The sequence below is a fragment of the Pseudomonas reactans genome (assembly GCF_013385825.1).
GTDB classification, from domain to species: Bacteria; Pseudomonadota; Gammaproteobacteria; order Pseudomonadales; family Pseudomonadaceae; genus Aquipseudomonas; species Aquipseudomonas reactans.
This window is the reverse complement of sequence record NZ_JACAPG010000024.1, coordinates 67,297-123,598: the sequence shown is the minus strand read 5'-3', so window position 1 is coordinate 123,598 and position 56,302 is coordinate 67,297. Positions and strand designations below refer to the sequence as shown.

The 56,302-nt window shown below is 59.8% G+C and carries 55 protein-coding genes (1 of these 55 cut by a window edge); 23 read left to right on the top strand and 32 right to left on the bottom strand.

Features of this window, described 5'->3' with window-relative positions; genetic code table 11:
- Both HX868_RS28535 and HX868_RS28530 read left to right on the top strand, forming a co-directional pair.
- Positions 1–682, top strand: partial view of a murein L,D-transpeptidase catalytic domain family protein gene (locus tag HX868_RS28535; RefSeq protein WP_016977141.1) — the 3' portion only. The gene continues 32 nt to the left of window position 1, outside the view; the window shows 682 of its 714 coding nt (coding positions 33–714); its start codon lies off the left edge, out of view; it ends in the stop codon at positions 680–682.
- Positions 683–714: 32 nt separating this feature from the next.
- Positions 715–1,461, top strand: a complete 747-nt coding sequence (locus tag HX868_RS28530) for a creatininase family protein (RefSeq protein WP_028616528.1) — start codon at positions 715–717, stop codon at positions 1,459–1,461.
- A 13-nt stretch (positions 1,462–1,474) separates the two neighbouring features.
- On the opposite strand, the gene HX868_RS28525 is transcribed toward HX868_RS28530, so the two are convergent.
- Positions 1,475–1,816, bottom strand: coding sequence for a hypothetical protein (locus HX868_RS28525; RefSeq protein ID WP_177005143.1), 342 nt, complete (start codon positions 1,814–1,816; stop codon positions 1,475–1,477).
- A 35-nt stretch (positions 1,817–1,851) separates the two neighbouring features.
- Entirely contained in the window at positions 1,852–2,496 is a 645-nt protein-coding gene (locus tag HX868_RS28520; protein ID WP_177005142.1) for an ATPase, read from the bottom strand.
- A 131-nt stretch (positions 2,497–2,627) separates the two neighbouring features.
- Between HX868_RS28520 and HX868_RS28515 the strand changes: the two genes are divergently transcribed.
- Positions 2,628–2,900, top strand: a complete 273-nt coding sequence (locus HX868_RS28515; RefSeq protein ID WP_177005141.1) for a hypothetical protein — start codon at positions 2,628–2,630, stop codon at positions 2,898–2,900.
- On the opposite strand, the gene yfcF is transcribed toward HX868_RS28515, so the two are convergent.
- Together yfcF and HX868_RS28505 are read right to left on the bottom strand one after the other, a co-directional pair.
- Positions 2,875–3,507, bottom strand: a complete 633-nt coding sequence (yfcF, locus tag HX868_RS28510) for a glutathione transferase (RefSeq protein WP_177005140.1) — start codon at positions 3,505–3,507, stop codon at positions 2,875–2,877. The genes HX868_RS28515 and yfcF overlap by 26 nt on opposite strands.
- 96 nt (positions 3,508–3,603) lie before the next feature.
- The gene (locus HX868_RS28505; protein ID WP_177005139.1) at positions 3,604–4,140 is read right to left on the bottom strand and encodes a DUF924 family protein; all 537 of its coding nucleotides are present in this window, start codon (positions 4,138–4,140) and stop codon (positions 3,604–3,606) included.
- A 125-nt stretch (positions 4,141–4,265) separates the two neighbouring features.
- Between HX868_RS28505 and HX868_RS28500 the strand changes: the two genes are divergently transcribed.
- On the top strand, positions 4,266–5,420 hold the full coding sequence (locus tag HX868_RS28500; protein WP_177005138.1) for an acetyltransferase domain-containing protein: 1,155 nt from the start codon (positions 4,266–4,268) through the stop codon (positions 5,418–5,420).
- A gap of 39 nt (positions 5,421–5,459) precedes the next feature.
- On the opposite strand, the gene HX868_RS28495 is transcribed toward HX868_RS28500, so the two are convergent.
- From HX868_RS28495 to HX868_RS28460, 8 genes are all read right to left on the bottom strand, one after another.
- Positions 5,460–6,068 (bottom strand): LysE family translocator, encoded by a 609-nt coding sequence (locus HX868_RS28495; protein ID WP_177005137.1) that lies wholly within the window; start codon positions 6,066–6,068, stop codon positions 5,460–5,462.
- Positions 6,069–6,216: 148 nt separating this feature from the next.
- A complete protein-coding gene (locus HX868_RS28490; protein WP_177005136.1) occupies positions 6,217–7,536 on the bottom strand; it encodes an OprD family porin in 1,320 nt (439 codons plus the stop codon).
- Between the two features lie 7 nt (positions 7,537–7,543).
- Positions 7,544–8,377, bottom strand: coding sequence for a phosphodiesterase (locus HX868_RS28485; protein ID WP_177005198.1), 834 nt, complete (start codon positions 8,375–8,377; stop codon positions 7,544–7,546).
- 9 nt (positions 8,378–8,386) lie between these two features.
- Positions 8,387–9,418 carry an ABC transporter ATP-binding protein gene (locus tag HX868_RS28480; protein ID WP_177005135.1) on the bottom strand — a complete coding sequence of 344 codons (1,032 nt, stop codon included), beginning with the start codon at positions 9,416–9,418 and terminating at the stop codon, positions 8,387–8,389.
- The gene (locus HX868_RS28475) at positions 9,415–10,209 is read right to left on the bottom strand and encodes an ABC transporter permease subunit (protein ID WP_177005134.1); all 795 of its coding nucleotides are present in this window, start codon (positions 10,207–10,209) and stop codon (positions 9,415–9,417) included. Before HX868_RS28475 ends, HX868_RS28480 begins: the two co-directional genes overlap by 4 nt.
- Entirely contained in the window at positions 10,206–11,024 is an 819-nt protein-coding gene (locus HX868_RS28470; protein ID WP_177005133.1) for an ABC transporter permease subunit, read from the bottom strand. The genes HX868_RS28475 and HX868_RS28470 overlap by 4 nt, the downstream gene beginning before the upstream one ends.
- Complete coding sequence (locus HX868_RS28465) at positions 11,025–12,029, bottom strand: ABC transporter substrate-binding protein (protein WP_177005132.1); 1,005 nt, start codon at positions 12,027–12,029, stop codon at positions 11,025–11,027.
- Positions 12,013–13,032, bottom strand: coding sequence for a LacI family DNA-binding transcriptional regulator (locus HX868_RS28460; protein WP_177005131.1), 1,020 nt, complete (start codon positions 13,030–13,032; stop codon positions 12,013–12,015). Before HX868_RS28460 ends, HX868_RS28465 begins: the two co-directional genes overlap by 17 nt.
- Before the next feature lie 265 nt (positions 13,033–13,297).
- On the opposite strand from HX868_RS28460, the gene HX868_RS28455 reads away from it, so the two are divergent.
- The 3 genes from HX868_RS28455 to HX868_RS28445 all read left to right on the top strand — a co-directional run bounded on the left by HX868_RS28455 (position 13,298) and on the right by HX868_RS28445 (position 16,418).
- A complete protein-coding gene (locus HX868_RS28455; protein WP_095016568.1) occupies positions 13,298–14,395 on the top strand; it encodes a carboxynorspermidine decarboxylase in 1,098 nt (365 codons plus the stop codon).
- A gap of 28 nt (positions 14,396–14,423) precedes the next feature.
- Positions 14,424–15,668, top strand: a complete 1,245-nt coding sequence (locus tag HX868_RS28450; protein ID WP_177005130.1) for a saccharopine dehydrogenase family protein — start codon at positions 14,424–14,426, stop codon at positions 15,666–15,668.
- A gap of 510 nt (positions 15,669–16,178) precedes the next feature.
- Positions 16,179–16,418, top strand: a complete 240-nt coding sequence (locus HX868_RS28445; RefSeq protein WP_177005129.1) for a DUF6124 family protein — start codon at positions 16,179–16,181, stop codon at positions 16,416–16,418.
- A gap of 152 nt (positions 16,419–16,570) precedes the next feature.
- Here HX868_RS28445 and HX868_RS28440 read toward each other — a convergent pair whose 3' ends face one another.
- The gene (locus tag HX868_RS28440; RefSeq protein WP_177005128.1) at positions 16,571–17,350 is read right to left on the bottom strand and encodes an IclR family transcriptional regulator; all 780 of its coding nucleotides are present in this window, start codon (positions 17,348–17,350) and stop codon (positions 16,571–16,573) included.
- A 215-nt stretch (positions 17,351–17,565) separates the two neighbouring features.
- Between HX868_RS28440 and HX868_RS28435 the strand changes: the two genes are divergently transcribed.
- Genes HX868_RS28435 through HX868_RS28420 form a run of 4 tightly spaced genes read left to right on the top strand, consistent with a single transcriptional unit; the run spans position 17,566 to position 21,027 of the window.
- Positions 17,566–18,348: an ABC transporter substrate-binding protein gene (locus HX868_RS28435; RefSeq protein ID WP_177005127.1), complete on the top strand. Its 783-nt coding sequence runs from the start codon at positions 17,566–17,568 to the stop codon at positions 18,346–18,348.
- Positions 18,345–19,013, top strand: coding sequence for an amino acid ABC transporter permease (locus HX868_RS28430; protein WP_034106261.1), 669 nt, complete (start codon positions 18,345–18,347; stop codon positions 19,011–19,013). Before HX868_RS28435 ends, HX868_RS28430 begins: the two co-directional genes overlap by 4 nt.
- Positions 19,010–19,762, top strand: coding sequence for an amino acid ABC transporter ATP-binding protein (locus HX868_RS28425; RefSeq protein WP_095016571.1), 753 nt, complete (start codon positions 19,010–19,012; stop codon positions 19,760–19,762). The genes HX868_RS28430 and HX868_RS28425 overlap by 4 nt, the downstream gene beginning before the upstream one ends.
- Positions 19,759–21,027 (top strand): NAD(P)/FAD-dependent oxidoreductase, encoded by a 1,269-nt coding sequence (locus HX868_RS28420; RefSeq protein WP_177005126.1) that lies wholly within the window; start codon positions 19,759–19,761, stop codon positions 21,025–21,027. The genes HX868_RS28425 and HX868_RS28420 overlap by 4 nt, the downstream gene beginning before the upstream one ends.
- Before the next feature lie 76 nt (positions 21,028–21,103).
- Here the strand turns inward: HX868_RS28420 and HX868_RS28415 are convergent, their stop codons facing one another.
- The 4 genes from HX868_RS28415 to HX868_RS28400 form a co-directional block, all read right to left on the bottom strand.
- On the bottom strand, positions 21,104–22,792 hold the full coding sequence (locus tag HX868_RS28415) for a hypothetical protein (RefSeq protein ID WP_177005125.1): 1,689 nt from the start codon (positions 22,790–22,792) through the stop codon (positions 21,104–21,106).
- A 2-nt stretch (positions 22,793–22,794) separates the two neighbouring features.
- Entirely contained in the window at positions 22,795–23,181 is a 387-nt protein-coding gene (locus HX868_RS28410; protein WP_177005124.1) for a hypothetical protein, read from the bottom strand.
- 152 nt (positions 23,182–23,333) lie between these two features.
- Positions 23,334–24,242, bottom strand: a complete 909-nt coding sequence (gene glsB / locus HX868_RS28405) for a glutaminase B (RefSeq protein ID WP_177005123.1) — start codon at positions 24,240–24,242, stop codon at positions 23,334–23,336.
- 54 nt (positions 24,243–24,296) lie between these two features.
- Positions 24,297–24,641: a hypothetical protein gene (locus HX868_RS28400; protein WP_177005122.1), complete on the bottom strand. Its 345-nt coding sequence runs from the start codon at positions 24,639–24,641 to the stop codon at positions 24,297–24,299.
- 90 nt (positions 24,642–24,731) lie between these two features.
- Here HX868_RS28400 and HX868_RS28395 point away from each other — a divergent pair, with 90 nt between their 5' ends.
- The gene (locus HX868_RS28395) at positions 24,732–25,079 is read left to right on the top strand and encodes a hypothetical protein (protein ID WP_177005121.1); all 348 of its coding nucleotides are present in this window, start codon (positions 24,732–24,734) and stop codon (positions 25,077–25,079) included.
- Positions 25,080–25,185: 106 nt separating this feature from the next.
- Here HX868_RS28395 and HX868_RS28390 read toward each other — a convergent pair whose 3' ends face one another.
- Positions 25,186–25,596, bottom strand: a complete 411-nt coding sequence (locus HX868_RS28390) for a hypothetical protein (protein ID WP_177005120.1) — start codon at positions 25,594–25,596, stop codon at positions 25,186–25,188.
- Positions 25,597–25,704: 108 nt separating this feature from the next.
- Here HX868_RS28390 and HX868_RS28385 point away from each other — a divergent pair, with 108 nt between their 5' ends.
- Positions 25,705–26,571, top strand: coding sequence for an AraC family transcriptional regulator (locus HX868_RS28385; RefSeq protein ID WP_177005197.1), 867 nt, complete (start codon positions 25,705–25,707; stop codon positions 26,569–26,571).
- On the opposite strand, the gene HX868_RS28380 is transcribed toward HX868_RS28385, so the two are convergent.
- A complete protein-coding gene (locus HX868_RS28380; RefSeq protein WP_177005119.1) occupies positions 26,562–27,191 on the bottom strand; it encodes a ribonuclease T2 family protein in 630 nt (209 codons plus the stop codon). The two genes, HX868_RS28385 and HX868_RS28380, sit on opposite strands and share 10 nt — an antisense overlap.
- A gap of 36 nt (positions 27,192–27,227) precedes the next feature.
- The gene (locus tag HX868_RS28375) at positions 27,228–28,208 is read right to left on the bottom strand and encodes a Gfo/Idh/MocA family protein (RefSeq protein WP_177005118.1); all 981 of its coding nucleotides are present in this window, start codon (positions 28,206–28,208) and stop codon (positions 27,228–27,230) included.
- A gap of 126 nt (positions 28,209–28,334) precedes the next feature.
- Here HX868_RS28375 and HX868_RS28370 point away from each other — a divergent pair, with 126 nt between their 5' ends.
- On the top strand, positions 28,335–28,697 hold the full coding sequence (locus HX868_RS28370) for an NUDIX hydrolase (protein WP_177005117.1): 363 nt from the start codon (positions 28,335–28,337) through the stop codon (positions 28,695–28,697).
- Here HX868_RS28370 and HX868_RS28365 read toward each other — a convergent pair.
- The 9 genes from HX868_RS28365 to HX868_RS28325 form a co-directional block, all read right to left on the bottom strand.
- Positions 28,683–29,396: a transporter substrate-binding domain-containing protein gene (locus HX868_RS28365; RefSeq protein ID WP_177005116.1), complete on the bottom strand. Its 714-nt coding sequence runs from the start codon at positions 29,394–29,396 to the stop codon at positions 28,683–28,685. The genes HX868_RS28370 and HX868_RS28365 overlap by 15 nt on opposite strands.
- Complete coding sequence (acnA, locus tag HX868_RS28360; RefSeq protein WP_177005115.1) at positions 29,389–32,043, bottom strand: aconitate hydratase AcnA; 2,655 nt, start codon at positions 32,041–32,043, stop codon at positions 29,389–29,391. Before acnA ends, HX868_RS28365 begins: the two co-directional genes overlap by 8 nt.
- A complete protein-coding gene (gene rocD, locus HX868_RS28355) occupies positions 32,040–33,233 on the bottom strand; it encodes an ornithine--oxo-acid transaminase (protein ID WP_177005114.1) in 1,194 nt (397 codons plus the stop codon). The genes acnA and rocD overlap by 4 nt, the downstream gene beginning before the upstream one ends.
- Before the next feature lie 27 nt (positions 33,234–33,260).
- Positions 33,261–34,379, bottom strand: a complete 1,119-nt coding sequence (locus tag HX868_RS28350; RefSeq protein ID WP_177005113.1) for a succinylglutamate desuccinylase/aspartoacylase family protein — start codon at positions 34,377–34,379, stop codon at positions 33,261–33,263.
- A gap of 130 nt (positions 34,380–34,509) precedes the next feature.
- On the bottom strand, positions 34,510–35,763 hold the full coding sequence (locus HX868_RS28345) for an OprD family porin (RefSeq protein WP_016977186.1): 1,254 nt from the start codon (positions 35,761–35,763) through the stop codon (positions 34,510–34,512).
- 111 nt (positions 35,764–35,874) lie between these two features.
- Complete coding sequence (locus HX868_RS28340; RefSeq protein WP_016977187.1) at positions 35,875–37,518, bottom strand: ABC transporter ATP-binding protein; 1,644 nt, start codon at positions 37,516–37,518, stop codon at positions 35,875–35,877.
- A complete protein-coding gene (locus tag HX868_RS28335; RefSeq protein ID WP_177005112.1) occupies positions 37,515–38,393 on the bottom strand; it encodes an ABC transporter permease in 879 nt (292 codons plus the stop codon). Before HX868_RS28335 ends, HX868_RS28340 begins: the two co-directional genes overlap by 4 nt.
- Positions 38,390–39,331, bottom strand: a complete 942-nt coding sequence (locus tag HX868_RS28330; protein WP_016977189.1) for an ABC transporter permease — start codon at positions 39,329–39,331, stop codon at positions 38,390–38,392. Before HX868_RS28330 ends, HX868_RS28335 begins: the two co-directional genes overlap by 4 nt.
- Positions 39,332–39,333: 2 nt before the next feature.
- Entirely contained in the window at positions 39,334–40,896 is a 1,563-nt protein-coding gene (locus tag HX868_RS28325) for an ABC transporter substrate-binding protein (protein WP_177005111.1), read from the bottom strand.
- Between the two features lie 379 nt (positions 40,897–41,275).
- Between HX868_RS28325 and HX868_RS28320 the strand changes: the two genes are divergently transcribed.
- The gene (locus HX868_RS28320; RefSeq protein ID WP_095016589.1) at positions 41,276–42,190 is read left to right on the top strand and encodes a LysR substrate-binding domain-containing protein; all 915 of its coding nucleotides are present in this window, start codon (positions 41,276–41,278) and stop codon (positions 42,188–42,190) included.
- 24 nt (positions 42,191–42,214) lie between these two features.
- Positions 42,215–43,642 (top strand): serine hydrolase domain-containing protein, encoded by a 1,428-nt coding sequence (locus HX868_RS28315; RefSeq protein WP_177005110.1) that lies wholly within the window; start codon positions 42,215–42,217, stop codon positions 43,640–43,642.
- Positions 43,643–43,669: 27 nt separating this feature from the next.
- On the opposite strand, the gene HX868_RS28310 is transcribed toward HX868_RS28315, so the two are convergent.
- Positions 43,670–46,306, bottom strand: a complete 2,637-nt coding sequence (locus HX868_RS28310; RefSeq protein ID WP_177005109.1) for an MGH1-like glycoside hydrolase domain-containing protein — start codon at positions 46,304–46,306, stop codon at positions 43,670–43,672.
- Positions 46,307–46,375: 69 nt separating this feature from the next.
- Complete coding sequence (locus HX868_RS28305) at positions 46,376–47,785, bottom strand: OprD family outer membrane porin (protein WP_095016592.1); 1,410 nt, start codon at positions 47,783–47,785, stop codon at positions 46,376–46,378.
- Positions 47,786–48,074: 289 nt separating this feature from the next.
- Here HX868_RS28305 and hglS point away from each other — a divergent pair, with 289 nt between their 5' ends.
- The 6 genes from hglS to HX868_RS28280 all read left to right on the top strand — a co-directional run bounded on the left by hglS (position 48,075) and on the right by HX868_RS28280 (position 53,420).
- Positions 48,075–49,451, top strand: a complete 1,377-nt coding sequence (hglS, locus tag HX868_RS28300; protein WP_177005108.1) for a 2-oxoadipate dioxygenase/decarboxylase HglS — start codon at positions 48,075–48,077, stop codon at positions 49,449–49,451.
- A 223-nt stretch (positions 49,452–49,674) separates the two neighbouring features.
- Positions 49,675–50,481, top strand: coding sequence for a pyrroline-5-carboxylate reductase family protein (locus HX868_RS28295; protein ID WP_177005107.1), 807 nt, complete (start codon positions 49,675–49,677; stop codon positions 50,479–50,481).
- 2 nt (positions 50,482–50,483) lie between these two features.
- A complete protein-coding gene (locus tag HX868_RS28290; RefSeq protein WP_177005106.1) occupies positions 50,484–51,344 on the top strand; it encodes a methyltransferase in 861 nt (286 codons plus the stop codon).
- 255 nt (positions 51,345–51,599) lie between these two features.
- On the top strand, positions 51,600–52,271 hold the full coding sequence (locus HX868_RS28285; RefSeq protein ID WP_177005105.1) for an EamA family transporter: 672 nt from the start codon (positions 51,600–51,602) through the stop codon (positions 52,269–52,271).
- Positions 52,255–52,593: an FAD-dependent oxidoreductase gene (locus tag HX868_RS31370; protein ID WP_425504253.1), complete on the top strand. Its 339-nt coding sequence runs from the start codon at positions 52,255–52,257 to the stop codon at positions 52,591–52,593. The genes HX868_RS28285 and HX868_RS31370 overlap by 17 nt, the downstream gene beginning before the upstream one ends.
- A complete protein-coding gene (locus HX868_RS28280; protein WP_425504255.1) occupies positions 52,503–53,420 on the top strand; it encodes an FAD-dependent oxidoreductase in 918 nt (305 codons plus the stop codon). Before HX868_RS31370 ends, HX868_RS28280 begins: the two co-directional genes overlap by 91 nt.
- A gap of 250 nt (positions 53,421–53,670) precedes the next feature.
- Here HX868_RS28280 and HX868_RS28275 read toward each other — a convergent pair whose 3' ends face one another.
- On the bottom strand, positions 53,671–53,895 hold the full coding sequence (locus HX868_RS28275) for a DUF465 domain-containing protein (protein WP_095016594.1): 225 nt from the start codon (positions 53,893–53,895) through the stop codon (positions 53,671–53,673).
- A gap of 174 nt (positions 53,896–54,069) precedes the next feature.
- Here HX868_RS28275 and tkt point away from each other — a divergent pair, with 174 nt between their 5' ends.
- The gene (gene tkt / locus HX868_RS28270) at positions 54,070–56,133 is read left to right on the top strand and encodes a transketolase (protein WP_177005103.1); all 2,064 of its coding nucleotides are present in this window, start codon (positions 54,070–54,072) and stop codon (positions 56,131–56,133) included.
- Positions 56,134–56,302 lie beyond the last annotated feature (169 nt).

Sequence of the window (56,302 nt, the reverse complement as noted above, 5' to 3'; positions counted from 1 at the left end):
GACCGTGGCGTTGGCTACGCTGAGCAATTTTGCGCTCGCCGCCAACCAGACCTCTCCTAACTTGTATAGCAGCCTGGCGCGCTCGGCTCCAGAACTCAATCCCACCGTACTCAAAAGCGCCCTCAACGCGGTGCAGTGCGCGGTCAATAACGGCGAGGAACGTTCCGAGCGCCTAGCGGTTATTGACTACTCCCAGCCTTCGACCGCCCGTCGGCTGTGGATCTTCGATCTGCGCAAGAAGACCCTGGTGCTGCGCGACCTGGTGGCCCACGGCGCCAAATCCGGGGAGAACTTCGCCACCCAGTTCTCCAACCTGGAAGGCAGCCACCAGTCCAGCCTGGGCTTGTTCCGCACCCAGGAGAGCTACCTGGGCACCCACGGCTACTCGCTGCGCATGGATGGCCTGGAGCCGGGTTTCAATGACCAGGCCCGCGACCGCGCCATCGTGATTCACGCCGCCGACTACGTGAGCCCCTTGTGGAGCAAGCGCGAAGGCCGTATCGGCCGCAGCCAGGGTTGCCCGGCCGTGCGACCGCAGGTGGCTCGCCAAGTGGTGGACAAGCTCAAGGATGGGCAGTTCATGTTTTCGTGGTACCCCGACCAGCGCTGGTTGAAGTCTTCGACCTACCTCAATTGCAAACCCCAACAGGTGGCGAGTAGTCGTACAATCCGTGGCGGATAGCCTGTCCCCATAGATAAAGAAGAGAACCACGCATGCTTCTACACCACTCCACCTGGATCGAGATCGGGCAGTTTCTGGAACGCAGCCGCACGGTGGTGATTCCCATCGGCTCCAACGAACAGCACGGCCCGACCGGCCTGCTGGGCACCGACTGGATGTGCCCGGAAATCATCGCCCATGAGGCGCAGAAGAACGCCGACCTGCTGATCGGCCCCACCTTCAACATCGGCATGGCCCAGCATCACCTGGGCTTTCCCGGCACCATTTCCCTGCGCCCTTCCACCTTTATCGCCGCGATTGGCGATTGGGTGCGCTCGCTGGCCGGGCATGGTTTCGAGAAGATCCTGTTTCTGAACGGCCACGGCGGCAATATCGCCACGATCGAAGCGGCCTTTTCCGAGCTGTACGCCGAGGCCAGCTTCGCCCGCCGCCCGGCCGGGTTTGCCTTGAAGCTGGTGAACTGGTGGGATTTGGAAGGTGTGAACGACCTGGCGCAACGCCAATTCCCGGTGGGCCATGGCAGCCATGCCACGCCGTCGGAGATTGCGGTGACCCAATGGGCCTACCCGGACTCGATCAAGACGGCTGATTATTCGCCGCAAATCGCCAACACCGGGCCGATCCGTGAAGCGCTGGACTTCCGCGCGCGCTTTCCTGATGGACGCATGGGCTCGGACCCGGCGCTGGCGACGGTAGAGAAAGGTGGGGAGCTGGTGGCGTTGGCGGCGCAGGGGTTGGTCAAGACGGTCAATGCCTTCAGCAACGAAGCCAAGCCCTAGGCGATACGCGAAATTATTGGCATTCCTTGGCAGCAAGCTCAAGCCGCGACGGTGTAATCGTCGACGCCAGCGGCTTGCGCTCATACAGGAACACCTTGGCGCCGTCCTGGGACTTGTAGGCTTCCAGCACATCATCAGCGGCAATCTTGCTGGTCAACACCACTTTGGCGTGGCGCGAGTTCTGCGTCACGGTGGAGGTGATCTTGTGTTTTTCCAGCTTGGGCAGCACGCACTGCACATAGGCTTCAGGCGTTTTGCTGGTCTGCAAGGTCAGGGTTGGAGCGTTGGGGGCGGACACACAACCGGCCAACATCAGAGAAGCAAAGGCCAAGGCCGGGGCGAAAAAAGCGCGCATGAAAAATTCCTGATCATAAAAAATAAAGGTTCACATCAACCTGCACGAACCAACGCCTTGAGCGAGGCATCGAACTGCTTCAAGGCATCCAGTTGCACGTCCCGCTGCTGCTCGATCTGCGCAGCAATTTCCGGCGCAGCCTGGTCATGCACCCACACCGACGGCACCTGCTTGTGCACCGAGCCTTCGGCCTTGGCGATGTATTGCAGGTTCGCATCATAGAACCGCGCAATAAAACGCGCCTCGACCTGGTCGTTACGCTGGGTCAGCAGTTGGTTATGGGTATCGAGCATCACCACCACATCGGGGTGAGCCTGCACCAAGGCATCCAGGTTGTCGTAGACCGTCACCGACAAAAAGGTTCCCTGTAGCGAACTCATCAACCAATCGATGGCCAGTTCCGGGTCGGAGCTGCTGACGAACGCCTGGCGGATACGCCCGTCGAGGGCACCCTTGGCGCCATTCAAGGCCATGTCGTGGTAGCGTTCAAGGTAGCTGAGGTTGTCGCGGGTGCTGTCAGTCAGCAATACACCCACCGACTGCGCGTGTTGCAGGGAGTCTACGCTACCGTTGATAGGTAGCAAATGGCTCGTACGCAGATCGACGGCGATTGCCGCGTTGTTGATAGCAACCGTGCCGAGCATCAAAGCCATCAACGCCAGCTGAATAAACGTCCTCATCGCGCATTTCCTTGAACAGCGTCTCGATGGGGTGATTTTCCGCTTTTCCTGCAAAAACAGAACTTGCGATCCTTGATGGTGACTATTATCTGAACCGATAGTGCTGACATAAAACTTATAAGGACCACGCCATGAAGCCCCACCAGAAAACCTTCGACCGCATCCGCGAAGCCGTACTACCGGAGTTTCGCGAGCGGGTCGCCGATTACCTGGTCGACTATGAACACGTGCTGCAGGACGAGGCAGCCGACGCCGATCAAATCAGCGCCAGCGCCCAGCAACTGCGCGGTTACCTGCGGGGCTTGAACACCACGCGGGTGCTGGGCATGGCGGATTGGGAAGACCTGGATCGCCGCGTCTTGCAGATCACTGAGCGCTCTACAGCGCAGGACGTTGCTGATTGATCCACGCCTGCACGGAGGGCCGCTGCCACTGGCGCTGCGCGTATTCCACCAACTCGGCGGGCACGCTGTCGCCGTTGAGAATCAGGCGATTGAGCATCACCGCCAGGTCCACATCGGCAATCGACCACGCGCCGAACAGATACGCCCGGTTACCCGCCAACAGCGCCTGGGCCGCGTTGATCAGCTTGCGCGCCGCTGCTTCGGCCCCCGGGGACAAGGGCGGCATCTTCTGCCCGTAGAACACCACCATCGTCGAACGCTCCTGGCGGATCGGCAACAAGTCACTGCGCAACCAGGCCTGCACCTGCCGCGCCCTCGCCCGCTGCTTGGGATCGGCCGGATAGACCGGCGTCTCGGGGTAAGCCTCTTCTAGGTACTCAGTAATTGCCGAAGACTCCGACAGCGCAAAGTCTCCTTCTACCAATGTTGGCACGCACTGGGTCAGGGACAGTTGGGCGAAGTCGGCGGTCTGGTTCTGCGCGGCGTCCAAGTCCAGGGTCAAGGTGTCGAACGCCAGGCCTTTTTCCCGCAGAGTGACGAACACCGACATCGCGTAGGGGCTGGTATACAAATGATCAACATACAGGCGCAACGGACGCTGGCTCATAACGATTCTCCGTGAATGGAACACCACGCTACGAGATGTGCGGCGAGAAAGACAATGCGCTGTTTTTATGGGGCCATTCCTACTCGGAATACCGGGCTAACCGGCAAAGCCACCCTTGTCTAAAAAGGCGCGCTCCTCCTCCGTGGTCTCTCGCGCCAACACGCCATTACGATGGGGAAATCGCCCGAACTGCTCAATAATGCGCGCGTGCTCCTTGGCCCAATGGTAAGTGTTGGCGTCCAGTTGCTGGTTCAGGACCAGTGAGCGCTGCTGATCCGCCGGGTCTTCGGAGTGTTCGAACGGCAGGTAACAGAACGCACGCAATGCCGGCTCAATCTGCTGATCCAACCCGGCGTCGACCATGCGCCTCGCATACAGGCGGGCCAATGGGTCGGTGGCGAACATATGGGCGGTGCCGCGAAAGGCGTTGCGCGGGTATTGGTCAAGCAGAATCAGCAGCGCCAAGGCACCTTGCGCCGAGTCCAGCCAGTGCTCCAGTTCGCGCCGGGCGGCTTGCAGGTGGGGGGTGTGGAAGGTGTCGCGGAAGGTGGCGTCGAAGGTGTCATCCTTGGCGAACCAGCGCTTGGGGCCGGCGTGTTTCCAGAAATCGAGAACGGATTGTGGGGTAGTCATGATGAGGGGCCTGCACAAACGATTTCACTGACAGTATCAGAATCCTTGGTGACGAATCGCGGCAACGCGTTAATTAATGTTATAGGATAACAACCCATTTCCGCCCTGCCCTGTGACCCTCGCCCATGACCGACGCTGTTCCCCTGCGCCAACGCCTGCTCTCCATCGATGCCCTGCGCGGCCTGGTGATCCTGTTCATGCTGCTAGACCATGTGCGCGAAACCTTCCTGCTGCACCTTCAGGTCAGCGACCCGATGACCATCGACAGCACCGAGCCCGCGCTGTTTTTCAGCCGCACCCTCGCCCACTTGTGTGCGCCAGTGTTTGTGTTGCTTACGGGCTTGTCGGCGTGGCTATACGGCCAGAAATACCAGGGCCGGCGCGATGTGTCGGCGTTCCTGTTCAAGCGTGGGCTGTTCCTGGTGGTGCTGGAGTTCACCCTGGTCAACTTCGCCTGGACCTTCCAGCTGCCGCCCAGCGTGATCTATATGCAAGTGATCTGGGCGATTGGCGTGAGCATGATCGCCCTTGCGGCGCTGGTGTGGTTGCCGCGTCCGCTGCTGATCGTGTTGGCAGTGGTGATCATTGCCGGGCACAACCTGCTGGACGGGCTGCACTTCGACGCGGGTTCGGCACTGCATATTCCATGGACGATCCTGCATGAGCGCAGTTGGATCTATGTGGGCGAGTCGCTGCGCCTGCGCGTCACGTATCCGGTGCTGCCGTGGATCGGTGTGATTGCCCTGGGCTACAGCCTCGGCCCGTGGTTTGCCAAAGGCATGCCGCCGGCGCTGCGCCAGCGCTATTTGTTGCTGGCCGGTATGAGTGCGTTGATAGGGTTCGTGCTGTTGCGAGCAGCCAACGGGTATGGCGAGAAACCGTGGCAAGCCTATGACAGTGGCGTGCAGACCCTGATGAGCTTTTTCAACATCACCAAGTACCCGCCTTCGTTATTGTTTCTGGCGCTGACACTGGGGATCGGGTTGCTGCTGTTGCTGGCGTTTGAGAAGGCGGGAAGCAAGCGCTGGATCAGCATGCTCGCCGCCTTCGGTGCAGCGCCGATGTTCTTCTACCTGCTGCACCTGTACGTGCTGAAAATCCTCTACGTCGCATGTGTGGCACTGTTTGGCCTGAATCACGGCAACTACTTCGGCTTCGACGGCATGGGCGCCATTTGGCTGGTGGCGTTGCTGCTGCCACTGGTGCTGTATCCGCCGGTACGTTGGTTTGCCGGGCTCAAGACGCGACGCCGCGACCTGGCCTGGCTCAAGTACCTGTAGAAGCTCGATCTATGCGTGAGTCGAGGTGACAAGCCCCACTCATGCGGCGACCAGGTGCACATAGAACGCGTGAAACATGAAATACGCACACACCGCCAGCGCCAGCCCCATGCAGCGGTTGAACACGGTAAACGCCGACGCCCCGTTGATCCGCCGCCCCAGCAACGCGCCAAGCAACGCATAGATCCACGGCGCACCAAACGCGCCAAACGCCAGCAACGCCGACACAACAGCAATCGACACCCCAGTGATATGCGCCGCCGGCAGCATGACGCTGGTGATCGGCAGCACCGCCATGATGCCCTTGGGGTTGAGCAACTGGATCACCAGGCCGTTCCAGAACGTGAGGGTCTTGGTCGGTGCGGTAGAGACTTTTTCATCGACCACCGTGCGCGCGGTGAACACCTGATAAGCCAGGTACAAGGTGTACACGCCGCCAATCAACGAGATATAGGGCAACACCGCCTGGGAAATGATCGCCTCGCCGGTGTAGCCGAACAGCACGAACAACACCAGCATCGCGCAGCCCACGCCGATGAAAAACCTGGTGGAGCGCCGGAACTGACCGGTGAGCCCGGCGTTGAGGCCCATGAAATTCACGGGGCCGGGGCTGTACATGACGCTGAAGGCGTAGAGGAAGATGTCCATGGCAGACCTGCAGTAGAGGGAGTGCGGCGAGTCTACTGAGGGGGTTGGGGGGGATTCTTGTACGTTTGTGGTTGGGCTGGATGGGGATGCTGCGCATCCCAGCGGGAGCAAGCTCCCTCGCCACAGGAAGCTCGCTCCGGCGAGGGCTTTACATCAACGGAATCGAGTAATTCACAAACACCCGATTCTGATCCTGGTCGCGCGCCACTTCACTGCGCGAAACGCCATTGCGCCAACCGAACCCGACGTTCTTGAACGTGCCGCTCTGCACCACGTAATCCAGCGCGATATCGCGCTCCCACTCGCTGGCGTCGTTGCCGCTGGCGGTGAGGATGTGATCGCCCTTCAGGTACATCACCGACGCCTTCAACCCCGGCACGCCGAGTGACGCGAAGTCATAGGCGTATTGCGCAAACGCAGTGCGCTCGCCGGCCTGGATGAAGGTTTGCACGGTACGGTCGGTGTAGAGGTACAGGCTGGAACCGCCCTCCCCTTTGTTCACCAGGCCGCCCTGGTTGAGTTGGGCGAAGTTGCTGTCGTCCGAGACTTGCTGGTAGCCGGCGGTGATCGCGTGCGGGCCCAGGGAGTAGATGAACGCCGCGCTCCAGGTGTTGTTGTCGATTTCACCGGTGCCGTTCTTGGTATAGCCGCCGAGTTTGTAACCTTCAGCACGGCCAGCGGCGCTGCTGTTCTTGCCGTCGGAAGTGGTCTTGAAGTAGCGCAGGTCGGTTTTCAACGAGCCGTAGTCGCCCAGCGGCAATACATGGATCAGCCCGGCGAAGTGCTGTTGGTAATAGTCTTCGAGGTTGGCGTAGTAATACTGGACCATCAGGTCCTTGGTCACCTGGTAATCAGCACCGGCGTAGTTGAATTTGTTGCTTTCCTGGGTGCCGCCCGCCGCCGCCAGGCCGCTGCGGTCGCTGGAGCCACGGCCGGTGGTGTGTTGCAGTTGGCCGCCGATCAGGGTCAGGTTGTCGATGTCCTTGCTGGTGATTTGCCCACCCTCGAAGGACTGCGGCAGCAGGCGGCCGTCGTTGCTCACCAGGATCGGCAGGTTCGGCCGCAGGTAGCCGTAGCGCAGTTCGCTCTTGGCAAAACGCGCCTTGGCCGTGGCGCCGCCACGGGCCCAGTTGTCGGTAGCCTTGCCGTCGTCGTTGGGAATCATCGAGCTGCCGACGTGGCGGCCAGCTCCGCTGTCCAGGGTGATGCCGAGCATGCCGATGGCGTCGAGACCAAAACCCACGGTGCCGTCGGTAAAGCCCGATTGATAATTGAGGATAAACGCCTGGCCCCACTCTTCGGTCTTCGACGGTGCGGCGGTGCCGTCCCGGTTGTCGTTGTTGAAGTAGAAGTTGCGCATACTCAAGTTGGCTTTGCTGTCACTCAAGAAATCAGCCGACGCCAAAGGACTCAGGGCAACGCCCAGGCCGCCGGTCAACACGCTTAACACATTCAAAGTGGCTTTCATCACAACCTCAGTCAATTAACCCATGAGCGTCATAAAACGGATACGGCCCCGGGTAGTCCCCGAATACGCCGTTGTGGCTGATCAAACCCTGTTGCGCCTCCCAGCGATGCAACAGATAGCCCGCCGGCTCCAGGTTGAAATGCGCGGGCGCCGCTTCTTGTAGATCCAACACGATCTGGTGCGAGGTGCCGGGGCACACACAACTCAGGCTGCCGCCAAAACGGCGCTGCATCGGCCGGTGCAAGTGCCCGCACAGCAGGCGCTCAACTTGCGGATGGCGGGCGACGACTTGCTCCAGCGCAGCGGCATTGATGAAGGGTTCGCGGTCCATATGGCCGATGCCGCTGATAAACGGCGGGTGATGCAGGATCAGCAAGGTCGGCGCATCCGGACGCAGGGACAATTGCGCGTCGAGCCACTGCAATTGGCTGTCGAGCAACTGGCCGCCGTGGCCGCCGGGGATGGTGGAGTCGAGGCCGATCAGGCGCAGCGGATGCTCGTCCACCACCCAGTCCAATGGGGCCTCTGCGGACACAGGCAAATAGGCGTGATCCCGGAACGCCTCCAGCAGCGGCCCGCGCGTGTCGTGGTTGCCGGGCACCAGGTAGCACGGCATGTGCAAACGGGCGAGCTCGGGGTGCAGCACGGCATATTCATCGGCGCGGCCGAAGTCCACCAGGTCACCGCTGATCACCACAATATCCGGGCGTGGGTGGCTGGCGTTCAGGTGATCCACGGCGCGGCGCAGCGCACCCAGGGTATCGACAACGCCGTAAGTAAGACGCTGGCCGGCTTTAAGGTGCAGGTCGCTGATCTGGGCGACGAGGAAAGGACGATTCAACATAGACTCTCAAGCATTCAGGGTGAACAACATGTGCGGCGCAATCGCCAGGGCGACCGGCGCGCCGACGGCGTACAGCTGGTTGTCGCTGCTGTCGACCAGCAGCGGTTGAGGGCCGCCCACATCCACCAGCAGGCGGCTTTGTGCGCCCTGGAAAAACTGCGCCAACAGACGGCCGTGTAAGTGCCCTTCTCCCTCCATCACCTTCAGGTGTTCGGGACGGCAATAAACCGTGCTGGGCAGTTCGGTGGCCTGCCACGGCAACTCGCCGCCGCAGACTTTCAAGCCATGGGCCGAAGGCTCGATCACGGTGAAGGCATTGAGGTTGCCGACGAAGCCGGCGACGAAGGCGTTGGCGGGTTTCTGGTAGATGTCACGCGGGCTGGCCAGTTGCGCGACACGGCCGTGCTCCATGACCAGGATGCGGTCGCCCAGGGCCATGGCTTCGCCCTGGTCGTGGGTGACAAACACCGAGGTGATGCCGAGGCCGCGCAGCAGGTCATTCAGTTCGCTGCGCAGGCGTTCGCGCAATTGCGCGTCGAGGGCCGCCAGGGGTTCGTCCAGCAACAGCACTTTCGGACGCGGCGCCAAGGCGCGGGCCAATGCCACGCGCTGGCGCTGGCCGCCGGAGAGTTCATGGATGCTGCGCTTGCCGTGCTGCTGCAACCCCACCAGTTCAAGCAACTCGTCGCAGCGCTTGTTGCGCTCAGTCACCGACATCCCGCGAATCTTCAAGCCGTAGACGATGTTCCCCGCCACATCCAGGTTGGGAAACAGCGCGTAGTTCTGGAACACCATGCCCACATCGCGGCGCTCGATGGGCAGGCGCGTCACGTCTTGGTCACCGAACAACACCTGGCCCACATCCGGGCGCTCCAGGCCGGCGATCAGGCGCAAGGTGGTGGTCTTGCCACAGCCGGACGGACCGAGAATCGCCAGGGTTTCGCCGCCTTCGACGGTCAGGTTCAAGTCATGCACGGCCACGGTGCCGTCGGCGAACGCCTTGCGACAGCCTTGCAGGCGGATAGTGATAGCGGTCATCGACGCTCTCCACGGGACAAACGGGCACTGATGGCCTGCAGCGCAATCAGCAGCGGCACGATCATCAGCAAAAAGATAAGGGTGTAGGCGCTGGCAATTTCCAGGCGCGCCGAGGCGTAGCTGTCAGCCAGGCCCACGGGCAGCGTCTTGGTCATGGGGGTGTGGAGCATCCAGGTCAGGTTGAATTCACCCAGGGACAAGGTCACCACCATCAGCACACCGGCCAGGATTCCTGCACGGCAGTTGGGCACCACCACACTGAAAAAACGCTTGATCGGACCGGCGCCCAAGCTGGCCGCCGCCTCTTCCAGCACTGGCAGTTGCTGGCGTTGCATCACCGCCATCACCGGGCGTACCAAAAACGGCAAGGTGAACAGCACATGCCCGACCAGGATGAACACCCAACTGCTGCGAAAGCTGCCGAACTGGCCGTAGGTGAGCAGCAACGCCAACGCACTGGCCAACCCCGGCATCGCCACCGGCAGCACCATCAATTCTTCGAAAGCGCGGCTGAAGCGGTTGTTCATCCGCACCAGGGCGTAGGCCGCCGGCACGCCGATCACGCAGACACACACCGCACAGGCCAGCGCCAATTGCAGCGACAACCACACAGTGGGCGAATAGGCCTGCCACACCTGGACCAACCAATCGAAGGTCAAGCCGCTGGACAGGCCGACGAAGAAGTTGCGGGTCAAACCGGCCAGCAACGACATCAGCACCGGCACCAACATGAAGGCGCACACCAACAAGGTGAACAGCAGTTGCAGCACAAACAACGATGAGCGCTTCACAGCACAGTCCCCGAATTTTTCACCAGGCGCCGCGTCAGCAGCAACACCGCCCAGGTCACCGCGCCAAGTACCACCGACAGCGCAGCGGCGACGGCAAAGTTGGCGTAGTTGGTGAACACGTTGTAGATCGCCACCGGGGTGACATTGAGGCGCGTGCCCAAGGTAAAGGCCGTGCCGAAGGCGCCCATGGACGTGGCAAAACAGATGGCCCCGCAAGACGCCAACGCGGGCGCCAGGCCTGGCACGATCACGTCACACACCACGCGCCAGTGTCCGGCCCCCAGGGAATGCGCGGCCTCCTCCAGGCTGCGGTCGAGGCTCTCGCACGCGGCCATCACGGTGAGGATCACCCGTGGAATCGAGAAGTACAGGTAACCCACAAACAGCCCCGCCAATGAGTAGGCAAAGATCCAGCGCTCGCCGGCCAGTTGCAGGCCCAGTGAGGCCAGCAGGCCTTGGCGGCCCGCCAGCAGAATCACCAGGAAGCCCACCACCACACCGGGAAACGCCAAAGGAAACGTGAGCAACGCCACCAGCGCCGAGCGCCCGAAAAACTGGTGCCGGGCGAGGAACACGCCGCTGATGCCACCGATCACCAGCGCCACCAGCGTCACCACCACGGCCAGGACCAGCGTTTGCCCAAGGCTGCCCAGGTACTGCGCGCTGCTGAGCACCTGCCAGTAACCACTGCCATTGCTGTCGCTGCTCTCGGCGCCGAGCATCATCAAGTGCGCCAGCGGCAACAGCCAAAAGGCGAGCAGCACCGCAAAGGCCGGGGCCATCGCCCAGGCGGCATGTTTTGCCGATGCTGCCACTTACTTGACCTCGTTCAGGTAACGGGCGGCGAAGGCTTCCTGCACAGCGGCCATTTTTTCGTAGTCCACCACCCCGGCGCGGGCATAGTCGCTGTCGGGCAGAAACTGTGCGGCCACGTCAGCCGGCATTTTCATCGGGCGCACCGGGCGCAGGTAGGCCTTGGCCCAGAGTGCCTGGCCTTCGTCCGACAGCACGAAGTCGAGGACCTTTTCCCCGTTGGCGCGGTGCGGCGCGTTGGCCACCAGGCTCATCACGTAGGGCACGCTGATGCTGCCTTCTTTCGGGATCACAAAGGCGACGTTGGCTTTGTCTTTGTAGCGCGCGCGGTAGGCGTTGAAGTCGTAGTCCACCAGGATCGGCAACTCACCGGACAGCACCCGCGCATAGGCGGTTTGCTTGGGCACGATGGGCGCGTTCTTCGCCAACTTCTGGAAGTAGTCGATGGCCGGCGCGAAGTTGTCCAGGTCGCCGCCCAGTGCGCGGTTGATCGCCACGGCCGACACGTAGCCGACGAAGGCACTGGACGGGTCGAGGTAACCGACCATGCCTTTGTATTCCGGCTTGAGCAGGTCGGCCCAGCTTTGCGGCACCGGCAAACCACCCAGCGCATCAACATTAACCATGATGCCCAAGGTGCCGGAGTGGATCGCGAACCAATGGCCGGCCGGGTCTTTCAAGCCAGCGGGAATCTGCTCCCAGGCCTTGGGCTTGTAGGTGTCGACCACCTCGGCTTTTTGCGCCTGCAGGCCGAAGGTCACGCCGTAGTACACGACGTCGGCCACCGGCGCGGCCTTTTCCGCCACCAACTGCGCCAGGGACTGGCCGGAGTTCTTGTTGTCCAGCGGTACTTGCACGCCGGTGCTGGCGGCGATGGCCTTGAGCTGGGTACCCCAGTCGGCCCAGTCCGGCGGGCAGTTGTAGCAAATTGCGGTGTCGGCGGCCTGGGCCAGGCTGGCCGCTCCGCACAGCAGCACGGCGGCGAGGGTTTTACTGAGTGCGCGCATCTAGGGTCTCCTCATGGGGTTGGGTACTGTCGCCGGGGCGAATGTGGCAAGGCAGGCAGTGGGAAATCGGGGCGTTACCGGCGATCTGCGCCAGCAACTGGTCAATCACGGTGCTGGCGAGCAGCGCGATGGGCTGCACCACGCTGCACAGGGTCGGGTGAATCTGGGTGCCGAGGCTGATGCCGTCGAAGCCCATCACCGAGAGTTGTTCGGGTACGTTCCAGGCGTTGCGGCGCAGTTCGGCGATCAGGCTGATCGCCAGGAAATCGTTGGAGCACACCAATGCGGTGGGCGCTTCGGCGCCTTGCAGAAAAGGTTCGATGGCGGTGAATTCGGCCTGGGTGTGGGCCGGCATTTCGATCACTGCGCGGGGTTCCAGGCCGTATTCGCGCATGGCGTCGCAATAACCGGCGTAGCGCAGGCGGGCACGGTCGGATTGCAATGCAGGGCCGGCGACCATACTGATGCGCCGATGCCCCGTCTCCAGCAGGTAACGCGTGGCCAGCGCCATACCTGCGCGGTTATCGACCGACACGGCGCTGTAGTTGGGATTGCTCGGTTGGTGATAAGCCAGCACGAACGGGGTTTGCTCGGTGTTCAAGCTGCTGAGCACGCTGTTGCTCTCGGCATCGGTGACCGTCAGCACCAGGCCATCGACGCGCTGGCGCAACAGTTCTTCCACCACAATGCATTCGCGCTCGCTGCTGTAGTCGGTGGTCGCCAGCAACAGGCTGTAGCCGCGCGCCCGAGCGGCGCGCTCCATGGCCTGAAACTGTTCAGCAAACACCGGGTTGAGCAGATTGGGCACCACCACGCCTATCAACTGGGTAGTTTGCAGACGCAGCTGGCGACCCAGCAGATTGGGGCGAAAACCCAACTCTCGGGCGGCGGCGAACACCTGCTCACGGGTGGTCGGGCGCACCTGGTCGGGGGAAGCAAAGGTACGGGCGGCGGTGGCGCGGGATACGCCCGCCAGCCGGGCTACGTCTTTCAGGTCAGTCATTGTCACTCGCTTGAGATCGATCTCATTGGCGAGGACAGTAGCGGGGGAATGTGGCAGTTCGGCGGTAAGGAGATGACAGTTTGATGGCACCTGGCTTGCTACACACAAATCAAAATGGGCCGGGGTATGCCCATAGATAGTCATACTCCGCAGGCATTATTGAAAACCCAGGGCAGCAAAATCCGCCCACGAACCTTTCGATTCGATCCAAGTGCGGGCACAATGCGTGTCCTTTTTTGGCAGGCACCGCCGCAGGCTCTCAAAAATGATCAAAACGCCGTACTACCTCATCGATAAACAGAAGCTTCTGGTCAACATGCAGAAGATTGCTTACGTGCGCGAGCAGTCCGGCGCCAAGGCGTTGCTGGCGCTCAAGTGCTTTGCCACCTGGTCGGTGTTCGACCTGATGCAGCAATACATGGACGGCACCACTTCGTCGTCGTTGTATGAGCTCAAGCTCGGCCGCCAGAAGTTCGAAGGCGAGGCACACGCCTACAGCGTGGCCTGGGCCGACGATGAAATCGAAGAGATGCTGGATAACTGCGACAAGATCATCTTCAACTCGATCAGCCAATTGCAGCGTTTTGCCGAACGTTCCGAGGGCAAGACCCGCGGCCTGCGCGTCAACCCGCAGGTAAGCAGCTCCGACTACCTGCTGGCCGACCCGGCGCGTCCGTTCAGCCGTTTGGGCGAATGGGACCCGGTGAAGATCGAAGGCGTGATCGAGCAGATCTCCGGCTTCATGTTCCACAACAACTGCGAGAACGGCGATTTCAGCCTGTTCGACAAAATGCTCGGCACCATCGAAGAACGCTTCGGCGCGCTGCTGCACAAGGTCGAGTGGGTCAGCCTCGGCGGCGGCATCCACTTCACCGGTGAAGACTATGCCGTGGACGCGTTCTGCGCGCGCCTGAAGGCGTTCTCCGAAAAGTACGGCGTGCAGGTGTACCTGGAACCCGGCGAAGCGGCGATCACCAACAGCGCCTCCCTGGAAGTCACCGTGCTCGACACCCTCTACAACGGCAAGAATCTCGCCGTCGTGGACAGCTCCATCGAAGCCCACCTGCTGGACCTGCTGATCTACCGCCTCAACGCCAAGCTGGCGCCAAGCGACGGCGAACACACCTTCATGGTGTGCGGCAAATCCTGCCTGGCCGGGGACATCTTCGGCGAGTACCAATTTGATCGTCCGCTGGCCATCGGCGATCGGCTGTCGTTCATCGACACCGCAGGCTACACCATGGTCAAGAAAAACTGGTTCAACGGCCTGAAAATGCCGTCCATCGTAGTGAAACAACTCGACGGTACTGTCGAGGTGGTTCGTGAATTTGGTTACGACGACTACCTGTCCAGCCTTTCGTAAGCTGGCGGATAAAGGAGAGATAAAGCAATTGAAAAAGAACGTTCTTATCATTGGTGCAGGAGGTGTCGCCAAGGTGGTGGCCCACAAGTGCGCGCAGCACAACGACGAACTCGGTCGTATTGCTATCGCGTCGCGCAACATCTCCAAATGCCAGGCCATCATCGACAGCGTCAAGGCCAAGGGTAGCCTCAAGGTTCCCGCCGACATCCAAGCCTTCGCGCTGAACGCCCTGGACGTGGAAGCGACCAAGGCCCTGATCCGCGAGACCGAATCGCAGATCGTCATCAACGTGGGTTCCGCGTTCCTCAACATGTCGGTGCTGCGCGCCTGCATCGATACGGGCGTAGCCTACCTCGACACCGCCATCCACGAAGAGCCGGGCAAGGTCTGCGAGACCCCGCCGTGGTACGGCAACTACGAATGGAACCACCTGGAAGAGTGCAAACAGAAGAACATCACCGCCATCCTTGGCGTGGGCTTCGACCCGGGTGTCGTCAACGCGTATGCCGCGCTGGCGCAGCAACAGCATTTCGACCGCATTGATTCGATCGACATTCTCGACGTCAATGCCGGCTCCCATGGCAAATACTTCGCCACCAACTTCGACCCGGAAATCAACTTCCGCGAGTTCACCGGACAGGTGTGGAGCTGGCAGAACAGCCAGTGGACCAGCAACACCATGTTCGAAGTCAAACGCACTGATGACCTGCCAGTTGTCGGTTCGCAGAACCTCTACCTCACCGGCCATGATGAAGTGCACTCGCTGTCGAAAAACCTCGACGTGCCCAACGTGCGTTTCTGGATGAGCTTCGGCGAACACTACATCAACGTGTTCACCGTGCTGAAAAACCTCGGCCTGCTCTCCGAAAAGCCGGTCACCACCGCCGAAGGCCTGGAAGTCGTGCCGTTGAAACTGGTCAAGGCCGTGCTGCCCGACCCGTCTTCGCTCGCCCCCGGCTACACCGGCAAGACCTGCATCGGTGACCTGGTCAAGGGCACCAAAAATGGCCAGCCCCACGAGATGTTCATCTACAACGTGGCCTGCCATGAAGAAGCCTTTGCCGAGACTGACAGCCAAGGCATCTCCTACACCGCAGGCGTGCCACCGGTGGCCGCTGCGCTGCTGGTTGCCCGTGGCGAGTGGGATGTGAAGCACATGGCCAACGTCGAGGAACTGCCGGCTGAGCCGTTCCTGAAAGCGCTGGACGTGATGGGCTTGCCGACTCGCATTAAAGACGAGAACGGTGACCGTGCGTGGGATGCGACTGCCTGATCGGGCGATAGCTGACCGAACAAAAAAATGCGCCTCCAGGGGCGCATTTTTTGTTGGACGGGGTTTTGCTCTAATGCCAAGCAGTTAAGCGCAATACAACCTCTGTGGTGAGCGGGCTTGCCCGCTCACCACAAGAATGTGGCTGCCTGTCGTTTCCTTAACTGACTGGCATCAGAGCAAGCCCCCTTCCACATGGCTCATTGCTGTGTTCAGAGATTTCCCACAAGGCTTTCAGGTTGTCTCTAGGAACTTCGCTGGCTAACCTCCTCGCCGTCGCTGCCCATTCAGCGACCGGATTTGACCGTCCGATTAATTAAAGTACTGTTGCGCCAAAACCTATTTCAGGCGTTTTTTTTATGCCTGAGGTATCGTGTCACGGCGGCTGTACGCGGGATACCTTCGGGTATGCCGGATTTCCTTTGATTGCCGGTCGGTCAACCCGCGTACAGCTGCCACCCTCTTCGTTTGACCGCGAACGCTGGCAGCTCCACTAATCTTAGGAATGCCACCATGATCAAAGACAGTCCAAATCCCCCAGCAACTCCCTTCACCCTCCGCCCCGAACTGGGCAGCGAGACCCTGCTGGCCAATGCCTCGCAAGACCTGGCCTGCCTCAACGACATCGCCGCCCATCTCGCCTTTGAAGTCGAGGGTGCTCAACGCAATGTAGCGCTGGGTATCTGCCGCATGCTTGAAGGTGTGCAATTGTTGGTAGACAAAGCGCTGGACCAGGCTCATCCGGCAGCCTGATCGAACAACACTCTCGAAACCAATGAAGCTCAACTGTGGGAGCGGGCTTGCCTGCGATAGCGATCTGTCAGTGCCGAATGTATTAGCTGATAGACCGCCATCGCCGGCAAGCCGGCTCCTACAGGTGATGTGCAGCGGGTGTGAGAGTGGAGTTATTCGAGGTTCCGCGCCGAATTGCTCAGCGCTCGCGAACATTGCAACAACGCCGGCGCCAACTGTCGCTCCGCATCCGCCCTGCTCCACCGACTGGTCGGCGCCACCACATGCACCGCCGCCACGGGCCGGCCATTAGCCCCCAACACCGGCGCGCCGATGGTCATGTCACCCAGGAACAGCTCCTGGCCATTCACCGCGTAGCCCTGCTCGCGCACCTGTTGCAACGACTCCAGAATCTGCTCGACGTCAGTCAGCGTCTGGCTGGTGTGGGCAATGCGCTGGCTGTTCTCAATCAACACCAACGCCTCCTCCTGCGGCAACGCGCTCAAATACGCCCTTCCCGACGCCGTGCAATACATCGGCACCCGCGAACCGATCGGCATGTGCACCGGCACAAACCCTGAGCTGACAAACCGCGCGATATAGGTCATGTCGTAGCCCGCAGGCTCGGTGAGGCATGACGTCTCGCCGGTCAGTCGGGTCAGCTCCGACAGGAACGGATTGGCCACTTCGATCAACGAATGCGCATCCAGGTAGCTGAAGCCCAACTCCAGCACCCGAGGTGTGAGTTGGTAATGCCGTGTGCGGGAGTGTTTCCGAAGGTAACCCAGGCTTTCGAGGGTAAACACCATGCGTTGAGCCGAGCTTTTGGTCATGCCGGCAGCCTCGGCCACCTCTGCAAGGCTCATGCTGCGGCGCTGAGCGCTGAATGCCTTGAGCACCGACAGGCCTTTTTCCAGGGATTGGTTGTGCAGGCTGTTGCGTTCTTCGGACATGGCGGACTCGTGGTCAGGTCGATTAGGCGTAGCGATATTTCTACCTCAAACCACACAAATAGACTACTTAATATCGCATACCGATACGAATTGTTCATTTTGTCGATTTTCCATACCGATATACGATTTTTAACAATCGAAATGGCACAGAGCTTGCGATTTCATCGGCAGCCGCTCGCGGTACTGACTTTCCGTTTTCCTTCTGGAGTAACCCGATGAACAGTCTTTCGCCCTTGTTTCGCCGCCTTGCCTTCGGTCTGTGCGCCGCCGTTTGTGTCAGCGCCGCGCACGCAGACAGTGCGTCCTCGTACAAAGTCGGTGCAACCGCCAGTGGCTCGCCGTTTACCTTTCTCGACATCAAGAGCAACAGTATCCAGGGTGTGATGGTTGATGTGGCCGAAGCCGTGGGCAAGGCCGGCGGGTTCACCAGCCAGATCGAGCAGACCAACTTTGCCGCGCTGATTCCGTCGCTCACTTCCGGCAAGCTCGACTTCATTTCCGCCGGCATGCTCAAGACCGAAGAGCGCACCAAGGTCGTCGACTTCAGCGCCCCGGTGCATGCCTACGGTGAAGGCCTGATTATTAATGCCGACGACAACGCCGCCTACCCTGACCTCATGCCACTCAAGGATCAGGTGGTCGGCGTACAGGCCGGCACCATCTTCTATGACCAGTTGAACAAGCTCGGCATCTTCAAGGAGATCCGCACCTACGACTCCATTGGCGAGATGGTCCGCGACCTGTCCCTGGGCCGCATCAAAGCCGCCGTGGGCGACCAGCCGGTGGTGGCCTACCAGATTCGCCAGAAGCTGTTCAAAGGCGTGAAACTCGCCCCGGACTACAAGCCCACCAACGTCGGCGAAGTGTGCCTGGTGGTACGCAAGGGCGATTCACAGACCCTGGAGCGCCTGAACACCGCCATCGCCAGCATCAAGGCCGACGGCACCCTGGACAGCATCCTCAAGAAGTGGGGACTTGATACCCAGGTGCGTCCATGAACCCTGCCGAGTTCCTGCAAAACGCCCAGGACTTTTTGCCGATCCTGCTGCAAGGCGCCTGGGTGACGATCCAGATCACCGTGCTGTCGTTCCTGCTCAGCAGCGCGATCGGCCTGGTGCTGGCGCTGCTCAAGCTGTCGCCGATCCGCGCGCTGTCGTGGACGGCCAGCACCATCATCAACGTGATCCGTGGCCTGCCGATCATTGTGCAGCTGTTCTACATCTACTTTGTGCTGCCGGACATGGGCGTGCACCTCACCGCGTTCTACGCGGGCGTGATCGGCATGGGCATCGCCTACTCGGCGTATCAGGCCGAGAACTTTCGCACCGGCATCATTGCCGTGGAACAGGGCCAGCGCGAGGCCGCCGAAGCCTTGGGCATGCGCTCGGCACTGATGATGCGCCGCGTGATCCTGCCGCAGGCATTCCGCATCGCCCTGCCGCCCTACGGCAACACCCTGGTGATGATGCTCAAGGACTCGTCCCTGGTATCGACTATTACCGTGGCCGAGATGACCCGCCAGGGCCAACTCATTGCCTCGTCCACGTTCCAGAACATGACCGTCTACACCCTGGTCGCCCTGCTCTACCTGCTGATGAGCCTGCCGCTGGTGTATGGCCTGCGCCGCATGGAACAGCATCTGGGCCGGAGGAAAAAAGCATGATCGAGATTCGCCAACTGCAAAAACATTACGGCAGCCACCGCGTGCTGCACGGCGTCGACCTGGACGTGGCCAAGGGCGAAGTCGTATGCCTGATCGGCCCCTCGGGCTCGGGCAAGTCCACGCTGCTGCGCTGCATCAATGCGCTGGAAGCTTATGACGGCGGAGCCATCACCGTATTTGGCCAAACCGTGCAACGCGGCAGCAAGACCGTGCACACCCTGCGCAGCCGCATGGGTATGGTGTTCCAGCGCTTCAACCTGTTCCCCCATCGCACCGTGCTGGAAAACGTCATGGAAGGCCCGGTGTATGTCAAAGGCGAACCTGCGCAACAGGCCCGCGAGGAAGCCCTGGTGTTGCTGGAAAAGGTCGGCTTGAGTGCCAAGGCCGACGCTTACCCGGAACAACTCTCCGGTGGCCAGCAGCAACGCGTGGCCATCGCCCGCGCCCTCGCGATGAAACCCGAGGCGATGCTGTTCGACGAACCCACCTCCGCCCTCGACCCAGAACTGGTGGGCGATGTGCTGGCGGTGATGCGCACCCTCGCCGACGAAGGCATGACCATGATCGTGGTCACCCACGAAATGGGGTTTGCGCGGGAAGTGGCCGACCGAGTGTGCTTCCTGCACGGCGGCTACATCGTCGAAAGCGGCGCAGCGGAGCAGGTGCTGGGCAATCCACAGCATCCGAGGACCCAGGACTTCCTACGGCGGGTGCTGCACCCCACTGGCGATACGCGGAGCCTGTCATGAAGTCATTGTGGTCAGCGACCGCGCCGTCGGTGGTGCCGACGCCTGCGTTGAGTGAATCGGTGAAGGTGGATGTGGCGATTGTCGGCGCCGGGTACACCGGCTTATCGACGGCGCTGCATTTGGCCGAGCGTGGCGTGAGCGTGTGTGTGCTGGAAGCTAACGAACCGGGTTGGGGTGCGTCCGGGCGCAACGGTGGGCAGGTCAACCCCACCCTCAAATATGACCCGGAACAACTGGTGCAGATGTATGGGGCGGAGCGCGCCGAACCGTTGATCTCAACCGTATCGAACTCGGCGGACCTGGTGTTCAAGCTGATCGAAAAACACGGCATCGATTGTGCTCCGGTACGCAAGGGTTGGATGCAGGTGTCGTACAGCGAAAAAGGCGTCGCCGGGTTGTACGCGCGGGCAGATCAGTGGGCCCGGCGGGGTGTACCGGTGCAGCGGTTGGATGCAGCAGCGGTGGCTTCGCGGATGGGCAGTGACGCCTTTGCCGGCGGCTGGCTGGACGGCCGGGCCGGGGCGATTCACCCGTTGGCGTATGCCCGTGGGTTGGTCGGTGCGGCGTTGGCGGCGGGTGTAAGGATTCATGGACAGAGTGCGGTGACGGGGTTGCAGCGTCAGGGGTCCGGCTGGCAATTGCAGACCGCTTCCGGGGCGCAGGTGACCGCCGACCAAGTAGTACTCGCGACCAATGGCTACAGCGGCAACCTGTGGCCCGGCATGGCGCAAAGCATCCTTGCGGCGAACAGTTTTATCGTCGCGACCAAGCCTTTGACCGGGCGTGCGGCCGAGAGCATTTTGCCGGGCCAGGAAACCGTTTCCACCGCACAAAGGCTGCTGCTGTACTTTCGCAGAGACAGCCATGGCCGCTTGTTGATGGGCGGACGCGGGTTGTTTAACGACCCCTCCTCGCCCACGGATTTTGCTCATCTGGAGCGTTCGCTGGCGTTGCTGTTTCCGCAATTGGGGCCACTGGAATTCGAGTATCGCTGGGCCGGGCGAATCGCGATCACGCGGGACTTCATGCCCCATGTACACCAACCGGCGCCGGGGCTCACGTTGGCGCTGGGGTGCAATGGCCGGGGGATTGCGTTGTGTACCAGCCTGGGTCAGCAATTGGCGGGACGGTTGTGTGACGGCAACGCAGAGTTTGCCTACCCAGTGACGGCGTTGCAGCGGTTGCCGATGCATGGGTTGCAGCGGTTTTATATTGGGGCGGGGGTGGCGTGGTACAGCCTGCTTGACCGGCTCAACGTGAGCTGACTGCATTTTCCAAACACCACAAAATCCAGTGGGAGGGGCGAGCCCCTCCCACAAAAATTTAGCGGATTATTACAATTCAATCCTCGGACCGATATAACTCAGCCAACTTCAAAGTGCATTGCTTTATCAACCTTTTAGAGACTTCATTTTGTACAGGGTAATTATCCGCCGTTCTGACACCCGTCGACTTTGAAAAAGCTTCTATCGCGGAGGATAAATGTACAACGGAGCGTTTCATAAAACCCTGCTGATACAACAAAATCCCGAGATTGTGATAGCTCTCCGCAGCTTGAATTGGCGAATTAATCTTCTCAGCTTGAGCGATTGCAGACTTAAAAAAAACAACCCCTTCATCGGCTGCAGACTCGTTCCCTTCGGCAAGCATGGACAACGAACACACAAGTCCTTTATTCATCTCAGCAATAACCCAATCCGAGGGAGCTTTCTCGAGGGTCCAGACAGTTTGTGCTTCTTCAAGGCATTTCAAAGCCAACTTGAGGTAGTCGACAAATCCGACGAAGATCTGTCGCACCACTAAAGCTTTCGCCAGTGAAACGCAAGCATTAGAGATTGAATTTTTAGCTGCCGCCCAGTGAAAACTATCATACTGCTCAAAAATATCAGCAACCTCCACCAAACTGTTAAACAATTCAGTATAGGTAGAGAGCGCATCGGGCTCATCCGGACGAATGCGAGCAAGCCGATTAGTTGCATAACTATAAACGGCAAGCGCCCACTTAAACGGATGACGTGTTTGATCACATGACTCTATGGCACGCAGGGCGCTAGCAAAACTATCTAAAACAATCTTATTTGCCTCATCCACAGACGAACGATCAGCAAGATGAAATCCAACCACTGCAATATTCTGAAGCACCATAGAGCACACTTCTGAATCATCAGAAAAAAATACTTCGGCCTCTTTGTATATATCTAACGCTTTTATGAGATGTACAGTATCGCTAGACCTCTCGCCCATAAGAGCCAACGCGGACCCATACTCCAAAAGGATATCACCTAAACGCCCACTCTGAGCACTATGGGCCTGAGAGTATAAATCTCGATATTGCAGGATGCTTTTCTCAAGCATGCCTCTATCAGAATTACGCTCGGCGCCTGTTTTCAGGACATCTGCCGACTTGAGAAGAAAACGCTCCCACTCGGATACATCGCCAATATCGCGATAAGATTCCGCAATCTGAAGATAACTTCTGGCAGCATCACCATACTGAAATCTTAATTCAGCAAGCTCTGCAACTCTGACACTTACCTTTGAGAGATCACTCAGTGCTTTATCACGGTCTGCAACCAAATTATTTATCTGAACAGCCTTCTCAGAAACCATCTGGGCTGATAACTGCAGCGCTTGATAAAGCAAATCTTGCGGCTCATCCAAATCACTATCAGTTCGCGCAGACAATATCAAGTTATTTGCTTTTTGATACAGATTGTCAACCGCACTGCCATCAACCTTGAGCGTGCCGACACTTGAAGCGATCTCGTTAAACTTTTTAGAAAGCCGCCGCATCTCTGAAGGATACTCCGCAGAGGACACCCCGTGTTTTTCCATAACATCAATGATCATATTTATCGTAGCCTCAGTCACTTTCAAACTACGACATGCTTCCTCTAGCTTATCACCGCTCCACCCAGAGGCCTTATCTAAACTTGGACCGAAATTAAAATTTAAAGTAACGTTGGCTACTCCGCCCTCACCCGCCTGCGCAATCGCGAACCCCTCTGCTTTCTGGCCTGACTCGCTCATACTTATTTCGCTGGCAGTTGATTTATATTGACTGAAGCCGTCGCACCGCGGTCGGCTTGAGCAATATTATTACCCGTCGCAACTTGGCTATTGCTGCTAAAATCGTTCGACATCTTCAAGCCCGCAATAACTTCACGTGCGAGTTTTATAAGCTCTTCATCAGTGGTCGCTCCCGACTCAACTACTTGCTCGGAGACGAATGCCTGCGCACCTGGAGAGCCAGGTTTAACCTCTAACGCACCGATTGCGAGCTTCAGGCCAGCCTTATCAAAATATTTCTCATACAGTCTTGCCTTTAATGCCTCATAAGAGTCTTTAACTAAAAGCTTTGCTGACTCGGTCCCAGCAAAAGAAACAAATTGAATTAACGCTTGAGAAATAGTGTCCATTCCATATCCTTAAATATTTTTATCTGACTTTATTTTTTTGCAAAGTTGCTAGCTGAGCTTGACCGTACACAACCATCAAAGATGGCATAGTGCCACAACCTGCTCGAAACACGCCACATGCAATCCAGACACCGCTCTCCTCGAAAGAGACTCTAAAACACCGACCACCCAATCCGCTCACTCAACAACTCCAACGCCTTCATCCCCGCCAACGAATTCCCCGCCGCATTCAACTCCGGCGACCACACGCACACCGTGAACTGCCCCGGCACCACCGCGACGATCCCGCCGCCTACCCCGCTCTTGCCGGGCAAGCCGACGCGATAGGCAAAATTGCCCGCCTCGTCATACAGCCCGCTAGTCGCCATGATCGAGTTGACTTGTTTGGTCTGGCGCGCGGTGAGGATCTGCTCGCCGCTATGGGCGCTCACGCCTTCGTTGGCCAGGAAGCTGAACGCCCGCGCCAGATCCAGGCAGCTCATCTGCAACGCGCAGTAGTTGAAGTAACTATGCAACACCGCATCCACATCGTTGTGGAAGTTTCCGAACGATTTCATCAGGTAGGCCATGGCCGCGTTGCGCGCACCGTGTTGCGCCTCGGATTCGGCGACGATGCTGTTGACCAGGATCTGCGGGTTACCCGACAGGCGCCGGACGAAATCGCGCATCGACAAAATCGGCACGGCAAAGCGCGATTGGTTGATGTCGCAGATCACCAGCGCGCCCGCATTGATGAACGGGTTACGCGGGCGGCCGCGTTCAAATTCAAGCTGCACCATGGAGTTGAACGGCTGCCCGGAAGGCTCGTGGCCCAGGCGTTCCCAGATGGTTTCGCCGCCGTGGTCGATGGCCTGCACCAGGCTGAACACCTTGGAAATGCTCTGTACCGAGAACAGCGTGTCGGCGTCACCGGCGCAGCAGGCGGAACCGTCGTTGCCGTACACGGCGATGCCCAGTTGGTTGGCGGGCACGTCGGCCAGTGCGGGGATGTAGTCGGCGACTTTGCCGAGGCCGATCAGGGGGCGCACTTCGTCGAGTATCGACGAGAGCATCGCCTGCATGTCTTGTCCTGTCATCTGTCTTTGAATCGGTGATAAGCGGGCGCGGAGGATACTTCAATGAGCGCGGAAGCCCCACACAATCTCTACCACCCGCTCGGCAACCACCAGGTAAAACACGATCAACAATAACTGCAGCGCCAAGTGATAGCGCAGCTTGGCGAGCCGGCGAATACCGTCGCTGATATTCAGGAGCATGAGCAGCGTCGACAGGATGATCAGGCCCCAGCCGGCCACGCTGGAGGCGAACACCCCGATAAACAAGTCACGCTGCCCAAGCAACGTATTGGTCCCCGCTGCAAACAACAGTGCACACACCAGCAGGTTTTTCACGTTGTCGAAGATCTGCGTGCTCAGATCGTTTTCCAACAACGCCATATAGCGTTTCCATAACGTGCGCATGGCAGGTACCGGATAGGGATCGCTCGTCAATCAAAGTAGTCCAAATGGCCGTACACTGCACCGTTGCGCTTACTCCACGAGGATTTTTGCATGAAATTGATGATCGGCCTGGCCGCCCTGCTGTTGGTATCGGCTTGCACCACGACCGCGCCCACCACGCCACCCGCCCAAGACTCCGCTGCGTCGACGTGCCTGGCCGGCGGCGGCACCATGAAGCAAGTCGGCAAGTTGCAGAGCTGGAAGTGCATCACGCCGTACAAGGACGCGGGCAAGGCATGTACCGATTCGAGCCAGTGCGAGGGTGAGTGCCAGACCAGCGTGACCACGCAAACAGGCACCACACCGATCAGCGGCACCTGCCAAGTGGATAACAGCCACTTCGGCTGCTCGGCGACAGTGGAGAAAGGCAAGCTGGGGCGGGCGATCTGCATCGATTGACCGATACCCCCTGTAGGAGCTGGCTTGCCGGCGATGGCGTCCCCAGGTGCGATGCAAATCTTGAGGGCCTATCGCCGGCAGCCGGTGCCTACAAGCGGGCCAGCGCTTAGAAATGCGCCACATCCGACACCTGCTCGTCCAGCACATCTCGCGCCAGCGCCCAGGCGCGATCCTTGGACTCCACCACCAGCAGCGGGTAGCCCCAGGCCTTGCCGAACATCACGGCAAACGGCTTGAGTGCCAGGCGTTGTGCGGCGCTGGGCTCGACCTGGATCATGCCTTTGACGTAGGTGCGCAGCGCCTGCTTGTTTCTCTTCATCCAGATCGACGCTTGCTTGCGCTCTTCATGAGAGTGTTCGTGGTTGTTCTCATCCACGGATTTCTCGTGCAGCAACAGGAAGGGTTGCTGGCGGGCCAGCAGGCTTTCGAAGGTCAGGAAGGCATCCTCCGGCCCGCCCTCGTTGGGCGCGTCGAAGACGATTTTCACCACTGGGAATGTTGAGCTGTCGAGTCGCATGGCAAATCTCCTTGTTGAGAATGGATCTCACTATAACGACCACCCCACTAGACGGCATTGCACAGAATAGCCAGAATGTTTCGCAATTCAGCCAAGCGTAAAGTCGCCATGCAACACCACCGCCTCGACCAACGTGACCCTTCCAGAGTAAAGGACGCCGACCTGCTCCCGCGCGCCGTGATCGCCGTGAGTTCCACCAGCACGTCCGAGAGCTGGGAGCATGCACCGCATTCCCATCGCAAGGGCCAGTTGATGTACACCCTGCGCGGGGTGATTCATTGTCAGATCGAGGCCGGCATCTGGATCGTGCCGCCCCAGTGCGCGCTGTGGATTCCCGGCGGCCTGTCCCACGCCGCACGCGGTTCCGGCCAAGCGCAGGTGTATTGCCTGTTGATCGACCCGGACGCCGCCGGCGCCCTGCCCCCGCAATGCTGCACGCTGTCGGTGTCCGGCCTGTTGCATGAACTGATCAGCAAGGCCGTGAGCTTCCCGCCGTTGTATGAGGAGGACGGCGCGCAGGGCCGTCTGATCCGCACGCTGCTGGACGAACTGGCCCAGGCGCCCATTGAGGACCTGCACCTGCCAATGCCTCAGGACCCGCGCTTGCGGCGCCTGGCCGACAGCCTGCTGGCCGCCCCCAGCGACAAGGCCACCCTCGGCCAGTGGGCCGTGCGCATCGGCATGAGCGAGCGCAGCATGACCCGCCTGTTGCTGGAAGAATTTGGCCTGAGTTTCGGGCGTTGGCGCCGGCAGCTGCATGTAATCCTGTCACTACAACGCCTGGCCAGGGGCGACAGTGTGCAGCGGGTCGCCCTGGACCTGGGCTATGAGAACGCCAGCGGCTTCATCACCATGTTCCGCAAGGCGGTAGGCCAGCCGCCAGCACGTTACCTCGCTGATCGCGCCGGTGCGTCAACAGCCAACGCCGCCGCGACCATCGCATTGCACGCGCAACAGACGCCGGATCAGCGCTGAACCGGAATGCGAATATCACCGCCGCGACACTGGGTCTTCACACTTTTGGGGCAGCCGGCAAAGCGCAGTTCCTTGCTCAGGCACACCCGCACTTCGGCCAGCACCTTGCCCTTGCAGATCACCGCCACACTGTGATCGCCCATGGCTGGGTTGGCCTGGCGGAACAGGCGTTCGATGTCCTGTGCCTCAAGGTAACTGGGCACATTGAACGGCTGCAGTTGCTGCGGAATCTGAACTGCGCCCAGTGCCGCATCAGTGGCATCCAGGTAACGCGTGGGCCCCAAGCCGCTGCACGTGCCGTGTTTGGCCCACTCATGCTTGAGCAATGCCTGTGTGGGAAACATCAGCGCGCCCTTGGCCATGTCGTCGGCCGACAACCGCGATTGCGGGTCGCACGACGCCGGCCACCCGCCACGGGCGTACTGCGGCCATAACCCGTGCAATACAAAGCCGTAGCCTTTACCTGTGCATTGCTCGTTGTTCGGGTGCGTCAAGCAGAACGTGGGCGACCACGACAGCGACAACACATAAAAATCAAAGTCCCCTGCCGGGCGTTGCTCACGTGGCGCAGCCATTGCACTGGTGGCTATGACCAACCACACCAGCATCCAGTATTTCATCCGTCTATTCCTCGAAAAAACAAAACCCTCTTGCACCTACCCAGGATGATGGGGGTTACGTTGTAGCACCTTGTCGAGGATCCGATCGGTCTTCAACGCCTCGATCGCTTGGGAAGGGTGTTCGGCTTCCCCGCGAATATGGGCATTCATGGCCAGCACATGATGCCACTGGATATGCGCGTGGCAAGGCACCTCCAGCACTTCGTCCACCTCGCCTTCAAGGCGCAGTGGCTGGTCGTCGAATACGGCAAAAGTGATGCGCCCCTTGCTGCCGATCAACTCGACCTTGTCTTCGCGGCGGTCGGCGACAAAGTTCCAGCAACCCATGCCCAACGCGCCGGACGCGAACGTCCAGCAGGCAGTCACCGCATCTTCGGCGGCGTAGCGCCCGGCCTGTCGTGCGGTGAACCCCGAGACCTCGACGATATCCCCGGCCAGGTACTGGAACAGGTCAAACCCGTGGCTGGCCAAGTCGGCAAAATAACCACCACCGGCGATGAGCGGGTCGGTGCGCCAATTGGCGGCACTGGCATCGTCGGCGCCTGGTGGCTTGCACAGGGTCCAGGTCAGGTGGCGCAGTTGGCCGATGCGCCCGTCCTGCAGCCACTGACGCACCTGCTGGAAACGCGGCAGCGAGCGGCGGTAATACGAGACAAACAGGTGCAGGCCGGCACGCTCGAAAGTGCGCTGCATCAATGCGCTTTGCTCGGCATTCAACGCCATCGGCTTTTCGACACAGCAGTGCTTGCCCGCGGCGGCCACCATCAGGCTGTACTCGAGGTGGCTGTCAGGTGGCGTGGCGATATACACCGCATCCACTTCGGGATCGTTGATCAGGGCCTGGGCGTCGGTGTAGAAGCGGGCAATGCCGTGGCGTGTCGCATAATCGCGCACCGCGTCTTCACGGCGCCCCATCACGGCCACCAGCGCAGAACCTGGCGCTTTGTAGAAAGCGGGTCCACTCTTCAACTCAGTGACACTGCCACAGCCGATCATGCCCCAGCGTACGGTGCTCATCTGCTCTCCTCGTGCGTTTTGATCAATCGGGCAGTATCCACATCCCCACACGTCAGCGCCATAACCACTTAGCATGACAATTGCATTACACTTTTATGACACCCATCCTGCTGAGGGGCACAGACGATGAAAATAAGGGCCACGGTCATTTGCGAACACGAGGGGCATATCCTCTTCGTGCGCAAGGCCAGATCGAAATGGGCGCTGCCGGGCGGCAAGGTCGAACGCAATGAGCGGCCGGTTGGCGCGGCTGAGCGCGAGCTGGAAGAAGAAACCGGATTGAACGTGGACGGCTTGTTGTACTTGCAGGAGCTCAAAGCCCGCGACACTCTCCATCACGTGTTCGAAGCGTCGGTGGTGAACATCGCCGATGCAAAACCTTGCAATGAAATAATCGATTGCCAGTGGCACCCCCATGGCGCCATGGATGACCTGGACACCACGGACGCCACCCGACACATCGTTAAATCCTTTCTACGTCGCCTGTAGTTCAGCGCTTTGGCCACTGGCCAACAGACCTCGCTTCACCCCGCCATTCTCTTTCTGCCGTTCGACAAAGGACCTGACGAACGCGGCAGCGGCTGCGTGCGCCACCGGTACGGCCATGGCTTGGCGGATGGTCATGAAATCGTCCTGCACCAAGCGCCTTTGCGCGGTGACCTGGGTTTGCAGGAAGTCCCGCACCCCTGCCGCCGCATCCAGCGCTTGTTCGATAAACCAATCTACTGCAGCCGCTGAGGTGGGCGACCTTACCAGTTCGGCATGCTCGACCGTTCGGCTCAAGTACAGATCGTAGGCCGCGCCCTGGCCGACGGCGATGCGTCGGCCCGGCGCATCCAGTTGTGCGACGTGCGTAAAAGGTGAGTCTGCCGCCACCAGATACGTGCCCTTGATCGCTACATACGGCGCGCTGAAGGCGATTTCCTTTTCACGCACTGGCTCGATAGCCAGGAACGCCACGCGCCAGACGTCCTCGGCCAAGGCCGCGAAGACCTTACCCGCCGCCTCAAACGTGATGAGCTGCAACTCTACACCCAGCTCTGCAGCCAGCGCCTTGGCCAGCGCCACGGAAACACCCTGGGGCTCTGCGTTCGTACCACGTTGCGCCAGCACCGGGTTGCCGAAGTTGATGGCGGCGCGCAGCACGCCATCGGGGGCCAATTGTTGCAGTACGCGGGGGTCAATCATCAAGCGCTCCTTGGCGGGTCCGTTGCACGGTCTTGCGGATCACAAACGGCAACACGCCGCCGTGCACAAGGTAACCAAGCTCTTGCAGCGAGTCGAGGCGCAACGCTAACGGGCTCAGGGTGACACGGCCATCGGCACGATCAATCTGCAGCGTAATCGGGTTCTCGCCCACCTGCAGATTATCCAAGCCAAGGAAGGTCAGGCGCTCGCCGCCGTCGAGCTGCAAGTGCTGCACCGTCTCCCCTTCGCTGAACACCAACGGCAACACGCCCATGCCAATCAGGTTACTGCGATGAATACGCTCGATACTGCGCGCCACAACCGCCTTGATCCCCAGCAGGCTGAGCACCTTAGCCGCCCAATCGCGGCTGGAGCCCGCACCATAGTTGTTCCCGGCGAACAGCACCGTCGGCGTGCCGACGTAGCTCTGCGCGGCCAGGTACAGCGGCTGGTAGTGGCTGTGATCGGCATTCCACGCCCACACGCCCTGGCGTGGTGCTTGCGAAGGGTCCAGCAGGTTGTTCAGGCGCGGGTTGGTAAAGGCACCGCGCACCATCACCTCGTGGTTACTGCGGCGGGTCGAGTACTGGTTGAAATCCACTTCGGCCTCGCCTCTCTCCCGCAGCCATGCACCGGCCAGGCTCTCGTACGCAATCGTGCCGGCCGGTGAGATATGGTCAGTGGTGACGTTATCGCCCAGCACCACCAACGCCCTTGCATCGCGCACCGACAAGCGCGTCGCCGGCAACGGCTGCACATCCGCCAGGTACTGCGGACGGCGCAAATAGGTGGAGTCCGGATGCCAGGCAAACTGCACGCTGCCATCGGCCTCCAGCGCCTGCCAGTGATGCGTGCCCTGCCACAGCAGTTCACTGCGCCGCTGGAACAACGCGGGTCGCACCACGTGCGCGACTTGCGCCGCCACCTCGGTATCACTGGGCATCAACTCATGCAGGTACACCGGTCTGCCCTGGACGTCCAGTGCCAGCGGTTGGCTGGACAGGTCGATGTCGATGCTCCCGGCAATCGCATAAGCCACGCACAATGCCGGCGATGCCAGGTAACCGGCCGGGACTTTCGGGTTGACCCGACCTTCGAAATTGCGATTGCCCGACAGTACCACCACCCCCTTGAGCCCTTGCTCGGCGAAGGCCTCCACATGCGCCTCAAGGCTGCCGGAGTTACCGATACAGGTCATGCAACCAAAGCCCGCCAGCTCAAAGCCCAGCGCGGCAAAGTCCTCCAGCAAGCCTGCCGATTCCAGATAATCCGCCACCACCCGCGAGCCCGGCGACAACGAGGTTTTCACCCACGGCCTGCGCCCCACGCCGCGCGCCCGCGCATTACGTGCCAGCAACCCGGCCTGGACCATCTGCGCCGGGTTGGCGGTATTGGTGCAACTGGTGATCGCGGACATCACCACCGCGCCGTGAGTCAGCGGGGCATCAAAAGACGGCTCGAAATACTGCTGCCCGGTCTCACCCTGCACATGCTGGTGAAACGAGGCACCCGCCTGCGCCAGCGACTGACGCTGATGGGGCTGGTGCGGACCGGCCACGCTCGGTTCCACCTGGGCCAGATCCAGTTCGATCGACTCATCGAACTGCGGCTCAGGCTCACCTTCCTGGCGCCACAGCGACTGCGCCGCCATGTAGGCCGAGACCTTGGCCAGCAACGGCGCCGGCCGTGCGCTCAATTCCAGGTAAGACAAGGTCTCGTCATCGAATGGGAAAAACACCACCGTCGCGCCATACTCCGGCGCCATGTTCGCCACCGTGCCCCGGGCCGCCCAACTCAATGATGCCAGCCCCGGCCCGCTGAACTCGACAAACTTGCCCACCATGCTGCGTCGACGCAGTAATTCGGTCACGGTCAACGCCAGGTCCGTCGCCGTCACGCCAGGGCGCAAGGCATTGCTCACGCGAATCCCCACCACCTGCGGGAATGGAATCGGCACCGGCTCACCGAGCATCGCCGCCTGCCCTTCCAACCCACCCACGCCCCAGCCCAATACACCGATGGCATTGATCATGGGCGTATGGCTGTCGGTGGCGACCATGCAATCGGGATGCAGCAGCACACCGCCGTCAGCAGCGGGACTTTCCCACACCACCTGCGCGATGGACTCCATGTTCATCTGGTGGATGATCCCCGTACCTGGCGGGATCACCTTGAAGTTGTCCAGGCTGGCCTGGGCCCACTTGATAAAACGGTAGCGCTCGCTGTTGCGGCGAAAGTCGATGTCCAGGTTGGCATCCACCGCACCCGCTTCGGCGTAGTGCTCGACAATCACCGAATGGTCGATGGTCAACACCGCCGGGATCGCCGGGTTCACTGCTGTCGGGTCGCCGCCCAGTTCCGCCACCACATCACGCATCCCGGCAAAGTCCGCCAAGGCCGGCAGGCAGGTGGTGTCATGGAACATCAGGCGATTGGGCTGGAACGGCACCTCGCAGTCCGGACCTTCGCCCGTGGCGCGCGCCAGCACGGCAGGTAATGAGGCCGGGGCGCACCGGGCGATGTTTTCCAGCAGAATGCGCAGTGAATACGGCAGTCGGTGCAATTGCGCAGGCGTCAGCAGTTTATGCAGGTCGATATAGGCGTAGCGCTGCCCGTCGATGTGCAGGTGGTTGAGAGCGTCACTCATAACTGCACGAATACCCGTTCGATGCGCGCCAGGCCCCAATCCAGTTCCTCGCGGGTGATGGACAATGGCGGCGCAATACGCAGCACGTTTTCGTGGGTTTCCTTGGTCAACAGGCCCTCGGCAAGCAGCGCCTCACAGATCGGGCGCGCATCGCGGTCCAGTTCCACACCGACCCATAATCCACGCCCGCGAATCTCGCGGATCGCTGGGGATTTCATCGCTGTAAGGCGTTCCACCAGGTAATGGCCGAGCTGCGCGCTGTTGTCGATCAGGCCTTCGTCCTCCAGCACATTCAGGGCTTCCAGACCAATGGCGGCGGCCAGCGGATTGCCGCCGAAGGTCGAGCCGTGGCTGCCGGCATCAAACAGATCCATGATCGAGTGATCCGCCAAAAACGCCGACACCGGCATGATCCCGCCACCCAGCGCTTTACCCAGGATCAGCGCATCCGGGCGAATGCCTTCGTGCTGGAAGGCAAACCACTTGCCGGTACGGCCCAGGCCCGACTGGATCTCATCGAGGATCAGCAAGGTGTTGGTCTCATCGCACAAGGTGCGCAGCTCGCGCAGGAACCCGGCTGGCGGCACACGAATACCCGCTTCACCCTGGATCGGCTCGATCAACACCGCGCAAGTGTCAGCCGTGATTGCCTGGCGGAAACTCTCGATATCGCCAAAGCGTGCCTCGGTAAAACCGTTGCAGAACGGGCCGAAGTCGGCCTTGTAGTCCGGCTCGGACGAAAAGCCGACGATGGTTGAGGTGCGCCCGTGAAAGTTGTTGTCGGCCACGACGATCTTTGCCTGGTTCGCGGCGATGCCCTTGACCCGATAGCCCCAGCGACGGGCCGCCTTGATCGCGGTCTCCACGGCTTCGGCGCCACTGTTCATCGGCAGCGCGGAATCGAAGCCACTGATGCGGCACAGCGCCTTGAGGAAGTTGCCCAACGGCTCACTGTAGAACGCCCGGGACACCACGCTGATCTTGTCGATCTGCGCCACGGCGGCGGCGCGGATACGCGGGTGCACATGGCCGTGGCTGACGGCGGAATAAGCCGACATCATGTCCAGGTAGCGCTTGCCGTCATCGCCAATGGCCCAGACGCCCTCGCCCTTGACGATGACCACCGGCAGTGGCGAATAGTTATGGGCGCAGAATTGGTTTTCGAGGGTGATTGCCGGGTTGGAGTGCATGGAGAGTCCTGCCTAGTAGATATCGGATCAAGCGCTGAGCAGCTTGCCGCTGCGAATCGGTGTAGCTCCGGAGACACGACCCAACGGGTCCCCCGGTTTCACAAACCGCACATCTCGGCGCATGTACAGCACACCGGTGTTGTGACTGTTGACCGTGACGGTCTTGCCGCTGTGGGGGTCGACGATATCGAACAGCGCCTGCCCTGCTTCGATCCGGCTGCCCACCGCCGCACGGTGCACCAGCACCCCGGCACTCGGTGCGTAGAACTGCTCGCTGCCCGCCAGCGGCGTGGCCGGGCTGCGCAGCGCCGGCAAAGGGCGCGGGGTGCCATCGATGGCGCCGAGGTGGGTCAGGTAATCGATGATCGCGGTGGCGTCATGGTCCGCCAGCTCGTAAGACACGTCACGCTGGCCACGGTGCTCGACCGTCACCGCGATGCTGCTGTCCGGGATCGGAAAACGCGCGCCAAAACGCTCGCGCAGGTTGACCCACAGCAAGTACAGCGCTTCGTCAAAGGAATTGGCCTGGGAATCAGTCGCCAGCAAGGTCGCCTCGGCACCGATGTAACGGGCCAATGGCTCGATGGTCGGCCACACCGACTCACCAGTGTAGAGGTGCATTGCCGCTTCGCGAGAGCAATGCAGGTCGAGCACGATGTCGGCATCGTGGGCCAGCAGCATCAGGGTCTGTTGCAGCGACTGGTACTCATCCATCGGCTGGGCGGCGCGCAGGCATTCACCCCAGGCCTGGCGGATCAGCGTGCGGTTGACGTCGATGTCCTGGCCGAGCCGGTGCTCGATTTTTTCGGCGATGGCCTGATAAGGCACCGGGAATCCACGGTTGTAGTTGCGCCCGCTGCCCAGTTCAAAACGGCCACTGGGCGCGCCCAGGATGTATTGGCCCAGGCCGGCCGGGTTGGCCACGGCCACCAGCACGATCTGCGCGTTGAGGCGGTCGGCATTTTCCAGCGCCGCCAGTTGCTGGCGCAGGTGCGCAGCCACCAGCATCGCCGGGGTTTCATCGGCATGCAGCGCCGCCTGGATATAGATTTTCCGACCGGCACCCACTGCACCGTAATGCTCACTTTCCACGTACCGGTGGGTGCCCTGTGTCGCTTGCAGCAAGGGGTGTTGTCTAAGTTTCATAACGCAGAAGTCTCGATATTCGAGTGACAGAACTTGAGAAAATACTAACGAGACCGGGTGATCGCCTGTAAGGGCGGCCGGGGCTATCTTGATCTGCAAAACCGATCAGCCCAGGCCGCCCCGCCTGTGGCTACCAGAGCGCCAGGGTGTAGCCCAGCAGCACGCGGTTTTCGTTGACGTCGTTGTAGAAGTTGCCCTTGGCCAGGGCGTTGCGCCAGCGCATCGACACGCCCTTGAACGGGCCGGTCTGCACCACGTAGCTGATGTCCAGGTCGCGCTCCCATTCACGGCCTTCGCCGTTGAAGCCGATCACCTCAGCCGAATCACCCTTGGCGTATTTGATGCCGAACAACAGGCCCGGCAGGCCCAGGTCGGCGAAGTTGTAGTCGTAACGCGCATGCCAGGCGCGCTCCTTGGTCTGGGTGAAGTTGGTGAACTGGTATTCGGTGAACAGGTAGCTGATGGAGCCATCGAGGTAGGTGAACGGCGTGGTGCCGTACTGCTGCTGGAAGCCGCCGCCGATGCTGTGACCGCCATACTGGTAGGTCAGGCGTGTACTCAAGGCACGGTTGTCGACGTTACCGGCCAGGCCCGCACCGTCCTTGTCGGCCTTGAAGTAGCGCACGTCGGTCTTCAGGTTGCCCGGCCCCAGGCCAAAGCTGTTCTTGAAGCCGCCGTATTGCTGATGGTAGATGCTGTCCAGCTCGGCATAGTGGTAGCTGAGCAAGGTGTTGGGCGTCAGCGAGTAATCACCGCCGGCGAAGCGAAACTGGTCGCTCAGGGCCGTGCTTTTGTAGACCTTGCTGATGGTGGTCAGCTTCATGTCTTCGTAGTTGGTGGAGTCGCGGTCCTTGGCCTGGTCCAGTTGGCCGAGGCTGATCTTGAGGTTGCTGATGTCGTTGGACACCAGTTGCGTACCGCTGAAGGATTGCGGGAACAGGCGGCTGGTGTTGGGTTGCAGGGTCGGCAGGTCCGGCACCAGGTAGCCCACGCGCAGCTCGCTCTTGGCCAAGCGGGCCTTGGCGGTCACGCCCAGTTTGGAATAGCTGTCGGAAGCCCGCTTGTCACTGTCACGCTGCAGCAAGCCGGTGCCGGACTTGTCCGGGCTGGAGTCGAGTTTCACGCCAAGCATGCCGATGGCATCCAGGCCAAAGCCCACGGTACCGTCGGTAAAGCCCGACTTGATCCCCAGCAAAAAGCCTTGGGCCCATTCGGCACGCACCGATTGGCTGGCCTCTTCACGGTAGTCACGGTTGAAATAGTAGTTCTTCAATTCCAGCGTGCCGCTGCTGTCCTTGATGAAGTCGGCATGGGCGGCGAACGGGATCATCCCGCTGCTCACGACGCCTACGCCGGTGATGAGTTGAGTCAGGGATTTTTTCATTTTTTTAGCTCCTGGCAGTGTGGGGGTTGGGGTGTTTTTATTGTTCTTCGGGCATGGCTTCGCCGTTCGCGCAAATCCGGGATTTGCGCGGCGGGCAAAGTCAGTCCTGGGTTACAGCGCTAGCGGTACGGGGCCCTGGCGGATGCGGTAGCCACCGTTTTCAAGCTTCTCCAAGGGGCTGGCAGCGGCCAGCAACTTGCGGGTGTAAGGGTGTTGCGGGCGGTCGAAGATCTCATCGCGGGCGCCCATTTCCACCACCCTGCCCTCGCTCATCACCGCCACTCGGTGGGCGATGCGTTCCACCGCCGCCAGGTCGTGGGAGATGAACAGGCAGGCAAAGCCGTATTGCGCCTGCAGGCGTTCGAACAGCTCCAGAATCTGCTTCTGGATGGTCATGTCCAACGCCGAAATCGGCTCGTCGGCAATCACCAATCGAGGATGACGCACCAGTGCGCGGCCAATCGCGACACGCTGGCGCTGGCCACCGGAGAGCTGGTGCGGGAAGCGGTCGACAAACTGCTCGGCTAAACCGATGTCCAGCAGGGTCTTGGTGACCCGTTCACGTTTCTGCTCGGCACTCATGCCGGGCACATGGCGCAACGGTTCGGCAAGAATGTCGCCGATTTTCATGCGCGGATCGAGGGACGAGTACGGGTCCTGGAAAATCATCTGGCATTGCAGGCGATGCTCGCGGTTGCCGGACTTGAGAATGTCCACTCCTTCAAACTCGATAGCGCCGGCACAGGCCTTGTTCAGGCCGACAATGGCGCGGCCGAGGGTGGTCTTGCCTGAACCGCTGCCGCCCACCAGCGCCAGGGTTTCCCCCGGTGCAATGCTGAGGTTGGCCGAATGCACCACGCGTTTGAACGCGGTGCGGCCCCACAGGCTGCGCGGGCCAGGATGCTCGATGCACACGTCCTTGACCGTCAGCAGCGGGCCGTCGGCCTGGGGCAAGTCCGCCAGTACCCCGCGACGTGGCAAGGCCTCCAGCAACTGCCGGGTGTACTCGGCCTTGGGCGCCAGCAGAATCTGTTCAATGGTGCCCTGCTCCACCGCGCGGCCTTCGCGCATCACCACCACCTTGTGGGCGTAGCGCGCCACCAGCGACAGGTCATGGCTGATGAACAGAATCGCCGTGCCCTGCTCGCGGGTGAGGTCGAGCATCAGCTTCAACACGTCCAGCTGCGCCAGGCAATCCAGTGCGGTGGTGGGTTCATCGGCAATCAGCAGCGCCGGGCGCAGCAGCATCACCGAGGCAAGCATGATGCGTTGGCGCATGCCGCCGGAGAACTCGTGGGGAAACGCCGTCAGGCAACGCTCGGCGTCCTTGATGCCGATATGGCCGAGCATCTCCAGGCTGCGCTCGCGGATCTGCGCATCCGTCAGCTTGGTGTGCAGGCGCAGGCCCTCGGCCATTTGCTCGCCGATGCTCATGGACGGGTTCAACGAGACCATCGGTTCCTGAAACACCATGCCGATCTTGGCCCCACGCAGCTCGCGCAATTGCTCAGGCTTGAGGCTGTTGAGGTCGTGCCCCTGGAAGCGCACCTGGCCGCCACAGTGTTCCAGCGGCGGCGGCAACAGGCCGATGGCGGCGCGGGCGGCCATGGTCTTGCCGCTGCCGGACTCGCCCACCAAGGCGACGATTTCGCCGGGAGCGATGGTGAAGCTCAGGTCATTGACCGCCAGCGGGCCGTGAGCACCGATGCGGATTTTCAGGTGATCGACTGCCAGTAATACGTCAGTCATGCTCATTTACTCATCCGTGGATCAAGGCGGTCACGCAAGGCGTCGCCACACAGGTTGAACGCCAGCAACGCCATGGCGATGCAGACACCGGGAAACAGCCCCAGCCAACTGGCCGTGGCGATGTACGGCCGGCTCGCCGCGAGCATGTTGCCCCAGGTCGCCGCCGGCGGCGGTACGCCCAAGCCGAGAAAACTCAACGAACTCTCCGCAAGAATTGCCCAGCCGAACATGCTGGTGGCCAGCACACACACCGGCGCCACGCAGTTCGGTGCGATGTGGCGCAGCATGGTGTAGAGCTCGGAGTTGCCGATCACCCGCGAGGCTTCGACAAACTCCTTCTCCCGCAGCGACAGCACCGTGCCGCGCACCACGCGCACCACTGAAGGCGTATAGGCCAGGCTCAGGGCGAAGACGATGCCGTACAGGCTCGGGCCGATGATCGCCATCAGACCCAGGGCCAACAGGATGCCGGGGAATGCCAGCAACGCGTCATTGATCATCATCAGGCCACGGTCGACCCAGCCGCGCAGGAAGCCGGCCAGCAAGCCGAGAAACGTACCGGCGATAATCGCCATGCTCACCGTGAGCACACTCACCCACAGGCTGGTGTGCGCGCCGATCATCAGGCGGCTCAACACATCGCGGCCATATTCATCCGTGCCCAGCCAGTGTGCGGCGGTCGGCGCCTGCAAGCGCGCCAGCAAGTTCAGCGCCAGCGGGTCGTGGGGCGTCCACACCAGGCCGAGCGCGGCCATGATCAACAGCAAGCCCAACAGGAACGCACCGATCAGCGCGTTCAACGGCGGCACGCGCCAGCCCCTGGGGGCACGCACCGGTGCAGGCAACAGCACCTCGGGTGCAACAGGCAGTGGCTTATTCATAACTTAACCCTGGGGTCGAAGAGCGGGTACAGCAGGTCCACCAACAGGTTGACCAGCACATAGACAAAGGTCACCAGCAGCAGGCAGCCCTGCAGCACCGGGTAATCCCGGGCGTAGATGGCGTCAACCATCAGCCGGCCGATGCCCGGCAGGGTGAACACGGTTTCCAGCACGGCGATGCCGCTGAGCAGGTTGCCGAGGATCAGGCCGATCAGGGTCAAGGTCGGTGCAAATGAGTTGCGCAGCGCATGGCGCCACAGCACCGCACGCTCCGACAAGCCTTTGGCCCGCGCATGGGTGATGTACTCCAGGCGCAGCACTTCAATTGCACTGGCCCGCGCCATCCGCGTGATCGCACCCAGCTCCACCAACGTCAGGGTGACAATCGGCAGCACAATGAAACTCAAGGCTTGCCAGGGTGATTGGCCGAACGACACGTAACCCACCACCGGCAACCAGCCCAGCTTGATGCCAAACGCATACAGCAACAGCAGGCCGAGCCAGAAGCTGGGGATCGACAGCAACAGCGTCGCCGTCGATACCACGCCGAAGTCCAGCGCGCTGTCCTGTTTCCACGCCGACAGCAAACCCGCCGGCACCGCAATCAAGGCCGCCAACAACACCGACACCAAGACAATCCCGGCACTCATCTGGAACCGATCCAGGATCAGCGGCAACACGGCCTCATTGGTGGTGATCGAATGCCCAAGGTCACCGCTGAGCACCGCCTTGAGCCAGATCACAAACTGCACCGGCAACGGCTGGTCCAGCCCCAGGGACGCACGCGCCACCTCCAGGCTGTGGGCATCGGCCATGTCGCCAAGCATCAACAACGCGGGATCACCCGGAACCAGACGGATGATCGCGAACACCATCAGCGAGATCAGCAACAAGGTCGGAATCGACATCGCCAGGCGTTGGGAGATAAAACGAAACATCCTTAATTGCTCCCGGCGACTGGGACGCTGACGGTCCAAAGGCGCGGCTTGGACACCGGCCAGGTGCGCAGGCCCTTGACGTAGTCACGGCTGGCGGCAATCGCGTTGCCGTTGTACATCGGGATCATTGGCACGTCCTTGATCATCTGCTGGTGCAGTTGATCGAACAGCGCCTGGCGCTTGCTGATATCACCTTCGCGCTGGGCTTCACGCAGCCACTCGCGGGCCTGGGGGTTGTCCCAGACCTTGCGTGACTCCTTGTCCTTGTCGCCGGTCATCGAGTCGAAACTCAAGGCCGGGTCGAGGCGCTCGGAATACGGGAACGCCATCATCTGGTAGTTGCCGCTCTGGTAGCGCTCCAACTGCGTGCCCCACTCCAGGGTTTCCAGCTCCAGGTTGATACCGCTGGCCTTGGCCATGGCCTGCACGAACACGCCCATGTCGAAGATCGCCGCGTAACGCTTGTTGACGATCAGCTTGATCGGCTCGCCCTTGTAGCCGGCTTCCCGCAGCAGTTGCGCAGTCTTGGCCGGGTCGAAGGTGAAGCCCTGGTCTTCGACGGCGGTGTGGTAATGGCTGCCGCTGGCAACCATCGAGTTGTTGGCTTTGGAGCGACCGCCGGTGAGCGCCTCGACGATTTGTGCGGAGTCCAGGGCATGGGCGATGGCCTGGCGCAGGCGCACATCCTTGAGCAGCGGGTCGCGGGTCTGGAACAGCAACGCATTGACCGACATGGTGCCGCTGGAGGTCACGCGCACACCGGGGTTGGCCGCCAGTTCAGTGGCGTCCAGCGGAGTGACGTCAATCAGCAGGTCGACGTTTTTCGACAGCAGTGCAGCTTTGGCGGCCGCCGGGTCAGGGATGACCAGCAGGCGGACGCGGTCCACTTGGGCGGTCTTGTTACCGGTGTAGCCGTCGGGCTCTTTCTCGTCCCGAGGGGTGTAATTGGGGTTGCGCAGCAGCTCGACATATTGGCCGGGCTTCCACTCGCCCAGTTGGAATGGGCCAGTGCCGACCGGGGCTTTCCAGCTGCCATCGGCGTTGAGCGAGTCCGAAGACAGGATGCCGCTGCCGCCACACTCTGGCAGCGCAGTGCTGGTGAGGAACAGGCCGTTGGGCTTGTCGAGGGTGAAGACCACGGTAAGGGGGTCCGGGGCGCTCATGTCGACGATCTTCGCACCGCCATGGCCATCGAACTCAGGAGCGCAGCGCCACTGGGTCTTGGGGTCGAGGAAGCGCTTCCAGGTCCACAGCACGTCAGCGGACGTCAACGCCTTGCCATTCTGGAACTTCACCCCGTCGCGCAGGTGAAAGGTGTAGCGCAGGCCGTCGTCGGACACCTGCACGTCCTTGGCCAGCAGCGGGCCAACGGTGGCATCTTCGCGGAAGGCTACCAGCCCCTCGGTGATGTGCATGATCACGGCGTCGGAGTTGGTGTCACGGTTCACACCCGGGTCGGTGCTGCGGATGTCAGCGTTGAGCGCCACCGTCAATACACTTTCAGCGTGGGCAGTGCCCACCAGCGCCGTAGACAAGGCGCCTGCCAGGATAAGAGTCTTGTTCATGGATAACTGCACCTTAAATGTTCCTTACGCATGGGGTTCGGACGCTGGCAGGACCCAAAAAGAGGCACGGCCGAACACCTGGAGAGTTGTTGTTGTTTTAGTCGCCTTCACGGTTGGCGAATGTTCCTGGACCGATCTTATTCTTCACGTGGCAAGCTTGAGAAGAACGCTCCAAGTGATCAGGCTCGGCTTTTCCGATCACCTGCCGAGCCTGTCCTGACTTGCCTCCAGCCTACCGAAAAATCAGGGCCTGGACCCGTTTGCATGCGTTCAAAAATATTGAACCTGATCGGCCAAACCGATCTGTGCGCACCTGTAGCCATCAGATAAGCTGGCGGGCATTCAATGGTTTAAATGCTGAAACCTGAGGCAGTCCTTCATGACACTCACCCATCTGCGTGCATTCTGTGCCGTGGTCGAGAAAGGCAGCTTTCGCTCTGCCGCGCGCCAATTGGATGTGGCGCAAAGCACCTTGACCCAGTCGATCCAGACCTTGGAAAAAGAACTCGGTGTGGTGTTGTTGCAACGCTCAAACCAAGGCATCAACCTGACCTCGGCCGGTGAAGTGTTCCTGGTGCGTGCGCGCTCCATCACCCTCGACTGCGAACGTGCCCTGCTCGACCTGCAACCCTGGAAAGGCGAACCCGAAGGCCATATCGACCTGGGCGTGACCTCCGAGCCCCTCGCCGAACTGCTGGTGCCGGTGCTGAGCAACTTCACCCAGCGCTTCCCGCGCATCCAGGTGCATGTGGCCAGCGGCACCACCAAGGGCCTGGTGGAAAAAGTCCGCGATGGCCGTCTGGATTTCGTGCTGTGCCCACTGGCCCCGAATGTCACCGACATCGACCTGTCCATCGACCGCCTCTACAGTTCCAACGCCGGCATCATTGCACGCAAGGGCCACCCGCTGGCCCAGGCCAAGTCGGTGCAGGAACTGGTGGACTGCCAATGGATCAGCGTGCGCTCCACCGGTGTGATCGGCGGCGCCGAAAACCGCCTGGTCCAGCTGTTCCGCACCCAGGGCCTGGCGCCGCCGAAGATCGCCATCACCACCGACTCACTGCTGGAAACCCTGCACATCGTCTCGGAAACCGACTACCTGACCATCGAACCGCGCATGCTGCCGGGGATGAAGCTGTTCTCCAGCGCACTCACCACCATCGCCATCGAAGAACCCCTGGCGCCCCGAGATGTGTGCCTGATCAGCCGTCGTTCCGCGCCCCTCACCGGGGTCAGCCAGGAACTCACCAGCATGCTGATTTCCTATTCCCGGCTGGTGCACCGCAGCCGTTGATCCACCCTCTTGCCGAGCGTTTCCATGCCCCTGACCTCCTACGACGGTTTGCCCCGCGCCAGCGCCAGCAGTGTTGGCGTTGACCCCGACCGCCTGATCGCGTTTCTCGACGCCGTCAAGGCCGCCGGTCTCGACCTGCATGGTTTCATGCTGCACCGCCACGGCCACGTAGTCGCCGAAGGCTGGACCTGGCCGGTCGACCCTAACGAACCCCGCGTGCTGCACTCCATGGCCAAGAGTTTCACCGGTTGCGCCATCGGTCTGGCCATCGAAGAAGGCTTGCTCAAGCTTGACGATCCCCTGGTCACCTTCTTCCCCGACGAAGTGCCTGCCGACGTCGACCCGCGCCTGGCCGACATGACCGTCGAACACCTGCTGACCATGCGCACCGGGCACGCCAGCAATACGTCCGGCTCCGTATGGCGCGGCATCAGCACCAGCTGGATCGCGGAATTTTTCAAGATCCCACTGGCCTATGCGCCGGGCACCGAATACGTTTACACCAGCGCGGCCAGCTACATGCTCTCGGCGCTGATCAATCGCGTTGCCGGGCAGACCTTGCACGACTACCTCAAGCCGCGCCTGTTCATCCCCTTGGATATTCACAACGAAACCTGGGACAACGGCCCGGACGGCGTGAACCCCGGCGGCAATGGCCTCACCGCCCCCGTGTCGGCGGCGCTGAAACTGGCAGTGCTGCACGCCCAGGACGGCCTGTGGAATGGGCAGCAAATACTGCCGGCCGCCTGGGTCCGCGCCGCCACCCAACCCCAAGGCGGGCCGGAGAGTCGTTACGGCTACCACTGGATGATGAAACCCAGCGGGGCCTTCAGTGCGCTGGGGGTGTTTGTGCAGATGGCCGCCGTGTACCGCGAGTATGGCGCGACGCTGGTATTGGTGGGTGGAATGAAAAACTCGGCGGCGATCCTGCCGTTTGTCGAAGCCCATTTCCCGGCGGCGTTTATTAGCGGCGGCAGCCCTGGCGCGGATGCACGCCTGGAACAGCGGCTGGCGAGCATGGCCGAGCGACCTGCGCTAGTGTCTTTATGTGCTGCGCCGGCGAATGGGAAGCGCGTGTTTGAAATGGCCGACAACGGATTGGGCGTGCAGCGGTTGTCGTTTGAGTTTGCAGGCGATGTCTTGACCTTCGAACTCAGCGACAGTCAGGCCACCCATTCGTTGAAAGTGGGCGTTGATCACTGGCTCAGCGGCCTGACCAGCATGCCCGGCCGGGCGTTGCATCACGGTTATGAATTCAACGGCGCGCAGATCGTTGCCGGTGCCCGCTGGCTGGACGCCAGGACACTGGAAATGACCTGGATCTACCCGCAAACGGCATTCAGGGATCGTGTGGTGTGTGTGTTTGACGGGGATGGCGTGAGCGTTGCGCGCACGGTTAACGTCAACAGTGCGGAGCGCGAGCAGGCAGTGTTGATCGGCAGATCGCGCTAAGCGACCTGCCGCTCGCCGCAAGCAGGCTTAAGCACCCGGCTGCAGTAACAACGCCACCAGCGCACTCCATCCCGTCTGATGGGATGCGCCCAACCCGCGTCCGGTTTCCCCGTGGAAATACTCGTGGAACAACACCAAATCACGGCTGGCCGGGTCTGCTTCCAGCTGGGCGTAACCCGCCATCGACGGCCGTGAGCCATTTTCATCACGCAGAAAGAGTCGCGTCAGGCGCTGACTGAGGCCGTCGGCGACGTCCTCCAGGGAGGACAGGTAACCACTGCCGGTCGGGTACTCCACCGAGAAGTTGTCCGCGTAATAGCGGTGAAACTCCCGCAACGACTCGATCAGCATGTAGTTGACCGGCATCCACAACGGCCCGCGCCAGTTGGAGTTACCGCCGTACAGCCGCGAGTCGGATTCGCCCGGCTGGTAACTCGCACTCAGGGTATTGCCGTTCATCTTCAACGCCAGCGGTTGTTCGGCAAACGCCTTGGACAGGGAGCGCACGCCAAAGGCCGACAAGAACTCTTCGTCATCCAACATGCGCCGCAACAGGTCCTTGGTGCGTTCGCCGCGCAGAAGCGCCAGCAACAGGCGATTGCCCTGCCCCGGCTCGTTCCAGCGCGAGACCAGTTTGGCCAGGTCCGGCCGGTGCTTCATGAAGCCCAGCAAACGCTCGCGTAACCCTTGCAGGCCTTCATGCTCGCGCTGCTCCAGCACCAGCACGGCAAACAGCGGCATCAGCCCGACGATCGAACGCAGGCGCACCGGTTCGTTCTGGCCATCGGGGCGATGCAGCACATCGTAGAAGAACAGGTCCTGCTCGTCCCACAGGCCTTCGGCGCTGTCGTCGACGCGGTTGATGGCGCCGGCGATATACAGGAAGTGCTCGAAGAACTTTACGGCGATGTCGACATACACCCCGTTGCGCTTGGCCAGCTCCAGCGCGATGCGCATCAAGTCCAGCGCATAGGCCGCGACCCACGCCGTGCCGTCGGCCTGATCCAACTGGTAACCCGCTGGCAACGCGGCCGAGCGGTCGAACAAGGCGATATTGTCCAGCCCGAGGAAGCCGCCTTGGAACAGGTTTCGGCCTTCTGCGTCTTTACGGTTGACCCACCAGGAGAAATTCAGCAGCAGCTTGTGGAATATCCGCTCCAGGAAATCCATATCGCCTACGCCAGTCAGCGCCTTGTCCTGCTGGTAGACCCGCCAACTGGCCCAGGCATGCACCGGCGGGTTGGCGTCGTCGAAGCGCCATTCGTAAGCGGGCAACTGGCCGTTGGGGTGCATGAAGCGATCTTTCACCAGCAGCAACAGTTGCTGCTTGGCATAGCCCGGATCGATCAGCGCAATGGCCACTGCCTGGAAGCCTTGGTCCCACGAGGCGTACCACGGGTATTCCCAGGTGTCGGGCATGGAAAGGATGTCGAAATTCGACAGGTGCCGCCAATGGGTGTTGCGGATATGCAGGCGCTCGGGCGGCGGCGCAGGTTGTGCCGGGTCGCCGTCGAGCCATTGGTTCACGTCGAAATAGTAGAGCTGCTTGGACCACAGCAGCCCGGCCAGGGCCTGACGCTGCACATTGCGCGCATCCTCATCGGCGATGCCGCGTTGCAAGGCGGCGTAGAAGTCATCGGCCTCTTGGCGGCGTTGCTCGAACAGCTTGCGGGCGTTGACCGGCGGCGCGTCGACCGGGGCAAAACGCAAATAGAGGGTTTTGCTGTCCAGGCCTGCCAGGTCGAGGATGAAGCGCGCGGCGACTTTGGTGCCGCCGTCACGGCGAATTGCCGATTGAACACCGCCGATCACATAATCATTGATCCCATCCTTGAACGGCCCCGGTGCCGGCTGCCCATCCAACCGGGGGACATTGGTTTCGTTCTCGCAGAACAACCATTCCACGCCGTCCTGGCCCCAGGCACTGAGATGGCGATCCGCCAATTCATGATGACGCGCCAGCACCTGTTCACCGTCCCGCATCAACTGCGGCTTGGGCGCGTCGAAGGTCCAGCTCCAGTCATTACGCGCCCACAGTTGGGGCAACACTTGCAAACGCGTCGGTTGCCCCGAACGGTTGTGTACGGTGATACGCATGAAAATGTCGTCGGGCTGATGCTTGGCATATTCGACGCTGACATCGCAGTAGCGGTTGTCTTCGAACACCCCGGTGTCGAGGATCTCGTACTCGGCATCCGCCAGGCCACGGCGGGCGTTTTCGCTGATCAGGTCGGCGTAGGGAAAGGCGGCGTGGGGGTATTTGTAGAGCATGCGCATGTAGGCATGGCTCGGTACGCCGTCGACGAAAAAGTACAATTCCTTGACGTCTTCACCGTGGTTGCCTTCGGCGTTGTTGAGACCGAACAGGCGCTCCTTGAGGATCGCGTCACGCTCGTTCCACAGGGCCAGGCCCAAGCACCAGCGTTGGGACTTGTCGCTGAAACCGGCTAAACCATCCTCGCCCCAGCGATAGGCGCGACTGCGTGCGTGTTCATGGGGGAAGTAAGTCCAGGCGTCACCATCGGCGCTGTAGTCTTCGCGCACCGTGCCCCATTGGCGTTCGCTTAAATAAGGGCCCCACTCGCGCCACCGCTCGGCATCCGGCTGCGCCAGGCGTTGGCCTTCGAGGGTTGCACGTATTCGGTTGTCGGGTGTGGCCGTCATCGGGTCCTCCATCGCCTACCAGGTGAGAGGCAGTGTAGAGCCCAATGACGCCCGGGTGCACATGAAGACTTAGAAGATCGCGTAGGTGTAGTTGAAGATCAGGCGGGTCTGGTCCTGGTCGGCGGTGCCGGTGTTCTTGCCGTGATAGGTGCCGGTACGGAAAGTCGTACCGAAACCTTTCAGTGGACCGGCCTGCACAACGTAGTCCAGGCGGAAGTCGGCTTCGTTTTCTTTCTGGTCAGGGCCACCGGCTACCTTCGACTTGATGTCCCGGCCATCCAGGTAAGCCACGGACGCCTTCAGGCCCGGCACGTAGGCCTTGAAATCATACGAGTACTGACCAAAGTTGACCTGCTCGCCCGCGCGGGAGAATTGGCCGACCACGGCGTCAGTGAACAGGTAGAAGTCGCTGCCGCCAGCGCCTTGTGCATGCGGATCGGCCAGGCTGCCCTGATTCACCCACACAAAGCCGCCGTCGTCACCCACGCCAATGTGGCCGAGCATCAAGCTACTGCCGCCCAACTGGTAGGTGAAGGCCGCGCTGTAGGTTTTGTTGTCCACTTCGCCGGCGTGCTTGGCGTAGCCGCCGTTGTTGTTGAACTGGTAGCCGCTCTCGCCGTTCTTGCCGTCGCTGCTGCTGTCGAAGTAGCGCAGGTCGGTCTTGAACGACTGGTCATTGCCCAGCGGCAACACGTGGACCAGGCCGAAGTAGTTCTGTTTGTAGAAGTCCTGCAACTGGGCGTAGTAGTACTGCAACGTCAGGTTTTTCGCGATGACGTTGTCGGAAGAGCCAAACGGTTTGTAGTCCACCCCACCAAATTTGAAGCTGTCGCTGTCGCGGGTGCCGCCGGCTACGCTCAAGCCGGTGGAGTTGCTGGAGGCGCGGCCTTCAGCGCGGTTCAGCTCACCACCGGTGAAGGTGACGTTGGGGATGTCGTTGGAGGTCAGGATGCCGCCGTCAAAGGTCTGCGGCGCCACGCGGCTGTCGTTGGACACCAGGATCGGCAACACCGGCGCCAAGCCACCCCCCACATGCAACTCGGTCTGGGAAATGCGGAACTTCACGTTGCCAGCCGCGCGACCGAAAGAATCGGCAGGTTCAGTGCCGTTGTTCTTGGTCGGAAAGAAGCTGTTGCCGTTGCCCGACAGGCCCGCGCCCGCCGTGTGGCCATCACCACCGTCCAGACGCAGCGCGCCGAAGGCCATGACATCAAACCCCAGGCCGACGGTGCCTTGGGTGAAGCCGGATTTATAGTCAAAACGCAGCGCGGTTGCGGTTTCGCGCAGGTCGTTGTTGGTCCCCGAGCGGTTATCCGCGCTGTAGTACATGGTCCGCGAGCTGATGGCCGCGTGACTGTCTTCAAGGAAGCCGCTGTGACCGTTGCCCGTGCCCAGCGAACCGAGCCCGAAATCATCAGCGAATGCCTGTTGTGCAAGAACGGCGGCGGTGATCGACAACGCCAGTGTAGAAATTTTCATTAACGACAGCCCCTAAACATTTTTTTATGTGTCTGGTGTGCATAACGGCGTTTTCATCCTTGCAAACGTGACGATTCTTTCATGCCGACCGGGGCGAACTCCGTGAAGAATTAGTTAGGAAAATCGCCCTTAAATGAAATTTCTCACAGGCTGTTTTTTGTCATATTCACGTCATCTCATTCATTTGCAGAATGAAGTCCTGAGGATTCTTCGTTTGCAAGCGCGCCTTGCGCTCAACAAAATCCAGGTACAGGCCACCTCTATCGTCATCGCCATCAGGAATTTTTCTATGCCTAGCACCGCACATGTCAGCCCAGACGAGATCCGTAAGGGTTTTTCCAAGGCCATGTCCGATATGTACCGAGATGAAGTTCCCCTGTATGGCGCGCTGATGGAGCTGGTGGCCGAGACCAATGCTCACGTGCTCGACACCCAGCCGCCGCTGGCGCAGCAACTGCAACGCACCGGCGAAATCCAGCGCCTGGACATGGAACGCCACGGCGCGATCCGCCTGGGCACGGCAGAGGAACTGGCGACCATCAGCCGCCTGTTCGCAGTGATGGGCATGCACCCGGTGGGCTACTACGACCTGACACCGGCTGGCGTGCCCGTGCACTCCACCGCATTTCGCGCCGTGCATGAACAGGCGCTGCAAACCAGCCCGTTTCGCGTGTTTACCTCATTGCTGCGCCTGGAACTGATCGAAAACCCCGACCTGCGCGCCTTTGCCGAAACCGCCCTGGCCAAGCGCTCGATCTTCACCCCTGGCGCCCTGGCGCTGATCGAACAAGCGGAAAAGCACGGCGGCCTCAACGCCGTGGATGCCGATGAGTTCATCCGCCAGGCCCTGGAAACATTCCGTTGGCACCACACCGCCACCGTTACCGGGGCGCAGTACCAGCAACTGAGCGACCAGCACCGCCTGATCGCCGACGTGGTCGCCTTCAAAGGCCCGCACATCAACCACCTGACCCCGCGCACCCTGGACATAGACCAGGTCCAGGCTGCCATGCCCGGCAAAGGCATCACACCAAAAGCCGTGATCGAAGGACCGCCTCGCCGCCGCTGCCCGATCCTGCTGCGCCAGACCAGCTTCAAGGCCCTGGATGAACCCATCGACTTCACCGACGCCCAAGGCAGCCACAGCGCACGCTTCGGCGAAATCGAACAACGCGGCGTAGCACTCACGCCCAAAGGCCGTGCGCTGTACGACCAGTTGTTGAACGCCGCGCGCGACGAACTGGGCGCTTTCCCCAATGAAGGCAACGCCACGCGTTATGTCGAATTGATGGAACGGCACTTCCAGGCCTTCCCGGATGATCACGCGCAGATGCGTGAACAGGGCCTGGCCTACTTCCGCTACTTCACCACCGAGCAGGGCCTGGCGGCGCGCGGTTCGGCTGATCAACCGCGAACCCTGGACGCATTGATCGCAGCGGGCCACATCGATGTGGAGCCTTTGGTGTATGAAGATTTTCTGCCGGTGAGTGCGGCGGGGATTTTCCAGTCGAACCTGGGGGATGCGGCGCAGAGTCACTACGCAGCCAACTCGAACCAGGCCGAATTTGAGAAGGCGCTGGGCCGTCGGACGATCGATGAATTGAAGCTGTATGGCGAGACGCAGCAGCGCTCGATTGATGAGTGCACACAGGCACTGCTGTCCTGAATGAAGTACCCACCCGGCTCACCAGCGCAATCCTTGCGCCGCACCAGTCCCCAGAGCCGGGTGCCCCTCAGTTGTGAATCCCTCCAAATATCCCGGAAAGGTAGTTGCCAGAAACAACCTACACGATTTTAGGAAGCCCATGGTTTGAGATAAATCCTAATCGAGACGAAGCTGAAAATACGTGATCGCCGTACAGCGCTAATCGTGTCGAACAGGAGATATCATGACAACAGCCACGAATATTCTAATAGTCGGCGCCGGACATATGGGCAGTGCGATTGCACGTGGGCTGAAGCAATCAAGCCCGAACATGGCGATAATTGTCGTCGAGCCTAATCCTGATAGACGGGCTGAAATGATTAGCGCCGGGTTTATAGCTGAAGAAGGCATGCCGACTTCCTTAGCATCTGAAATCATAATTCTATCTATCCCACCTCAAGCCTTTCCGAGCTTTTCAGAAGCCAACCCTCACATCAAACAATACCCAGGCATGATCGTGTCCGTCATGGCCGGAATAAGCCTATCCGAACTGAAAGATCGTCTCCAAACACCGCAACTATCTCGAGCAATACCCAACTTGCCTTGTGCTATTAATGAAGGCATAACTGTTTTAACATTTACTCCTCAGACTACAAAGAAAAATATCGACTTAGTCCGCGATCTATTCACCAAGCTCGGCGATTTGTTCATCGTCAATGATGAGCCGCTTATTGACAGCGCTACCGCATTGGTAGGAGGCGGGCCTGCTTATGTTTCATACTTTGCTGCCGCACTTGTCGAGTATGCAGTATCAGCTGGCTTTGACAAAACGACTGCCACTTCAATCACGAATACGTTATTCCGTGGCACGTTCATACTGCTGACAGCGAATTCAGAGCCGCCAATGAGACTTTGTGAACGGGTTATGACACCTGAAGGTACAACAGAAAGAGCTATAGATTTTTTCAATGAAAAACAGGCACGAAACATTATTATAGATGGACTAAAACATGCCTGCACTCGATCAAGAAATCTAGGACGGAGGTCATAGAGATGCTAGGACTTATTGATCACGGAACCGCGGGCACCCACCACTTAAAAAGTGAAACCGCAGAAAGCACGAACAATAGATACAAAGTCTATTTCGGCCTAGGTCATTCCCTAAATTTAATTCACTCACCCGAAGTTTTCAAAGTAAGCCTCGCAGGCGTAAGACTCGGCAACTATCTAATGCAAATTCGAAGCAACAACTCTCCAAAGGGTGGCTTTTTGGACGTCGGCACAGGAAGCGGTGCTCATGCGCTATTGATGCGTATGGCAGGTACTTGCGATATTACTGCCATTGACGTTTCCGGGGAGTCTATTGAACAGGCAAAACTACACGAGCATATAAATTTCAAAACGAACTCGATTTCTTTTTTTGTCAGCGACCTGTTCAACAACCTCCCGCAAAGGCAATTCCAAACAATCGTTTTCAACCCGCCAGGCTGGCGCACTCCCTCCCACTCACTCTTGAAACGATTAAGCATGCTGGACCAGGCTGGGCAAATTCCCCTCCGGTCCATGTTCTACGGTGAAGAGGTAGTTTCTCGGTTCCTTGACGACCTCCCTAAATACCTTGCTCCTGAAGGCACCGCTATTGTAGGCCTTAACTCCTTGATTGGAATATATGACCTTCTAGACAAATACAACAAAAAACACAATAAAAACCCACCACTAGTCTATCGACTAGTGGAGCGCCATACCTTCCCACTTTTTTACTACTCGCCGCACTGGGAGTCGCTAAGTAAACACCTCAAAAAAGAATTTGATCGTTGGGCAAAGCGGGATTCAGCCGCCTATTCTATCGACGATAGCGGAGCAATATTCTGGTCATACGAGATAATTGAATTTCGCCATATAACGAAACAATAAATTATGAGCCCTACAATAAAGACATGCTCGCAGCAACACCTGGCAATCGCACTGTCGGGGCTCGCTAACTTTTTTCTCGGCGCGTCTTCTCTTTACTGGAAAGCACTTAGCGAATTTCCATCCATAACATTGGTCGTATACAGAATTACATTATCCAGTGCCATTCTCGCGTTATTCCTTCTTATCTTCAGGCGACTCAACCACTTTAAAGCCTTAACACCAAAATTAATTATCACACACTGCGCAGCCGCGACCATGATCGCATTCAATTGGGGAGCATTCATTTGGTCATCCATCAACGGACATCTGTTAGAAAGTGGTCTCGGCTACCTTTTGGCCCCTTTCATCTCAATTGGAATGGGCTGCTTGATTTACCATGAGCCCATCACACCGCGAAAAATTCTCTCCACCATCGTCGCGCTAAGCTCAGTCGCATCTCTTACATTTCTCAGCGAAAATCTAAATCACTGGACCTACCTGCTGATCGCCACAACATGGGGATCCTATACTTATCTAAAAAAAACAACCTCATTAGACGCCATAAGCGGATTGTTTCTAGAAACTTTTTTTTTGACCGTGATTTTGACATTTGTCGTTTGGACACTCGACTTAACTATCACTCGACCACATGAATCACCTGACCAAAATTTATCAATCTGGTTCGCGGGCGTGGTATCCGTAACACCATTACTGATGTTTTCTTTTGCCACCAATAAAATACCACTCTCCATGACTGGCTTTTTACAATTCATACTACCGCTCACGCTGTTCAGTATTGGTATTTTTTTTTACAAGCAAGCGATACCCACTCTATCCCTAACACTGCTCATGGTAACAGCCGGCATATTAGCAACCCTCCTTGCTTACGACATTTCAACCTCCACCTCATCAAAAACAAGGAGCACAAGAGATGAAAAACATTTATGACGTCATCGTTATAGGCCTTGGCGTTATGGGAACAGCTGCCTTATGGCGAGCCGTATCGAAATCCACTCGTGTTCTGGGCATTGAAGCTTCGGGCCCCACTCATAGTTATGGTTCCTCTCAAGGGGAATCAAGAATATTCCGACGCGCCTACTGGGAGGGTGAAAAATATCTTCCGTTACTCAATCATGCAGACTTGCTATGGAACGAGCTGGAACGGCTTACTCAAAGACAATTAATATTTCGCACCGGGGGTTATTCATCGGGCACGGGTCTAGCCGAATCATCGCAGGAAGCATTAAAACTGCCAAGGAAGGCAAAATAGAACATGAAGTATGGAGCGGCGAGAGAGTCAAGCAAGCTTTTCCGTCATTTGACTTGAAAAATGAGATGACGGCAGTATTCGAGCCTGGTGCATATGCTCTATCGGCTTGCGATGCCAGACTGGGCATGCTGAATCAAGCTATTCGCAAGGGGGCTGTAGCTCAGTTTGGTGACAGAGTTGTAAGTCTCGAAAATCATAGGCTAGGCGTCCAAGCACTCACACTCAGCGGTCATACCTACATCGCAAAGTCAGCGATAATTACAACAGGCCCGTGGATTACTAATAGTTTCATACCAAGCGTGGGGGATTTTCTGGAGCCGCGCCAAGTCCCTATCTTTTGGTTCAAACCAAAAAAGCATTATGAAAGCGTTTTCTCTTTAGAAAAATTCCCCGTTTTCTTATACGAACTCAAAGATGGAAGCATCCTTTATGGCGCACCTTCAATTAGTAAAACCGAGCCTGGCATAAAAATTGGCTTTCATAACAGACAACAACTCACTTCCACACCAAACTGGAACAGTCAGCCGGTAAAACAAGCGTTTTCAGATGAAATATCCAAGACTATCGAAACTCTATTTTCTGGACTTGACCCGCAACCTATAAAGGCAAAAAACTGCTTCTATACAGTCAGCCCCGATGAGTCGTTTTTGATCGGAAGAATTCAGTCGCTCAATTCAAGTTACTTTGCATCCGCTTGCTCTGGGCACGGATTTAAATTTGCGCCAGCCATCGGTGATGCTCTAGCCAATCTGGCTACTGGGCAACGGCCGGAGGTTTCATTATCAGCATTCTCGCCCGACCGATTTGGCTCAAAGTCACCCCGATGAAGTACCCACCCGGCTCACCAGCGCAATCCTTGCGCCGCAACAGTCCCCAGAGCCGGGTGGGCGGTGGGCATCATAGGCAGTGCAAGCCGCCCTGTCCTTCAGACAATTCTGAACAAATGTGTCCGCCCCTGCTGTAGGAGCGAGCTTGCTCGCGAAAAACCTGAGAGCGCCGCGATGAACCAGAAGCGCTGCGTTATCGTTGACGTTTTTCGCGAGCAAGCTCGCTCCTACAGGGGGGTGTGTTTTTGGCTTATGCCAACTTCGCCACAATGTCGTCTTTGATCAACAGCCGTTTCTTCTTCAGCTTCTCCACCTCCTCATCGCTGGCACTCGCCGACTCTGCCTTCAGCACCTCCTTGTCAGCGTCATCGTATTGAGTGAGCAGCGAGTCCAGGCGTTTGTCGCTCGCCCTGCGTTCGTGAACGACTTCCTTGCTCAACCCCAAGTCCTGATACAGGTCGTGTTTCACTGGCATGGCGTACCTCCGCACGTTGATCAATGGCTTACGCCTAGAAGCTAGACCATTGCGAGGGGTCTTGTCATGTCCGGGGTCAATACAGCCCCGTTCGTCGCAGCGCGGGCGTTTGGATCAAACCTTTGCTATGCCCTGCCCTCCACTCTAGATAGCCATTCGAGGGAGACCGGTTTCATGACTCATGCCGCCACCGCTGTCGACACCCAATGCATCAACACGATCCGCACCCTGGCCATGGACGCCGTGCAGAAGGCCAATTCTGGCCATCCGGGCACGCCCATGGGCCTGGCGCCGGTGGGTTACACGCTGTGGAGTCGCTTCCTGCGCTATCACCCGGAGCATCCCGACTGGCCCAACCGTGACCGTTTTGTGTTGTCGGTGGGGCATGCGTCGATGTTGCTGTATTCGCTGCTGCACCTGGCGGGTGTGGTGGAAATCGACGCCCATGGCAAGCGCACTGGCCAGCCGGCGATTAGCCTGGACGACATCAAGCAGTTCCGGCAGGCCGATTCAAAAACTCCGGGCCATCCCGAGTACCGCATGACCACTGGCGTGGAAACCACCACCGGGCCACTCGGCCAGGGCTGCGCCAACAGCGTCGGCATGGCGATGGCCGAGCGCTGGTTGGCCGAGCGTTTCAACCGTGATAGCAAGGTGTTGTTCGACTACAACGTCTACACCCTGTGCGGTGACGGCGACATGATGGAAGGCATCAGTAGCGAAGCCGCGTCGATGGCCGGCCACCTGAAGCTGGCGAACCTGTGCTGGATCTACGATAACAACACCATCAGTATCGAAGGCCACACCGAGTTGGCGTTCAGCGAAGACGTGATCCAGCGCTTCCAGGCCTATGGCTGGCACACGTTGCACGTGACTGACGCCAATGACTTGCAGGCGCTGAGCGCAGCGTTGGAGACATTCAAGGCGAACACAGGAGCGCCGACCCTGATCGTGGTCGACAGCGTGATCGGCTACGGCTCGCCCCACAAGCACAACACTGCCGCCGCCCATGGCGAACCGTTGGGCGATGAAGAAATCCGCCTGACCAAGGCCGCTTATGGCTGGCCGCAGGATTCAAGTTTTCTGGTGCCGGACGACGCGCGCACCGTCTTGCGTGATGCCCTGTTGGAACGCAGCCAGGCGTTGTACGAAATATGGAATCAGCACCTGTCGCAGTTGGAGCAGTACGAGCCGGAACTGGCTGACGAGTTGCGCCGCATGCGTGCAGGAGAAATGCCCGAGCATTGGCAAGACGATTTACCTCACTTCGACAGCGATCCCAAGGGTATCGCCAGCCGCGCAGCCGGTGGCGAAGTGCTGAATTCGTTTGCCCAACAAATCCCGTGGCTGCTGGGCGGCTCGGCGGACTTGTCACCGTCGACCAAGACCAACCTCACCTTCGACGGCGCCGGACGTTTCAGTGCCGACGACTACAGCGGGCGTAACCTGCACTTCGGCATCCGAGAACACGCCATGGGCGCGATTGCCAATGGCATGGCGCTGTCCTACCTGCGGCCGTACACCTCGACCTTCCTGGTGTTCAGCGACTATATGAAACCGCCGATCCGACTGGCGGCGATCATGGAATTGCCGGTGGTGTTTGTGTTTACCCATGACTCGATTGGCGTCGGTGAAGACGGGCCGACGCACCAGCCGATCGAGCACCTCACGCAACTGCGCGCCACACCGGGGTTGCTGACACTGCGGCCCGGCGATGCCAATGAAACCCTGGAATTGTGGAAGGTAGCCCTGGCGCAAACCCATCGGCCAAGCTGTGTGGTGTTGTCGCGCCAGCCGTTGCCGACGTTGGATCGTACGAAATATGCGGCGGCGTCCGGGGCAGCCAAAGGGGCATATGTGTTGGCGAGTGCCAACGAGCCCAAAGTGATTCTGTTGGCGACCGGCAGCGAGGTCAGCCTGGCCGTGGCGGCGTATGAACAGTTGGAAAACGAAGGGATTGCCGCGCGGGTCGTCTCGATGCCGAGTTGGGAGTTGTTTGAAGACCAGGACCAGGCGTATCGCGACAGCGTGTTGCCGCCAGCGGTGAAGGCGCGGGTTGTGGTGGAACAGGCTGGGCCATTGGGTTGGGGCCGGTATGTGGGGCAGGCCGGGGCCAAGGTGGTGATGAACAGCTTTGGCGCGTCGGCACCGCTGGCCAAGTTGCAGGAGAAGTTTGGGTTTACGGTGGAGAATGTGGTGGAGCAGGCTTTATCGCAGGTTCAACTGATTCAGGGTTGAGCTAAAAGTGGGATTGCTCGCGAATGCCGGGGGGCAGTTTTTTTGGTGGGGTACATATCCGTTATTTAGGTAATGGCTGATATTGGTTCCGCCCTTACGGCGGGTCACTTTTGGAAAAGAGCCCCAAAAGTAACCAAAAGGGCTCTTGCCCCAACACTCGGTACCTCGC

Excerpts from the sequence above, each read along its gene's own strand:
- HX868_RS28530 (WP_028616528.1), top strand. The coding sequence starts at position 715 with ATGCTTCTACACCACTCCACCTGGATCGAGATCGGGCAGTTTCTGGAA.
- HX868_RS28525 (WP_177005143.1), bottom strand. The coding sequence starts at position 1,816 with ATGCGCGCTTTTTTCGCCCCGGCCTTGGCCTTTGCTTCTCTGATGTTG.
- HX868_RS28520 (WP_177005142.1), bottom strand. The coding sequence starts at position 2,496 with ATGAGGACGTTTATTCAGCTGGCGTTGATGGCTTTGATGCTCGGCACG.
- HX868_RS28515 (WP_177005141.1), top strand. The coding sequence starts at position 2,628 with ATGAAGCCCCACCAGAAAACCTTCGACCGCATCCGCGAAGCCGTACTA.
- yfcF (WP_177005140.1), bottom strand. The coding sequence starts at position 3,507 with ATGAGCCAGCGTCCGTTGCGCCTGTATGTTGATCATTTGTATACCAGC.
- HX868_RS28505 (WP_177005139.1), bottom strand. The coding sequence starts at position 4,140 with ATGACTACCCCACAATCCGTTCTCGATTTCTGGAAACACGCCGGCCCC.
- HX868_RS28500 (WP_177005138.1), top strand. The coding sequence starts at position 4,266 with ATGACCGACGCTGTTCCCCTGCGCCAACGCCTGCTCTCCATCGATGCC.
- HX868_RS28495 (WP_177005137.1), bottom strand. The coding sequence starts at position 6,068 with ATGGACATCTTCCTCTACGCCTTCAGCGTCATGTACAGCCCCGGCCCC.
- HX868_RS28490 (WP_177005136.1), bottom strand. The coding sequence starts at position 7,536 with ATGAAAGCCACTTTGAATGTGTTAAGCGTGTTGACCGGCGGCCTGGGC.
- HX868_RS28480 (WP_177005135.1), bottom strand. The coding sequence starts at position 9,418 with ATGACCGCTATCACTATCCGCCTGCAAGGCTGTCGCAAGGCGTTCGCC.
- HX868_RS28465 (WP_177005132.1), bottom strand. The coding sequence starts at position 12,029 with ATGCGCGCACTCAGTAAAACCCTCGCCGCCGTGCTGCTGTGCGGAGCG.
- HX868_RS28460 (WP_177005131.1), bottom strand. The coding sequence starts at position 13,032 with ATGACTGACCTGAAAGACGTAGCCCGGCTGGCGGGCGTATCCCGCGCC.
- HX868_RS28455 (WP_095016568.1), top strand. The coding sequence starts at position 13,298 with ATGATCAAAACGCCGTACTACCTCATCGATAAACAGAAGCTTCTGGTC.
- HX868_RS28445 (WP_177005129.1), top strand. The coding sequence starts at position 16,179 with ATGATCAAAGACAGTCCAAATCCCCCAGCAACTCCCTTCACCCTCCGC.
- HX868_RS28440 (WP_177005128.1), bottom strand. The coding sequence starts at position 17,350 with ATGTCCGAAGAACGCAACAGCCTGCACAACCAATCCCTGGAAAAAGGC.
- HX868_RS28435 (WP_177005127.1), top strand. The coding sequence starts at position 17,566 with ATGAACAGTCTTTCGCCCTTGTTTCGCCGCCTTGCCTTCGGTCTGTGC.
- HX868_RS28430 (WP_034106261.1), top strand. The coding sequence starts at position 18,345 with ATGAACCCTGCCGAGTTCCTGCAAAACGCCCAGGACTTTTTGCCGATC.
- HX868_RS28425 (WP_095016571.1), top strand. The coding sequence starts at position 19,010 with ATGATCGAGATTCGCCAACTGCAAAAACATTACGGCAGCCACCGCGTG.
- HX868_RS28420 (WP_177005126.1), top strand. The coding sequence starts at position 19,759 with ATGAAGTCATTGTGGTCAGCGACCGCGCCGTCGGTGGTGCCGACGCCT.
- HX868_RS28415 (WP_177005125.1), bottom strand. The coding sequence starts at position 22,792 with ATGAGCGAGTCAGGCCAGAAAGCAGAGGGGTTCGCGATTGCGCAGGCG.
- HX868_RS28410 (WP_177005124.1), bottom strand. The coding sequence starts at position 23,181 with ATGGACACTATTTCTCAAGCGTTAATTCAATTTGTTTCTTTTGCTGGG.
- glsB (WP_177005123.1), bottom strand. The coding sequence starts at position 24,242 with ATGCAGGCGATGCTCTCGTCGATACTCGACGAAGTGCGCCCCCTGATC.
- HX868_RS28400 (WP_177005122.1), bottom strand. The coding sequence starts at position 24,641 with ATGCGCACGTTATGGAAACGCTATATGGCGTTGTTGGAAAACGATCTG.
- HX868_RS28395 (WP_177005121.1), top strand. The coding sequence starts at position 24,732 with ATGAAATTGATGATCGGCCTGGCCGCCCTGCTGTTGGTATCGGCTTGC.
- HX868_RS28390 (WP_177005120.1), bottom strand. The coding sequence starts at position 25,596 with ATGCGACTCGACAGCTCAACATTCCCAGTGGTGAAAATCGTCTTCGAC.
- HX868_RS28385 (WP_177005197.1), top strand. The coding sequence starts at position 25,705 with ATGCAACACCACCGCCTCGACCAACGTGACCCTTCCAGAGTAAAGGAC.
- HX868_RS28380 (WP_177005119.1), bottom strand. The coding sequence starts at position 27,191 with ATGAAATACTGGATGCTGGTGTGGTTGGTCATAGCCACCAGTGCAATG.
- HX868_RS28375 (WP_177005118.1), bottom strand. The coding sequence starts at position 28,208 with ATGAGCACCGTACGCTGGGGCATGATCGGCTGTGGCAGTGTCACTGAG.
- HX868_RS28370 (WP_177005117.1), top strand. The coding sequence starts at position 28,335 with ATGAAAATAAGGGCCACGGTCATTTGCGAACACGAGGGGCATATCCTC.
- HX868_RS28365 (WP_177005116.1), bottom strand. The coding sequence starts at position 29,396 with ATGATTGACCCCCGCGTACTGCAACAATTGGCCCCCGATGGCGTGCTG.
- acnA (WP_177005115.1), bottom strand. The coding sequence starts at position 32,043 with ATGAGTGACGCTCTCAACCACCTGCACATCGACGGGCAGCGCTACGCC.
- rocD (WP_177005114.1), bottom strand. The coding sequence starts at position 33,233 with ATGCACTCCAACCCGGCAATCACCCTCGAAAACCAATTCTGCGCCCAT.
- HX868_RS28350 (WP_177005113.1), bottom strand. The coding sequence starts at position 34,379 with ATGAAACTTAGACAACACCCCTTGCTGCAAGCGACACAGGGCACCCAC.
- HX868_RS28345 (WP_016977186.1), bottom strand. The coding sequence starts at position 35,763 with ATGAAAAAATCCCTGACTCAACTCATCACCGGCGTAGGCGTCGTGAGC.
- HX868_RS28340 (WP_016977187.1), bottom strand. The coding sequence starts at position 37,518 with ATGAGCATGACTGACGTATTACTGGCAGTCGATCACCTGAAAATCCGC.
- HX868_RS28335 (WP_177005112.1), bottom strand. The coding sequence starts at position 38,393 with ATGAATAAGCCACTGCCTGTTGCACCCGAGGTGCTGTTGCCTGCACCG.
- HX868_RS28330 (WP_016977189.1), bottom strand. The coding sequence starts at position 39,331 with ATGTTTCGTTTTATCTCCCAACGCCTGGCGATGTCGATTCCGACCTTG.
- HX868_RS28325 (WP_177005111.1), bottom strand. The coding sequence starts at position 40,896 with ATGAACAAGACTCTTATCCTGGCAGGCGCCTTGTCTACGGCGCTGGTG.
- HX868_RS28320 (WP_095016589.1), top strand. The coding sequence starts at position 41,276 with ATGACACTCACCCATCTGCGTGCATTCTGTGCCGTGGTCGAGAAAGGC.
- HX868_RS28315 (WP_177005110.1), top strand. The coding sequence starts at position 42,215 with ATGCCCCTGACCTCCTACGACGGTTTGCCCCGCGCCAGCGCCAGCAGT.
- HX868_RS28310 (WP_177005109.1), bottom strand. The coding sequence starts at position 46,306 with ATGACGGCCACACCCGACAACCGAATACGTGCAACCCTCGAAGGCCAA.
- HX868_RS28305 (WP_095016592.1), bottom strand. The coding sequence starts at position 47,785 with ATGAAAATTTCTACACTGGCGTTGTCGATCACCGCCGCCGTTCTTGCA.
- hglS (WP_177005108.1), top strand. The coding sequence starts at position 48,075 with ATGCCTAGCACCGCACATGTCAGCCCAGACGAGATCCGTAAGGGTTTT.
- HX868_RS28295 (WP_177005107.1), top strand. The coding sequence starts at position 49,675 with ATGACAACAGCCACGAATATTCTAATAGTCGGCGCCGGACATATGGGC.
- HX868_RS28290 (WP_177005106.1), top strand. The coding sequence starts at position 50,484 with ATGCTAGGACTTATTGATCACGGAACCGCGGGCACCCACCACTTAAAA.
- HX868_RS28285 (WP_177005105.1), top strand. The coding sequence starts at position 51,600 with ATGATCGCATTCAATTGGGGAGCATTCATTTGGTCATCCATCAACGGA.
- HX868_RS31370 (WP_425504253.1), top strand. The coding sequence starts at position 52,255 with ATGAAAAACATTTATGACGTCATCGTTATAGGCCTTGGCGTTATGGGA.
- HX868_RS28275 (WP_095016594.1), bottom strand. The coding sequence starts at position 53,895 with ATGCCAGTGAAACACGACCTGTATCAGGACTTGGGGTTGAGCAAGGAA.
- tkt (WP_177005103.1), top strand. The coding sequence starts at position 54,070 with ATGACTCATGCCGCCACCGCTGTCGACACCCAATGCATCAACACGATC.